Here is a 53,801-nt window from a genome sequence, read left to right as displayed (position 1 = left end):
CGGTCTGGAGCGCCGGCGCAGCAGACGGCGGCGGGCGCGGCGCGTCCGGCGCGCGATGCGAGGCGCGGCTGGGCGAGCTGCCGCTGCAGATTCGCATCGCCGCCGCAGCCTTCGGCGCGCACGAGCCGCGCTGCGAGGTGACGCGGGTCGGGGATACGGTGTGCGCCGACCTGGTGCTCTATAGCGGGACGGAGCGGCGTATCGAGCTGGCCGCGCTCGGCCGGGCGTTCGTAGCGGGCCAACTGGCGCTCGGCGAGCCGCTGCTCCCGACTCGCGCGGAGCAGCAGGGGGAGCGCTATGTCGTGGCGGAGCCGGCGGGAGCTCCGGGATTGCGGATTGCCATACCGATGTCCCCTGGCCCGGCTGCCGCGCTGCGGGCGGCTGCCGATTCGCAGCAAGCGCAGCGCGCGTGATACGACACGTGTCCTTGCATCGCAATCAGCCAGACACACCCTGTCCCGGCTGTGGCGCCTCGATCCACGACCAAGGCGTCATAGCAATGGAAGCAAAGGGAGCGAAGGTCGCGGGAGGCAAAGGGGGCGGAGGCTGCAACGGCCAAGGGCAGCCCGGCAGCAAGAGTAGCAAAGAACCAACAGCAAAGAACCAACCTAGAGCAGGGAAGAACCAACAACAGCAATGGCAGCAAAAAGCAAAGATCAAGCCCGTGCAGACTGCGTGCACGGGCTTGATCTTTGTAGAAAACGGGCTTGAGCGCCATCGGATGCATCAGATGCCACCCGGTGCATCCGATGAGGCGTAGCTGCAGACTGCGGGCTGTAACGGTTGTCAGCGAGCTTAATTCGAGGAAATATCGTGAATCTGGGTTCTAGAGGAAACCGTTAGCCGAAAACCGAGGGGCTCGCGGCACTAAAGGCACCGCCTGTACCCCAATCGGGCGTGTTCGCGGCGGTGCCCGACCTTGGTACCGGCTAATGCGCGGCTACAGCTTGAAGCGTGTCGCCAGCTCGCGCATGTTGTCGGACATGCCGGTGAGGCTGTTCGCCGAATCGGTGATGTTCTCCATCGCGGCACGCTGCTCGCCTGCTGCCGACGCGACGGCCTGCGCAGCGCCGGCGGTACCGCTGGAGAGGCGCTCCATCTCCTGCAGCGAAGCCGAGATCTGCTCGGCGCTGGCCGACATCTGCTCGGCCGCGGCAGAGGCTTCCTCGACCTGTCCGACGACGCTGCGCGTCGCCTCCAGAATGCGTGCGAACGCTTCGCCCGTCTCGCGAATGCTCGACACGCCCTCAGCGACCTCGCGCTCGCCTTGATGCATCGACTGCACCGTGTCCTCGATGTCGCCGCGAATCGACTCGATCAGCTCGGCGACCTGTCCCGAGGACGTGCCGGCCCGCACCGCGAGCTTGCGGATCTCCTCGGCGACGACCGCGAAGCCCTTGCCGTGCTCGCCCGCCCGCGCCGCTTCGATTGAAGCGTTGAGCGCGAGCAGATTCGTCTGCTTGGAGATATCGCTGATTGCGCCGGCGATGTCGCCAATCTGCTGCGAGCGTTCGCCGAGCTGGCGGACGACGCCGCTCAGCGTGCCGACCGTCTCGCTTACCGCGGTCATCTGACCGCTCGAACGCTGGATCAGCGTGTTGCCGTTCTCTGCTTCCTGCAGCGTCACAGTAGAGGACTCGAAGGCCGCAGAGGAAGTGGTGGCAATGCGCTGTATACCGCCTGCCATTTCCTCCATCGCTCGCGACGTCTCCTCCAGGCTGGTCGCCTGGGTCTGATTGTTGCCCGCGACCTCGGAGATCGAGGCGGAGGTCTGATTGACCGCTTCCTTCGTCTCGACGATCGTATGGTTCAGGTTGCCTGCCGCGGCGGCCAGCGCATTGGCGCTGAGCGTCTGGTTGCCTGCCAGCTCGCGCAGGTTGTCGATGAGATGGTTAAAGGATTGGGCCAGCTTCCCGGTCTCGTCGCGATTTTTGACCTTGATCGGCTCGCCGGTCAGATCGCCCTCGGCGATGCGCTCGGCCCGCTGCGCCATGCGCATGACCGGCCGCGAGATATGGAAGGCGAACAGCAGCAGCCCCACGATTCCGACAGCCAGGCAGATGCCGAGCGTGAGCAGCATCGCTTCGAGTATATTGCGCTGACCGCCCTTGAAGTCCTGCAGGTAAGAGCCGGCCGCGATGATCCAGCCCCATTCCGGATAGAGCTCGGCATAGGTAACCTTGGTCGCGAGCTCGTCCGTGCCCGGCAGCGCAAAGTCATAATTGACGAATCCGCCGCCTTGCTGCGCGGCCTCGACCATATTGCGTATGTAATAGTCGCCCTTGCTTTGCTCGTCCCACAGACTGTCGCCCTCGCGCGTCGGATGGCCGAGCAGTACGCCTTGTGCGTCCAGTACGAAGAAGTAGCCGTGCTCGCCCATGTCGAAGCGGTCGGTAATCGGACGCGTGCCGTCTTCCCCGCGTTCGCCGAGCAGCTTGACGCGCAAGGTCTCCTGCGCCTCCTCCAGCGGCATCGAGCCGTTTTGCACCATTTCGTCCAGCGCATAAAGCGTTGTGCCGGCAAGACGGACGTTATTGCGCAGGCTGTCCTTGACCAGCTCGGTCGATTCATGGTCGGCGACCTCGTAGGTGACGATGCCAAGCGAGACAAGCGGAATAATGAGCAGTAAAAAACAGACAAGCAGCAGCTTGACGCGAATTGGTAATTTTAACATGGCATTCACACCTCTCGACGTAAATTCGGGGATAAAAACGGATGAATTTACCTATAATCAGACTAATACTTTCGGACTATAAAATCAAAATTATGCGCTTGGTTTTGCGTGCTTTTGCCCTTATTTGTGTCCAAGCTGTGAACAAACGCAATGCGTGATTTCTGGAACTTTCGCCGTGTATGTCTCGTTATGTATAATAAGAATTTGTAAATCATGAAGAGAAGAGGTGTCCGTCCACAATGACACGCCGTTTTCCCCGTCTCGCAGTCTTGCTGGGGACGGTGCTTCCGCTGCTGGTATTGCCGCTGGTGACGCTGGGCATGACCGAGGTGGTGCATCGCGCCAGCTTCAGCGGATTTTTTATATGGCTGTATCAGCATCCGGGCGAATGGCTGGCCGGATACCTGCTGCTGCTCGGCCTGCTGCTTGCTTTGACCTTGCTGCTCCGACGCGTGTACTGGGCGTTCGCGGTGCTGAATCTGCTGGCGGTGACGGTCGCTTCGATCAGCCGCATCAAGCTGAAATACCGCGGTGAGCCGCTGCTGCCCTGGGATCTGAAGCTGGGAGGCGAGGCCGCCGACGTCGCATCGTTTTTTTCCTGGCAGGGACTATTGCTGACGCTGCTCCCCGTGGCGATCGCTGCCGCGCTCGGCTACGTGCTGGCGCGCCGCATGCCGGCGCTGACGCTGGACCGATGGACGCGTCTCGCCTTGTCCGCGGCAGGGGTCGTGCTGCTGATGACGCTGTTCGGAGGCTCGATGAAGGCGAAGGCCGTCTTCGACCTGGAGATGATCACCTGGGATCAGGGGATGAATTACAATCAGAACGGGATGATGATCGGCCTGCTGCTCAATGCGCAGCGAATGGAGGTCGTCGAGCCCGACGGTTACGACGAGCAGGCGGTGGCGGCGGTGACGGATCTCCTGACCGGCGCTTTGGCGCCCGTCAAGGCCGGAGCAGGCTCACCAGTCGGCGGGGGGGAGCCGGGGGAGGGGGCTTCCGGCGACAAGCCTAACCTGATCATGATTATGAGCGAGGCTTTCTGGGATCCGACACGGATGGACGCCGTCTCCTTCAGCCGCGATCCGCTGCCTCATTTTCGCGAGCTCGCGGCGCAGGGGATATCGGGCACGATGCTCGCGCCGGTGTACGGCGGCGGGACGGTCAATACGGAATTCGAGGTGCTGACTGGCTATTCCACGCAGTTTCTGCCGTCCGGCTCGATCGCATATGCCAATTATGTGCGTACGCCGCAGCAGTCGCTGGCTTCGGCCCTGCGCGTGCAGGGCTACGAAGCGACGGCGGTACACAGCTACCACAATTGGTTTTATCGGCGCAACGAGGTGTACAAGCTGTTAGGCTTCGACCGTTTCGTGAGCGGCGAGTTTTTCAATGAGCCGGTGAAGCGGAGCGGCTATATTTCCGATGACGAGCTGACCGCGCGTATTATCCGCGAGGTGAGGCGCTCGGAAGGGCCGGACTTCGTATATGCTGTATCGATGCAGAATCACGGACCCTACTACCCCGGCAAGAACGAGGAAGACACGATTCGCGTGCAAGGGCTGGGCGAATCGTCGACCGGCATTCTGGAGACGTATGCGCAGTCGCTCTCCGAAGCGGATGCGGCGCTCGGCCGACTGGTACGGCACTTTGAGGAGAGCGGCGAGCCGACCGTGATCGTTTTTTTCGGCGACCATCTGCCGATGCTCGGCGCCGATTACCAGGTGTATCGCGAGGCGGGCTATTATCAGGACGGGACGTCAGCGGACGCGTACATGCGGATGTACGGTGTGCCGTTCCTGATCTGGGATAATATGGACTCGGCGGAGGCAGCGGAGGCAAGGGACGACGGGCAGATAGTCGGCGCCCCGCAGCTCGGTCAGCTGGCTCTGCGCCAGGCGGGTCGGCAGGGCGGCACGATGCAAGAGCTGCTGGACGCCATGTACGCGGATGGCCAGACCTATGTGCCACGGGCCGATCTGCGCGAGGCATTGGGCATCGACGAGAGCTGGATGGAGCGCTACCGGTTGCTGCAGTATGATCGTTTGTTCGGCTCAGGCTACAGCTACGGGGGCGTCGCTCCGACAGCCAATGCGGACTATCAGATGGGCGCCGGACCGATCCGGATCACACGCGTCGAAGTCGGCGCAGCGGCTGCGATGCAGTCCGACGAAAGCGAGGATGCCGCAGCAAACGAAGCCGGGGAGGCGCTGCGCATCATCGGCACGAATCTGCCGGCGAGCGGGCGCGTCTACGTCGATGGCGAGCCGGTCCGGTCCGCCTTCGTCAGCGAGCACGAGCTGCAGATCGCCTGGCCGCGTGCGGAGGGCGAGGGCGCCAAGATCCAGGTGCGGCTGCTGGATTCGCTCGATCGCGTCGTGGCCGAGTCGAATGTCGGGCAGCTGCCGTAAGGCATAACGCCTGGCGCCGTCCTTCGGCGCTACCGCAAGCTATGTTCCAAGAAAGGCAGACAAGCATAGGCCCGGGCATGCTCTTCCCTTATCTACACTTTGAAAAAAGTTTCCCGCAGCTGTCGGATTTTGTCCGTCAGCTGCGTTAATATATTAGGACGCCCGTCCTCCATCCTGTAAGCGCTTCCTGATACGTGGTGTTCCGAATCCTATCACTTGGGAAAGGTGCTGATGTACGTGACCAAAAGACAATCGCACAAGCTCGCCGCGCTCTGCCTCTGTATTATGCTGCTGGCGGCCTACCCGGCCGGGCGCTCCGCGCAAGCGGCGGCGGAGAGTGGAGCGTTGACCACGCCCCCGCCGGCTGAAGCCGTGCTGTTCTCGACCTTCGACCCGTCCTTCGATTATCTGGACGACGGCGGCGCCATGATCGCCCAGAGCAGCGCGGGGAAGGCGCTCATCTCCGGCGATTCGAGCGCCAAGGACACGGTAGACACGATTGCGGTGCGGCTCTATGTTGAGCGCTGGACCGGCTCGGCGTGGGTGAACTACACCAACAAGCCGGCCAAGACGCAGAGCAATGATACTTATGTCTATGACTCGCATATTGTGTCGGTCACTGGCGGCTATTACTATCGGGTACGCTCGGTGCATTGGACGATCGAGGGCGGCGTGCAGGAGCAAGGCGTGCGCTATACGTCCAGCGTACTGATCAACTGAACGAACAAATCAGGAAGTTCGAAGATTAGAAGCGCGCAGGCCGCGAACATCTCTTTTCTGTGACCACAAAGCCCCCTCGTCACTCGCGTGTCTGCGGGCGACGAGGGGGCTTTGTGGAATAATTGCCGTCCGAGTGCTTTATTCGCCGACGGCAGCCAGCGACGCGGCCGTCTCGAGCAGCTCGGACTCGGTAAGATCGCCGCGCAGGGCGTACAGCACGCCTTCCTCTACGGCCAGCCATTGCAGCTCGCTGCCGCCGGAGGTGTAGGCGATGTAGACCCCCTCGGCCATTCCGATCTCGATATGTTTCAGCTTGCCCGATTCGTTGTTCAGCGTCTTTTGCCACCCGCTGCCGGATTCGAGCATGCGGCGCTGCGTGAAGGTGAGCAGTTCACCGTCGCCCGCGTCTCGCCGATACTCCACCCGCAACGTGCGGTACACGCCGTCCGCATCGGGGTAAGCCCGCACGCGCTGCACCGCGTAGCTCTCAGGCAGACGCCGAGGTGCGCGCACCTCGAACGGCACGATCGCGCCTGCGTCCTTCAGCGTGGTGAGCTGCGGCATCGCCGGCACGCCCCCTTCTTCGGCTGTCGGCTGCTGCCACGAGTGCCCCGCATCTGGCGGCGGCACGGTCGGTGCGCCGCCTGCATCCGGAGGAGGCGCAGTCTTGGCGCCATCTGTCTCCGGTGCGGCCTCCGTGCCGAACAGCGCCTGGACGAGGCCCTGCTGGGCGTCGCGGACGATGCTGACAAGTCCGCGCCAGGCGTAGGTCGGGTCCGGCGTGAAGGTCGCCACGCTGACGAGCAGCGACATGACGGCGATGGCGAGACTGAGCCTCGCGAGCCGCATCGCGCGCGCGCGCCTTGAGCGCCCTCTCAGGCGGCCCTGCATGCGCTGCCAGGCTTCGTCGCCGTCCGGCGGGCGGATGCCGCCAACCATGTGCCGCACCGCTTCTTCGGCGAAGGCATCGTTCCTCTCGCCCGCATTCGGCGTGTTTTCATTCGTGTGGGTGAGTCTATGATCAGACGTCGGCTTCAACGTGAATCCCCCCATTTCCGCACAAACAGCTCGGCAAGCCGTGCTTTGGCGCGCTCCAGACGCTTGCCCGAAGCGGATTCCCGAATATGCAGCAGGCTCGCAATTTCGCGAATCGAAAGCCCCTCCATATAACGCAGGTACAGGGCGACGCGGTGCTCGTGCTTGAGCTCCTGCAACGCCTCCACTAAGCGTTCGTTACGGATCATTTGCTCGACGACCTCCTCGACGGAGGTCGCCGGCAATGCCAGTGATGGTTTCTCTTCATTATCTATAACGGAGTCGGGATCCAAAATCGGACGGTATTTTTTATTTTTTCGCATCAAATCGATCGCCGCGTTGCGCGCCACCTGCTTCAGCCAGGCTTTGATGTGCGTGTCGTGCTTCATCGCCGGGCCGCGCTGCATGGCCTTGATAAAGGCTTCCTGGACCGCATCCTCAGCCAGCGCGTGGTCGCCGAGCAGAAAGACCAGGCCCGGATATACGAGCTTCCGAAAAGCAAAAAATAGACGCCGCTGGGTCGCTTCGTCCAAGTGGCGGATATTGCTGCGGAATAATCCGAATAACGGATCGGACAAGATGTGACCCTCCCCCCGGTTGACGGACTGCGCGCGAGCAAAGGCTCCGGCGCGCGCCCCATACTTGTCTAGCTTTCTTGTCTCTCTGTCGTAACGTTCATTATATAGCAATTGCAGGACTTGTTCCATAATCAGGGGCAGTGTGAGTTCGATCAAGCACGTGAGGATCTATGTGCACTGAGGCCCTTTGAGGTCCGCCAAACGATTTGCAAAAAAAAATGTCAAAAAAACACGCCTAGCTGCGTTTATTATGTATAGAGTGTTCGAGTCGAGACGATATTCGGGGTAATGGAGGGTGCAACGGGATGACTTTGACGCGAAAAATCGAAGTGCTGCGAGAGTACGAGAAGGATTGCTACCGCATCTGTTATTTTTTGCTGGAATGCGAGCGTCGAGCAGAGGATGCGGCAAAGGATGCGCTCTATCAGCTGTGCTGCGATGCTTCCTTTTTCGTGCAGCCCCCAGCCGCTCAGAAGAAGCGGGTACGGCGCACGGCCGTCGAGCATGCCTTGGCGCTCGGCGACTTCGTTGCGACAGCGCAAGCATAGAATTTGAAAAGGTGAAGCGTTGCGAAATTTCAAGAAGAAATCTTTCATCGAATTCTCACAATTGCGGTCAATTCCGCGCGAATCGCTGGCGCTGACTGTCAGAGGTACATAATGGGAAGAAAGCGCGTGCTATAGTGATAGCAGGTGCACCTCACTACGCAAACACAGGAGGACCATTATGAACAAACAAGCAGTACCGACAATCGCCCGTCGTGCCCGCAGGACCGCGTTAGCGGTGGGGCTCGGTCTGACACTGACGCTGGGAGGCGGCGCTGCGGCGCTGGCGGCCCCGGCTCAGGCGTCAGCAGCAACCGGTCAAAGCGCCTCGGCTGATGCCATCATCGCCACTGGCAAGCAATACCTCGGCACACGCTATCAGTTCGGCGCAGAGGCGGGCATCACGAGCGCCTTTGACTGCTCTTCCTTCACACAGTACATCTACGGCCGTCATGGCGTGGAGCTGCCACGCTCCTCGCGTCAGCAGGCCAGCGCAGGCACGGCGATTGCGCGCAGTCAACTGCGTGCAGGGGACCTCGTCTTCTCCGATACGAATCGCGACGGCGTCATCAATCACGTGTCCGTCTACATCGGCAACGATCAATTGCTGCACACCTACCGCGTCGGCATCGGCGTGACAGTCTCCGACTTCTCGGGCAGCACTTGGGACGAGACGTACGTGACGGCCAGACGGGTGTTGTCCGATTCTGCGCTGGAGGCGCAGCAGGTTGAGGATGAATCTGAGGCAGATCAGACGACAGCGTCGGATCAGAGCGAGCAGACCGGAAGCGAGGAGCTGAGCAATGTGCCGTCAGGGACAGATTGGTCTGGTCGGGAGCAGTGGACGTCGGACAATCGTGTGACGAACGTGAAGCCCGAGCGAAATCGGAACAGCTGGCGGACTGGCGGGCCTTCTGCGTGGCGGTGAGCGTGATTCGGGACGCCTTATGCGGTTATCGGACACAAAAAGGCATGTAACGGGAATTTAGAAAGAGATGGACCACAGCTAGAAAGACATGAAAACCGGCGGTTGCGTAAACCGCCGGTTTTTTGGGTTGTTTATCTGTCCGGCACTTGTCGGCTCGAAGCGAGTTACGCCGCAGGAGTCGGCTCGACCGTTTCGCTTTGCCAATTAAGCAATCGGAATATCATCGTCAGCGCCTCGGCGCGTGTGGCAATGTCCTCGGGAGCGAAACGATTGCCTCCCTTGCCCTGAATCAATCCGGCCTTGACGGCGGCCGAGATCTCCTTGTGCGCCCATGCGGGAATCTGCCCGGCATCAACGAAGTCCGGCGCAGCATCTTCAAGCGTCAGTTCGGCGGCGCGGGCGATGATGACGGCGAGTTGAACCCGCGTCAACTGTCCGTCGGAGCGGAACGTATTGTCTGCGAAGCCGCCGAGCAGCCCGGCAGCGGAGACGCGTCCGACATGCGCTTGGGCCCAGGTCGGAATGTTGCCGGCGTCTTCGAAGTCGGGAACGTCCGCGTTGCCGTTCAGCCCCAGCGCACGGCTGATCATGACGGCAAATTCGCCACGTGTCACTTGCGCGTTCGGACGGAAGCTGCCGTCGCTGTAACCATTGACGATGCCTAGCTGCACGCCGCGCTGAATTGCAGATTTGGCCCAATGCTGTTCGATATCTGAGAATTGAACGTCGAATCCTTGCGGTTGTTCAGTCGAGGAATCGTCCTGGCCGCTATCCTCGGTTTGTCCATTGCCCTCTTCAGTTACGCCGTCCTCCTTCGGATCATTCGAACCGTTGTTATATTCTTCGATGACACCGGAATCAGGAGTTCCGCCGCTGTTGCCGCCCGGGGCCTCTCCGCCTGTTACGCGGGTGGCAGAGGCTTCATTGAAGAGGAACTGCACGTTATACGACTCATGGTAGCTAAAGTTGTCCTCATCCCAATCAATTTTTACCCATCCCGGAATTTTCTGCGAGAGATCGGATAAGTTAAAGCTGACGACTCGCGTGTTGTTCGCTTTATCCCGGCTTGTGACGGAGCCGCTGCTTCCGCCCAGCTTTAGTCCGGTGATCTCGGCGCTGCGAAGCACAGTGAACGATACTTTTTTGGAGCTGCCATTGACCACGACCAGCGCAGTAGTTACAACGTAATCCTGCATCATCGAAGTCGATTCCGTGCCGTCCTTGAGTATCCGGAAGTCCATTTCATAGGTTCCGTTTGCCGGATACTTGGGCTCGCTAGGATTCTCTGTACCCGGATTTTCTGTACCCGGATTTTCTGTATTTTCTTCGCCCGAGTCCTCTGTAATGATCGCTGCTTCAAAGGCGTTAAGCGCTTCTTGCAGATTGGTCTTGGCCTGTTGGCTAGCTGAGGCCGTGCTCGGGTTTTGCGTGGCTTCTGTTCCGGCCGTCGCGATGGCCGATTGCAGCGCGGTTACAGCTTCAGCGGGATATTGTCCCGGTTCCGTGCCAATCGTGGCACCGCGCAGCAGGGCGGACGCGCTCTGAAGGAGTCCGTACAATTCGCCGTTATCGACATTGTTAAAGTTCAGACGGATATTATGCGTCCGGTCGTAATTTTGCGCAGGAACGACGGTCCGGACCTGGGCCTCGATCAGCGTGTCCAGCGTATCCGCATTCTCCACTTCGAACATGACGAGGCGGGTATCCGATTCGCTGTTCTCGGCTATTACGATCGTATCCGTGTAGACGCCATATTTCGCAACTTTGAATTCCGGCACGCTACTGCTGCCCGTTAGTGTGACGAAGACATATACTCTGTCTGCTGTTTCGACGAGATAGGCCGGCTTGTCGAAGTAGTTCTCCATGGAGGAGAAGCTGTCATTCTTTGCATGCACTGCCGAGAAATAGAGCGGCTTCGATCCGATTTCCGGACGGTCATGCAACAGCTTAAGCAATGCTTCCATCGCCGCGTAGATTTCTGTGCGCGGTGCGGCAAGCTGACCGGCCGTTTCCTCACCGTTCTCGATTGCGTTCAGCAGTGCGGACCGTTTGTCGGCGCTCATCGAATCGGAAGAGGCGCTGTAGATCTGCTTGGCGATATCGAGCAAGTTGCTTAACTCGTTCAATTGTGTTTTGTTGAAGCTGATGTAGACCGTTTTTTGCTCCTCGAGCGGCAAGCTTGCCGGATAACGTACGACGGTCAAGCCTTGCCAGACCTGAGCGTCCTGAAGCGTGTTCAGGTTGCCTGTCCGCACTGGAATCTGATACACCTTGTCATCATATGTGCTGCTCGATACGAGCGGGCGGACGGTACTTATAAAGCTCGGCTCGCCACTCTGCTTGACGGTAAAGGTGCCGGTCGTGGCCGGGTTGGAGCTGCGCAAATCCGTAGCAGTCAGCTCGTGATCGGTAATTGTAATATTGGCGTAGCCTTCATAGTAGGGATGACCGGCCTGCTCCAGGAGCGTGGCCGTGTCGCCAATCTCGTCGGCATATACGGATAGTGAGGCGGTCGGACCTACGGAATCGAGTGCTAGAATCTCGACCTCCGAAGCCAAGAATTGTTGCCTGGCAAGTTGCTCCCAATTGTAGGAATAGTACTCTTCCCTGAAAACTTCGGAAATCTGCTCGTCTGATGCGTCCGGGTCGTTCAGAACACCCTTGACTACGTCAATGCTGGCGGAAACGAGTGTGATCGGCCCGGTGAGGTTGGAGGTGTTGATCGGATACTCTTTATTGGAGATAGGGACCAACTGGGGACGGCCCGGCGCGCCGCTCTCCGCCGTACCGCTGTCCTCGCCGGTAAGGACGAAGGCTTCGGCTTTTTCGAGCCACGCCTCGAGGCTTGCGCGCTCATCCTGGACCGGAACCATCAATTGCAGTTGGGCGTTATACCAGTTGTCATAAACAAATGGTAACTGATAGACGTTTTCCTCGTCAAAAATATGCATCAGGATATCTTGTGTGTCCCAGACATCCTCAATTTCAAAGCTGATTGTCACGTTTTCCGGATTTTCCGATTCCCGTTCCTCGGCGGGGGTGTAGCCCTCTATTCCGAGCGGTGTAACCTCGCCATCTACAGTCTTGATGACCGCTTTGGCAGAACCGGGGTTACGCAGGCCGAAGTAAGCAAAGGTATTATAATTAAATTTCTTTACTTCATGCTCGAAGATCGCTTTGCCGTCCTGGATGATGAGCTTGCCGGAATCGGCAATGACGAAGCTCTGTGCAACTGAGTCGTCGGAAGTTAAATCTTTCAAATAACGAAACGGTACGTCATATACGCCGTCCGGCAACTGCTCCAGCGAGTTGTTGGCGGCAGAGGCCACTCCGATATGTAGGCTGGACAATAGAAGTGCGCAGGCGACCAGCGTGGAAAAAATGCGTTTAAGAGATGTCTTCAATGCGATAAGCTCCTTGTTCTAGTTTTTGGATGAAGTGAAGCGGCGGTGAGCAGTCTGCCAAGCAGACTGCTCACCGGAGAAGAAACCTACAGCCACACGAGGTCGAGATTGTACCACGTATCGTGGAACGGTGCGACCACGACGTGCAGGGAGACAGGAATGTCCGAGGCCGTCGAGCCCGGGAATGTGAATGTTGTCAGTCCGGAACCGGAGTCGTACGATCCCGTATACGTCACACCGCCGACTGTCAATTCAGGAAAGTAGTTGCCGGAGAGCGTGATCGTGACGTTGCCGCCCGTCACATCTGCAGGGCCATCAATGAAGGCGCTGGAATGCGAATGGTAGGTGCCACCGTAATGGAATTCGTAATCGGCAGGAGCCGCGAAGGCGGAAGCGGCCATCGCGAGCAGCAGCACAGACAGCATCATCAGCATCGTGAAAGATTTTTTCATCATTTTCGTCATGTTTCGAACACTCCTTTTTAACGAATGGATAAGGTATCACAGAACCGATAAAACGCCCTATTAAGATAATGATAATCATTATCAATTAGGAGATAAAAATTTTTTTGAGCGCACGCATGCACCGGCCTACATCCGCGCCTCGTTATCTGTGGACAGTGGAACGTGTACATCGTCCTCTGCACCTAACATCGTACACTGTGATTGTGAACAGCGTATGAACGTAACATTACAAAATGCGAGACGGTCAACTGTAATCTAATGTTCATACGCAGTTCATGAAAGCCGTGTACATTATAAAGGGTCGTTTATTGAGAATTATAATCATTTGTAACAATTTTGAGGAGGGACTAGATTGATAGCAATGAATATGCGCGGACTGCGGGCGATGCCGATCGGCATACTCTTGTGCGCAGCGCTGATCTGTGTCGGTCTGTTGGTAGGGGGGAGCAGAGCGTCGGCTACAGGAGCCGACCTCGAGAATGGTGAATATACGATCGACTATCTGATTATGAAAAAAGAACGCGACGAACAATCGGTCATGCAGGACTACGTCCTGACGCCGGCGACGCTGACGGTGACGGATGAAGGCATGCGCGTCGCGTTTACACTGAAGCAAAGTGCGGAAATCACCGGTTTGCAATTTGAAGGGGAGGATGTGGCACTGGAGAGCGAGGACAAAGCGGCTAATACGCGCGTCATTTCTTTCCCGGTGGACGATCTGTCCGAAGTCCTGGACGGCTGGGTCAAAATCGAATGGGCGGCCTTTAATTATTTTAACGAATATGACATTCGCATTCGCCTCGACTCGGCTAGTCTGTCGCCAATTAACGAGTCGTCTGAACCGTCGGAAGAACAGGAACCTGCTGATCCGGCACCGCAGGAAGAGACGGATGCGAGCGAGATTCGCTTCTCCGATACAGACGGCCACTGGGCCGATGAGGCGATTCGCAGCGGCGTAGAGCGTGGTATCGCGGCAGGCTATGCCGACGGCACGTTTCGCCCCGATGGCGAGATCACGCGCGGCGAATTCGCAGTCATGCTGAGCCGCGCGCTGGAGCTGCCGGAGTTGGCTGCGTCCCCGGCCTTCGACGATGCGGATGATATCGCCGCCTGGGCGCTGCCTCATATCGCCAGCGCCCAGGCGGCTGGTCTGATGGGCGGCTACACGGATCACACGTTCCGTGCCAGTCGGTCGATCAGCCGGGCGGAGCTGGCAGTCATCGTAGCGCGAGCGGCCGAGCTTGATACAGCCGCAGACGCGGAGCTCGGCTATGTCGATGCAGCGTCTATCCCGGTCTGGGCGCTGCCGTCTATCGCGGCTGTTGCGGACGCTGGATTGCTCAAGGGCAAATCAGGCAATCGCTTTGACGCAGCTGCGCTGGCGACGCGCGCAGAGGTGCTGGCGCTGATGCTGCGGTTGCAATTGTAATCGGACGTTCACACGGTGTTCACAAGCGTGGACTACAATTTAGGCAGGCAGGGCGCGATATCGCACCCGTCTGCTGCAATCAGGAGGCAGCGATTCATGAACAGGTGCATCACAAGGAGCGCCGGCTTGCTGGCGGCCGTCGCTCTGGTCGGGATCCTTGTCGGATGCAGCGCCGGCGCCGCTGGTCCGGAGGCGCCGGCGGGAGGCATCGTCATTGAGGATTTTGCGGGCCGCAAGCTTACATTTGCGCAGCCGCCGCAGCGGATCGCGGCGCTCGGCAACGGCGAGGTCGACATCATCTACGCGCTGGGCGGCACGCTCGTCGGACGTCCGGAGGTGGAAGGCGTGCCTCGGATTGAAGCGGCGCGCGAGGTGGCGACTGTCGGGTCCGTGCATACGGTCAATATGGAGAAGCTCGCAGCGGTACGTCCCGAGGTCGTGCTGGCGAATCATCCGATCAATGCCGCCGATGTCCCGCTGATTGACAATCTTGGAGCCGAAGTCATCCTGACGAGCGCCAATTCCCTCGACGATATCCGGCGTCAGATCGAGCTGTTCGGCCAATTGCTGGGACGCGAGTCACGCGCCGAGGAAGTTGTCGCCGAACTGGACGAGGCGCTGGCGGCGGTGGGGGCGGCTCCTGGCGAGGCGCAGCGGGCCCTGCTGGTCTATGGCGCGCCCGGCACCTATTTGGCCGCGTTGCCGAATTCACTGGCCGGCAATCTGCTCGAGCAGGCGGGCGGGCGCAATGTTGCAGCAGACTTTCCTCGGCTGCAAAGCTTCCCTCAGTACGCGCAGTTAGGCGCGGAGCGGGTGGTGGAGGCCGATCCGGATCTGATCTTGATCATGACGCATGGCGATTCGGAGGAGGTCGAGCGCGGCTTCGTGCGGGAAATGGAGAGCAATGCGGCTTGGAACGGGCTACGCGCTGTCAAGGAGGGCCGAATTCATGTGCTACCCAGGGCATTATTCGGCACGAATCCAGGCACCAAGGCAGCTGACGCGGTGCAATTGTTGGCGGAGCTACTGGGCGCATGAGCATGACCGTGAGCGTGCGCTCGCGCCGCAGATGGATACTGGGCATACTCGCGCTGCCGGCATTGGCCGCCGTGAGCGCCTATGGCATGGGCAGCGGCGCGGTCGCGGTCGCCCTGCCGGATATCTGGCAAGTGCTGCTCGGCCGGGGTGACGAGATCGACACCTCGATCGTGATGAACTTGCGACTGCCGCGGGTATTGCTTGGCCTGCTCGTGGGGGCCTGTCTGGCCGCATCCGGAGCGCTGTTGCAAGGCGTAATGCGCAATCCGCTCGCCGATCCGGGCATCATCGGGGTATCCGCCGGCGGCGGGCTGGCTGCAGTAATCGCGCTCGTATTGCTGCCGCAATTCGTGTACCTGCTACCGGCTTTTGCCTTTGCCGGGGCGCTGCTGGCTGCGCTCATCATTTACACGCTCGCTTGGGACCGCGGTAGCTCTCCGGTGAAGATCGTGCTTGCCGGTATTGCGGTCAATGCGCTGCTCGGCGCAGTGATGAACGGAATCATGGTGCTGCACAGCGATCGAGTGCAGAGTGTCATTCCGTGGTTGTCTGGCGCGCTCAGCGGCCGCAGCTGGCAGCATCTGTTGTTCCTGCTGCCGTACGCTGTCGTCGGTCTGATGCTGACGCCGCTGGCGGCGAGATCCGCCAATCTGCTGCAGCTTGGCGACCAGACCGCGCAAGCGCTCGGTCAGCGTGTCGAGCGTCATCGCTTCCTGATTCTCGGGCTGGCTTCGCTGCTGGCCGGGGCGGCGGTTAGCGTCGCGGGGCTCGTCGGCTTCGTCGGTCTGCTCGTTCCACATGCGATGCGGTTGCTGATCGGCGAGGATTACCGCTACCTGCTGCCTTTCTCAATCGCCGGCGGGGCAATGCTGATGGTGCTCGGGGACACGGTGGCGCGCAGTTGGTTCGATCCGATCGAGCTGCCGGCAGGTATATTGATGGCTTGCATCGGGGCGCCGGTTTTTCTCTTGCTGCTCAAGAAGCGCAAGTTGATTCGTTAATTACATACTCTAGGAGGCGTCTATTATGGTGATTGTCACGAATGTATCTCAGATTACGAAGGGCAGTGGGGAAAAGCTGATCGAGCGTTTCAACAAGGTCGGCAAGGTAGAAGGCATGCAAGGCTTCCTCGGACTCGAGGTCATGCTGACGGACAATGTGAAAGAATATGATGAAGTGACAGTCAGTACGCGCTGGGACAGCAAAGAAGACTTTCAAGCCTGGACGCGAAGCGAGGCATTCCGCGAATCGCATGCGCACCGCAACAAGCCGGATTATATCCTGGATAACAAAATTGTTTTTTACGACGTGAAGGTTGTACGCCAGCCGTCGTCGCAGGCTGAACGCCCCGAGTCCTTGCAGCAGCAAAGCGTGTAGACATCAGGCCAGATTGGAGGGGCTCCGGGAGATCCGCTTCCGGAGCCCTTCCGCTGTCCCAAGCTCGGTAAGCGGTATAATCCGGGTCCAAAAATAGGTTGACAAATAGGGATGACATGATAGATTATATATGAGAATAATTATCATTATCATTTTAGAATACATTAAAAAGAGGATGATGACACATATGCGCGGCTTTGCATTCTATCTTGCTGCAGCCATTCTGGTCATGGCACTGGCGCTGCCGGTGGCGAATATTCAGGCAGAGGGCGGCATTGCGGATGGTACATATGCGGTAGACTACCTGGTGCTGAAGGCAGAGAACGATTCCGTCTCAATGGCTAACGACTACTGGGAGAAGCCGGCAATGGTCGTAGTGGAAGGCGGTGCGGCGACCGTCCGGCTGACGATCAATCATAGCGCCTGGGTGACAGCGTTCAAGGTGCCTGGCGGCAGTGGTTTCTTGGATACACAGGTCATCGAGGCGAACGAAGCGGACGACACGCGGCTGGTGGAATTCAAGGTCGAGGATCTTACGCGTCCGCTTGAAGCCAAAATACACGTCACAGTGAGCGATATCGACTATGATCACGATTATACGATCCGAATGGCATTCGATACGGAAGAGCTGTCTGCGTCCGGACAGGTGCAGGCGGACGAGGAGATAGTCGGGGCGACCGACCAGCCGCACGAAGCGGCGAACCAAGCAGATCCTGAACCATCTGGCGAAGAGGCTGCTAGCGCGACAAACGGGCAAGCGGAGCCGCCGGCGGCCGATCGCGAGACGTCACAGGGACCGACTGCGGGCAGCGAGGAAGAACCGGCCAAGCAGACTGCAAGTGGCGACGGTGCAAGGGAGGACGCGCCTGCCGGGGACGGCGCCGACAACGCCGGCCGAGCAGACGCGCCGGCGCAAGACACGTCCAGTCAGCAACAACAGGAGCAGGAGGGGCAAGGAACCAGCGAAAACGACGGCACACCTCTGACGACCACGCCTTCGGATACAGCGGATACAGCGGATACAGCGGCTTCAATAGCGAAAGAAGCAGAAGTGGACTCAGCCGACGTAAATGCTTCGATCAAGTATGACCAGCCGTCGAATCATCTCGAAGAGGACGCATCGTCAGCAAGCAAGGATGCGACAGCACTGGCCGCCGAACAGACGGGAACGAATGGGGCTCAATCCGAAAGCGTGATGGCAGCAGCCGAACATCCGCTGTCAGGCGGAACAGACAGTAGCAATTCAGTCTGGTGGCCGTCGATCGGCGCGCTGTTCATCCTCCTGTGCGGCGTCTGGTACATCCTTCGTCGCAAGCGCCGGGTGCGTAAGGCATGAGGGTGGACGGAGGGGGCAGGATGGACCACCTGCGAAGGAGCGGTGCGCGGTTCGCACTATGGCTCGGGCTCGTGGTCATGCTGGGCGCATGCGGGGAGGGCCAAGGATCGCCTGCCCAGGCTCCCCATTCCGGAGATGTGCAGCAGACTGCCGCAACAGGAGCGGACCGAGGGAATCACGGGGCGGAGTCTGGCGAGGAGGATGAGGATGCAGCCCGGTTACCGCAACGGATTATCGCGACAACGGTAGCGATTACGCAGATTATGGACGCGCTGGAGATCGAGCTGGTCGGCATTCCGACCAGCGTGAAGACGTTGCCCGAGCGCTATGCTGGCATCACCGAAGTCGGCAATCCGATGAGTCCGGATATGGAGCTGGTCAAGTCGCTGAATTCGGATGAGGTGCTGTCGGTGACGACCTTGCAGTACGATCTGGAGCCGGTGTTCGAACGCGTCGGCATCGAAGCGCGCTTCCTCGACCTGACGAGCCTGGCGAAGATGCAGCAGGAGATTCGCACGCTTGGCGAACAGTATGGCAAGGCCGAAGCGGCTGAAGCAATCGCGGCGCAGTACGATGAGACCCTGGAGGATCTGCGCGGCGAGGTATCAGCCAAGCCGCAGCCGACGGTGCTGATTCTGCTCGGCGTCCCGGGCAGCTATCTTGTCGCGACGGAGCATTCCTACATCGGCGATCTGGTGAAGCTGCTGGGGGGCGTCAATGTCGTACAGGGCGAGACGGTGGAGTTTCTGGCATCCAATACGGAATATTTGCAGCAAGCCGACCCGGACGTCATTCTGCGCGCCGCGCATGGCATGCCCGCGGAGGTCGTCGAGATGTTCGACGAAGAATTCAAGACCAATGACATCTGGCAGCATTTCAAGGCGGTGCGCACAGGCCGCGTCTACGATCTGGAGGAGGCGCTGTTCGGGACGACAGGCAATCTGGCCGCCGACGAGGCGCTGAAGGCGCTCGTGCCGATGTTGTACGCCGACGCGCCATGAGCAGGACGAGCGGCGTATTTGCCGCATCCGCCCTGCTTCTCCTCGCGGTAGCGGTATATTCCGCCATGACCGGCAGCATCGAGCTCGGCTTCGGAGAGCTGGTGCAAGGCCTCATCCATGGCGGCAACGAGCAGGTCGAGGTCGTCAAGGACTTGCGGTTTCCCCGCATCTTCGTCGCGATGCTGGCCGGGGCGGCACTCGCCGTATCGGGCGCGCTTTTGCAGGCGGTGATGAAGAATCCGCTTGCCGAGCCTGGCATCATCGGTATTTCTTCGGGCGCCGGACTGGTGTCACTGCTTGTCGTCACCCTTTTCCCGATGTTGTATTTCTGGTCGCCGCTGTTCGCCGTGCTAGGCGGCGGGCTCGCCTGCTACATCGTCTATTCGCTGTCCTGGCGCTCGGGTCTGCAGCCGCTGCGGCTCATCCTCGTCGGCGTCGCCGTCAACGCGACGTTCACCGGCCTCGGGCAATCGTTCAACTATAGAGGCAGTTACGCGGTGACGAGCGTGAATCAGGCGATCTCCTCGATCTTCACGATGAAGACATGGGACGATGTGACGATTCTCGCCGTATTCGGCGGTCTTGGACTACTTCTCGCGCTGCCGCTCGGGGCGTGGTGCAACATGCTCGCATTTGGCGACGAGACCGCCCGCAGTCTCGGCCTGCGCATCCTGCATGTGCGACTCCTGCTGTCCGCGGTGGCGGTGCTCTTGGCGTCGGTGGCGACGGCGATCGGCGGCTTGATCTTGTTCGCCGGGCTGCTAGTGCCGCATATCGGGCGGCTGCTGCTCGGTCCGAGCTTCAGACTGCTCATTCCGTTCTCGGCGATCGGCGGCGCGCTGCTGATCCTGGCAGCGGATACGATCGGACGCACCGTGCTCGCTCCGGCGGAGGTGCCGGCTTCGATCATCATGACGGTCATCGGCGGTCCATTCCTCATCATGATGCTGAGGCGCGACGACCGGCGGCCGGATAAGCGGCGAGCCTAGGAGGTGAAGAACCGCGATGAAACAGCTGCTTATAGCCGATGACGATACGCATCACCGCGCGCTGCTCGGGCACTACATGGCCAAGGAGGGATTCCGCGTCGTGGAAGCCCCGGGCGGTCGCGAAGCGATGACGGCCTTGCGGGATCATGTCGTCGATCTGGCGATCCTCGACGTGATGATGCCGGGCATGGACGGGCTGAGCGTGTGCGAGCATATCCGCAAAAACTACGACATCCCGGTCATCCTGCTGACTGCGCGCGATCAACTTAGCGACAAGGAGCAGGGCTATCTGAGCGGGACGGACGACTATGTAACCAAGCCGTTTGAGCTGCCGGAACTGATGTTTCGCATCCGGGCGTTGTTTCGCCGCTATTCGCTTGCCTCCAGCGGCAAGATTCGGCTGGGCGAGCTCGTGATCGATCGCACCAATTACGAGGTCGCCGACGGCGACGAGCTCGTCTTTCCGCCGCTCAAGGAGTTCGAGCTGCTGGCCCAGCTCGCCGAGTACCCGGGCCGCGTATTTAGCCGCGAGGAGCTGATTCGATTGATTTGGGGCGCGGATTATCCCGGCGACGAGCGCACGGTCGATGTCCACATCAAGCGACTGCGGCAGCGTTTTGCCGACAGGCGCAGCTTTGTAATCCATACCGTGCGAGGCGTCGGGTACAAGCTGGAGACGAGTGCAGGATGAGATCGCTCTACTCGCGCGTTTTTGTCACTTCGCTCTACACCATCGCGATCAGCGGCTTTCTCGCCTTCTATTTGGCCAATCTGTATTATCATTGGGAGCTCAAGCCTTACAATGACGCCAAGCTGTCCCGCATGGCGCAGCAGATCGGCGGATTTATCGAGCGCTACCCCGAAGCGATGGGCGATTATTTGCAGCAGACCGCGATGCTGGGGTATCAACTATATGTGCGCGACTCGGCGGGCAACGACATGTATTTCGGCGAGGCGTTTCGGCGCTCGGACCTGTCTGAGGCGATCAAGCAAGCCGTGCTGGAGGGGGACGCCTACCACGGGGTGGCGGATTTTCCGAGCATGCCTTTTGTGATGGGTTATTTCGAGAATCGGCTTCGCAATACGGTCGGCCTGCCCGTTACGGCGGGCGCTGAGCGTTACGCTTTGTTTATCCGGCATGATGCGCACGTGCAGTTCGACGAATTGCGGCGTTTCTTTTTGCTGATGACCGCCTGTGCGGTGCTGCTTGGCCTTCCTTATTTGCTCATCAGCACGCGTTATCTCGTCCAGCCGATACAGCGGCTGCGCGAAGCTACGCAGCGCATTGCGGCGGGGCGTTACGACCTGCAGCTCCCTACGGGCAGGCGCGACGAGATCGGTCAGCTCGCCGTACATTTCGAGCAGATGAGTCGTCAGCTGGAGCGCTCGGATCGGGGGAAGCGCGAGTTCGTGGCGAACGTGTCGCATGAGATTCAGACGCCGCTGTCTGCGATCCAGGGCTACGCCGAGGCGTTGCTCGAACCGGAGCTGGACGAGCCGACCCGTGTCCAATACGCCGCCGTCATCGGACACGAGTCGCGTCACCTCGCGGCGCTCAGCCGCCAATTGCTGCTGCTGTCCCAGCTCGAACAGGAGGGACAGACCGTGACGCGTCGGTCTGCGGCGCTGCGCCCGCAGCTCCGGCAGGCGCTGCGACAGCTGGAGTGGCAGCTGCGGGCCAAGGAGCTCGGCGTGCGGCTGCGCGTCCCGCAGGAATTCATGCTGGATGGCGATCCGGTGCTGCTCCTGCAGGTGTGGACGAACCTGCTCTCGAATGCGGTCAAGCATGTGCCGTCCGGACGTTCGATCACAATCGAGGCGTTGCGCGGCGCCGAGGGGGTGACAGTCACCATCGCAGATACGGGCGATGGTATCCCGGATGAAGAATTGCCTTACCTGTTTGATCGTTTTTATCGCGGTGACAAGGCGCGGCAGCGCGATACCGGGAGCACCGGGCTCGGGCTGGCCATCGTGCACAAGATTGTTCATCTGCACGGCGGGGCGATCAGGGTGGAGAGCCGGGTGGGGGAAGGGACGACGTTCATCGTCGATCTGCCTGGAGCAGGGGAGGATGCAGGCGGTGCTTGAGCAAACGATAGAAGGGCCGGTCGCCCGCCGCAGGCGGGCGCCTTGCTGCCCCGAAGGCTCAGGCCTGCGCTTTGAAGTGGACGACGGCGCTGTAGAGCATGCGTCCGGAGTCGGCGACGGGGGTGACCTGGTGGCTGACGGATGCGACGCGCAGCATTAGCGCCTGATTGTTTTCGATCTGCGCATCGATCTGGCGCTCGAGCGTCTTCATGTCGTAGGCCTCGAACAATTCAATCTTGTCGTGGATGCGACTGAGCGATAATTCCATGGCACAAGGACTCTCCTTACTTTAATAGGCTTGTCGCTCTATATTATACACGAGCCCGGCCCTTGGCGCAGTCTGCGCCAAGGGCCGGGCCGGATGCGTCCTATTGCTTGTCGGGCGAGCCGAAGGTGAACGCCTTGTCCCAGTGCGACCCGCCATCCGCGGACGTCATCATCACGGAGGGCTCGCTATGGTCGGTCGTGATCCACCAGACATGCTGCGCGTCGGCCGCTGCGAGATGCTGCTCGCCGTAGCCCGGGTATTCGGCATCCAGATTGGTCCAGGTGTTACCGCCGTCGGTCGTCTTGCCGAGCGTGTTGGCCTGATCGCAGGCGAGGCATTGCCCGCCCATGAAGGCGACCTCTTCGCTCGCGACGTAGAGCGCGCCCGGACCGTTGCCGGCATTGGCGGGCACGTCAGGCTCTTCGCCGATCGCATACCCCGGCGCGGGACCGGAGCCCGCTCCCGAATTGGCGAGCACCGGGATCCAGGTAGCGCCGCCGTCTGTCGTATGGAAGAGGGAATAGGACGTCTGCGACATGCCGCTGCCGCCGATCAGCTCGACCCAGGCATCCTGTTCGCCGGCGGAGCGGATGATCGCGCCGCCGAGCTGCGGGCTCTCGAATTGGCCCTGCTTGACCGAGCGCCAGCTCTGTCCGCCATCCGTCGTCCGCATGATGTCGAACTGCCCGTTCGCGGCGGTCACCGCCCAGCCATTGTCGCGATCGTGGAAGTACGGCTCCCCGGCCGTACCGTCCGGCACGCGCAGACGCTTCCACGTCCGGCCGCCGTCGCGCGTCTGCACGCTGCCGCTGTAAGCCTCCTGCTCGCTCACGAAGTGCAGGAATTTGCCCTCGGGGACCTCGCCGATCTCCATCCACGTGTGGCCGCCGTCGGTCGAGCCGAGCAAGGTTCGAGCCGCTTCATCCTGCGCGGCTTCGAGGGTCGCCCAGACACGCTGATCGTCAAGGGCAAAAATCTGGCGGACGATATCATCGCCCTCGTAGACGGTCGTCCACTTGCGACCGCCATCCTCGGTGCGCGCGATCCAGCCCTCGCCGCCGACCCAGCCGGTCTCATCGTCGGCGAGCCGGAGTGCGGTGACGGCGCCGCCGAGCGGTCCCGCTGCGCCGCCGGAGTCGGCCGAGTCGGTCGGACTGCCGCCATTCGATGGAGATTGCGCGCCGTCTCCGGCATCGCCGGCCTCGTTGTCGCTCGGCGTGGACGGACTGCCGCTCGCGGCGTTATCCGCTTCCTGGTCGGCGTCGGTCTCGCCGATTCCGTCGCCGCTGTCGTCGGTGCCGCCGTTTGCGCCGTTGTTCGCTTCGCTGGGCGCGCCGCCGCTGCCGTTGCCGCCTGAGGCGGCCTGGTCGCCTTGGGCGCCGCAGCCCGCGGCGACTGCCAGCAGCAGGGCGAAGAGGAGGACGAGCGTCCAGTTCCGATTGCGATGACGTCGTAAGGCTTGCTTTCCACTGTAATCCATGCTGCCCACTTCCTTTCCTTGCCTAAATAGACGAGACGACCCGGCTCAGAGTTGCCGGGGCGGCGCTGCAAGGCGCCGCCGTCTTGTGCACGCAGGCGCCGTGCCACATGGCGAAGCACAGCACCGTCCACAGCTTGCGCGCATGATCGGCGTCGCCGTCGCGGTGCTCGCGCAGCAGCCGCTCGACCTGCGGCAGCCGGATATAGCCGCCGATGCGGCCCGCTTCGATGCGCCCGAGCAGCTCGCCGGGCGGAAGCTCCGCGAGCCAGCGCCGCAGCGGTACGGGGAAGCCCAGCTTGGGCCGCATCCGCACCTCCTCCGGCACGAGGCCGGCGAGCGCCCGGCGCAGGGCCGTCTTGGTCGTGCCGCCGCCGACCCGCTCCTGCGGCGGCAGCCGCCGAGCCACCTCGTACAGCACGCTCGACAGGTAGGGGACGCGCAGCTCCAGGGCATGCGCCATCGACATCTTGTCGGCCTTCATGAGGATGTCGCCCGGCAGCCACAGGTTGAGGTCGATGTCTTGCATGCGCGCGGCCGGATCCAGATGCGCATTCCGGTCGTACAGCCGGGCGGCGAGCGCCTGCGGCGATACATATCCGTCCGGGGCCCGCCAGGCTTCCTCGAGCAGTTGCGCCTTCATCTCCTCGCTGAAGATCTTGGCGTTGCCGACGAAGCGCGCTTCCAGCGGCGTCGTGCCGCGCAGCACGTAGCCGCGGCCGTACAGACCGGCGGGCAGCCGCTGCGCCGCCGCGTGCAAGAGGCGGCGCAGCGGACCGGGCAGGGCGGCGAGCGGCGCCAGCGCCTGCGGCTCGCGGTAGATGCGGTAGCCGCCGAACAGCTCGTCGGCGCCCTCGCCGGAGAGCACGACCTTGACGTCCCGGGCGGCGAGTCGGGTCACCTCGTACAGCGCCACTGCCGACGGATCGGCGAGCGGCTCGTCGAGCTGGGCCACGACATGAGGCAATGCGGCGAAGTATGCCTCGCGCGAGATCACTTCCGACGTATGCGTCGTGCCGAGCAGAGCGGCGGTACGCGCCGCCGGCCCGGTCTCGTCCGCGGGTCCGGCGAAGCCCACGGAGTAGGTGCGCACCGGTCCGTGCCGGCGCATCGCCGCCGCGATCGCGGTCGAATCGATGCCGCTCGAGAGCAGGCAGCCGATCTCCGCGTCTCCGGTCAGATGCGAGGCGACCGCGTGCTCGAGGGCCTGGCAGATATCCCGGGCGCAAGCCTCGCCCCGATAGGCGGGCTCGGGAGCGAGCAGGGGCTGCCAGTAGCGCTCGACGCACGGCGGCTCGCCGGGACGAGCGGTGAAGATGTGACCGGACGGCAGCTTGCGCACCCCCTCGAACATGGTGTCCGGATCGGGCACATACTGGAAGGTGAGGTACGCGAGCAGGCTGGCGGGTCGCACTGCAGGCGCGACCACGCCGCTGCCGGTCAGGCTTTTGATCTCCGAGGCAAAGCTTAATTGCTCTCGTCCTGCAGCATAGTACAGCGGCTTGATGCCGAACCGGTCGCGCGCCCCGAAGAGCCGCTGCTCGGCGCGATCCCAGATCACAAAGGCGAACATGCCCTCCAGCTCCTGCACGCAGTCGGCGCCGCGCTCCTCATACAGATGGACGATGACCTCGCCGTCGCTGTCGGTGCAGAAGCGATGCCCGCGTCCTTCCAGCTCAGCGCGCAGCGGTCTATAATTATAAATTTCACCGTTGAACACGCAGATGAATCGCCCGTCCTCGCTCGCCAGCGGCTGACGGCCGCCCTCCGGATCGACGATGGCGAGGCGCCGGAAGCCAAGGCCGATATGCGCATCGCGCCAGATCGCCGCATCGTCGGGGCCGCGGTGCCGCAGCAGCATCGTCATCGCGCTTAGCGTCTCCAGCTCGGGGGAGACGGGTTCTTTGATCATGATGCCTGCAATTCCACACATGAGGGTCAGGCTCCTTTACAGGTAATCTGTACCTAACTTACATTTCATTATGTTCGGCTATAGGATACCTTTTCCAATTGCGGCCTTGACTATGTATGGCACGGTTCAATTTTCCCGACGATCGCGCAGGACGTCGAATATTGCCGTGAATCCGGCGGCGTAGTATGATACTATAAAAGCCAGTGCAAGGGAGCGGAGCAAAGATGGGATTGGAAATCGAGCGTAAGTTCCTGTTATCCGGGGAGCTATCCGCTCTGCTGTCCGATCCGAGACTCGTCGTTCGGAGGAGAGAGCGCATCGACCAGACGTATCTGGCGATCGACGAGACGCAGGAGCTGCGGGTACGGCGACTGACCGATCCGGCCAGCGGAGAGAACGCCTACACCCACACCTTCAAAAACGGCAACGGCCTCGTGCGCGAGGAGATCGAATACGCTATATCGGGCGAGCTGTACATCCAGCTCACCGAAGCGTGCGGGGCCGTGCCGCTGACCAAGGAGCGCATCACCGCGACGTGGGACGCGCTGCTGCCGGTGGAGATTGATCGCTACGAGACGCTCGGCCTGACCGTCGCGGAGGTCGAATTCGCTTCGGTGGCGGAGGCGGAAGCATTCGAGCCGCCGGCGTGGATGGGCGAGGACATCACGCACGATCGGCGCTATAGCAACAAGAAGATATGGCGGGAGCTGCAGCGGACCATATAGTTGCCGGCGGTTATTGCGGCCATTGGCGCCATTGCTGGTTACCAGCGCTAGCCGATTCTAACGGACAAGGGAGCCGCTTAGCGCCGTATTTTGGCCTCTATTGCTCTGTAACGGTCATGAGGGACGCTTAGCGAAGGTTACGGTCCTTGTATCGGTCTCAAATGAGCGCCAAGCGTCGCTGACGTCCGTTACGTCCGTTACGTCCGTTACAGGTATCGCTCGGCGGACATTTGGAGCTCGGTCCATTACGTCCGCTGCCGCTGCCGCTTGGCAGACATCACTAGCTGCCGCCAAGTGGACATGTACAGCTCGGTCCGTTACATGAGATACGCTGCCGATCGTGACGGGCATCCGGGGCAACTCCCGTTTCTGCGGCAGGTCGCGTTTTTTACGGTAAATTTATCCTGGAGGGATTACGATGCAATTCAAGAGCACGAGAGGCAAGGTCGCGGGCAAAGGCTTTGTCGACACGCTGCTGATGGGACTGGCCGATGACGGCGGCCTGATGGTGCCGGAGCGCATTCCTGCGGTGACGGACCAGACGCTGGCGTCTTGGCGCGGTCTGGACTATATTTCGCTGTTTCTCGAGATCTTCGCCCTGTACGTCGGCGACGACATTCCGCGCGAGGATCTGCGGGCGATGGCCGAGCGCAGCTACGGGCGCTTCCGCGACCCGCAGGTGACGCCGCTCGTCCGGGTGAAGGACGGTCTGCACGTGCTGGAGCTGTTCCACGGACCGACCTTCGCCTTCAAGGACGTGGCGCTGCAATTTATGGGCGAGCTGTATTCGTACGTCGCGCAGCGGCAGGGCGAGATCATTCATATCCTCGGCGCGACGTCCGGCGACACCGGCGCGGCGGCGATCGAGGGCGTGCGCGGCAAGGAGGGCATCCGCATCTGCATCCTCCACCCGCACCAGAAGGTCAGCCGCGTGCAAGAGCTGCAAATGACGACGGTCGACGACGCCAATGTGCTGAATCTGTCGGTCAAGGGCAATTTTGACGACTGCCAGCGCGTCATCAAGGAGCTGTTCGCCGATCTGGATTTCAAGAGCGGGCATCATTTGCGGGCGATCAATTCGATCAACTTTCTGCGGATTTTGGCGCAGACGGTCTACTATTTTTACGCCTATCTGCGTCTGGACGAGCAGGCGCGCGCCGGCAAGGTCGACTTTAGCGTGCCGTCGGGCAACTTTGGCAACATCTTCTCCGGCTACCTGGCCAAGCGGATGGGGCTGCCGGTGCACAAGCTGATCATCGCCACCAACGAGAACAATATACTCGAGCAGTTCGTCAAGACCGGCGTCTATCGCTCCGGCGACTTCCGCTCGACCCACAGCCCGTCGATGGACATCCAGGTCGCGAGCAACTTCGAGCGTTATCTGTACTATCTCACCGGCGAGGATGCGGTCAAGACAGCGGCGTATATGCAGACGTTCCACAAGGACGGCGAGATCGTCATCGAGGGCGAGGAGCTGGCCCAGGTGCAGCGCGACTTTGCGGCGCTCGGCGTCGGCAATGCGCGATGCCTAGAGACGATTGCCGACTTCAAGACGCAGCACGATTATCTGCTCGATCCGCACTCGGCGTGCGGAGTTGCGGCGGCCGAGGCTTGCGGCGGGACTGGCGAGACGGTGATTACCTTTGCGACGGCGCATCCGGCCAAGTTCGACGAAGCGATCAAGCTGTGCGAGATCGAGCAGGAGATCCCGGAGCCCATCCAGGAGCTGTTCGCCAAGTCGCAGCATCAGGTGGTCGTCGACTACGACAAGGCGTTCATTGTGCGGCAGCTGGAGGCGTTCTACAACGGCGTCAATCTCGTCGGCGGCACGGAAGCGCACGAATAATCGTTTGCGCCGCCCTTTGCCTTGCCAGATCGGCTGGCGTTCGGCTCGTCCCGGACGCCGGCTCTTTGTTTGCCTGACCGGAAGAACGGGTATTCTGGGAGAAGAGAGAAGCGGCTTTCGTGTGATAGACGCAATTGCGACACAGAAAGGGGTGCAAGGCTTTGATTCATCCGAGCGGACCGGGTATTACGCTGCATGGCTTCAATAACTTGACCAAATCGCTCAGCTTCAACATGTTCGATGTGTGCTACACGCAGACGAAGCAAGAGCGCGAGGATTACACGGCCTATATCGACGAGGAATACAATGCTGAACGATTGACGAAAATCTTGCGCACCGTGACGGAAATTATCGGCGCGCATGTGCTGAATATTGCGCAACAGGACTACGAACCGCAGGGAGCCAGCGTGACGATGCTGATCTCCGAGGGGCCGGTGGGCGTCCCCGGCGAGCAGCGCAAGGATTATAACGACGAATCGCCGGGCCCGCTGCCGGAGGCGGTGGTGGCGCATCTGGACAAGAGTCATATAACGGTGCATACGTATCCCGAGTACCATCCGAGCGAAGGGATCAGCACGTTCCGCGCCGATATCGACGTCTCGACGTGCGGGGAGATCTCGCCGCTCAAGGCGCTGCATTACCTCATTCACTCGTTCGATACCGACATCATGACGATCGATTACCGGGTACGCGGCTTCACGCGCGACATCGACGGCAACAAGCTGTTCATCGACCACGAGATCAGCTCCATTCAGAACTACATCCCCGACGAAGTCAAGGAACAATTCGACATGATCGATGTGAATGTGTACCAGGAGAACATCTTTCACACCAAGTGCAAGCTGAAGAAATTCGATCTGGACAATTATCTGTTCGGTTATTCCAAGGATAAGCTGACGCAGGGGCAGCAAGACGACATCACGGCGCAGCTCAAGCGCGAGATGGACGAAATTTATTACGGGCGCAATTTCGGAGACTGATTTTCGACGGCTGACGGATGAGGCTGAATCCCGCGACAAGGCAGCGCGCAACGGGCGATCCCGTGGCGTGCTGCCTTGTTTGCGTAGAAATTATATCCCTCGAGCGCCGTCGGCTCAAGCGTACAAGCGCCAGAAGCGGCCGCCGGCCGGATGGGCTTCGTCGTCCCAGGCTTCCTTGCAAGCAAGCAAATGCCGGGACAATGCCTTCACCACCTCTTCGGTGCCTGCCGTTCCATACAGGTCATGACACTCTGCCGAATCTGCGATCAAGTCGAATAATTGCGTGCGCCGTAGCTCGTCGGTGCGATACTCGATCAGCTTGTACCGCTTATCCTTGACCGCTCTGACGCAATCCGCGTAGGCGAAATACAGATGCTCTCTCGCTCGCCAGGCCGGGTCGCCCAAGGCGGGCGCCAGGCTCGTTCCCTCGACGGAGTCCGGCGTCTGCAAGCCCAGCAACTCGCAGAGGGTCGGATAGATATCGTACAGATAGGCATACGTGTCTCTCGTCTCCCCGGCCGGTATGCCTGGACCTGCCAGGATCAGCGGCACACGCACGCTGTGCTCGTAGGCGCTCTGCTTGCCCATCAGGCCGTGCTGGCCGACGGCAAGCCCGTTGTCTCCGGCCAGCACAATCAAGGTTTGATCCGCTTGGCCGGAGCGCTCCAGCGCATCCAGTACGTTGCCGAGCTCGTGGTCCAGATGCGTGATCATGGCGTAATATTCGGCGAGATGACGCCTGATTTCCTGTTCGGAGCGGGGATAGGGGGCGAGCGTCTCATCCCGAATGTCCCGCACCCCGTAGTCGAACGGGTGCTCCGCGCAGCAATTGTCCGGCAGAGAGAGCTTGGCCGGGTCGTACATCTGCAAGTACTCTTCAGGCATGCTGCGCGGGTCGTGCGGCGCCAAATACGAGATGTACATGAAAAACGGGCTGCCGTCGGCGGCCGCAGCCTCCTCCTCCAGCCAACGTGCGGCGCGCTCGCTGAACAGCTCGCTGCTATGCTTGCCAAGCTGGACATGGTCGGCGCGCTGCAGGCTGATCGTATTCTGATGGAACGGATTGTCGATGCGCCGATTCACCTGGGCATACGCGCCGCCGGGATCATAGCGGCAAGCCGGGACGTTCCAGTGATCGCTCATGCCGCCGAAGAAAATCTCGTCGCCATCGGAGAAGCTGCGGTTGTACGACGCTGGACCATTATGCCATTTCCCGATGCCGAACGTCCGGTATCCGGCCTGCTGCAACAGCTCTCCCAGCAGCGTATGATGGTCAGGGATGCTTGCCCCGTCGGCCTCCAGGCGAAACAAGGATCGCCCGGTATGCAGCATGGCGCGGCTCGGCATGCAGACGGCACCGACCGTCCCGCCGGGGATATGCGCCTGGGTGAAGGACGTGCCACGGCGTGCCAGCTTGTCCATATTGGGCGTCTGAATTTCGGGATGACCCAGCGCGGCGATCGTGTCGAAGCGCTGATCGTCCGTGAAGAAAAACAAGACATTCTGTTTTGTCAAAAAAGGTCGCCTCGATTCCTGAATATTGGAGGTGTCGATATGCTTACTATCTGATAATATTGGAAATACGGGATAGATAAAATATCAAAAGGAGAATTGAGATGTCAAAAGCGGACATTGGCAGTGCGGCGATACTGGCCAATATCCGGCGGATGGTCGAGGTCGTGCCGTACCGCTGCCACTTCAAAATTCATCGGATGCATCGTCTGAAGGTTCCGCTCTCCTGGTCTATCGAAGACAACCGCAGAAACGAGGACCTGCACCTGCTGTATGTCATCGGCGGGCGCGGCACGTATTGGCTGGATGGCCACGAGGAGCCGTTGCGGGCGGGGAAACTGATTTTTGTCAGCAATGGCTTTGCACACAGTGCGGAGCTTGATCCTGCAGACCCGCCTGTGATCATCCCGATCCGGTTCGGCCTTTACGAGCATGGGGCTGCGCGTCTGCACAAGCTGTACGAAGCGCCGTTTGCCTTCGCCTGCGTGCCGGAGCCCCGCTCAGCGTACCGGCAACGGTTTGAACGGTTGTATGAAGACTATGCGAGGGCGGATATGGAAGGGCTGGAGCAGCTGTGCTCGGCAGGGATTCATGCCATTCTGATTCATCTGCTGAACTGGCGCTTGAATCAGAAGGCGGATCGCATGGATCCGCGCGTCATCGGAATGAAGCAGGCGCTGGACCGTTCGCCCGAGCGTCGGACGTCCCTCCGGGAGTGGGCGGAGCGGACCGGTCTCTCTTCCAAGCAGGTGTCCCGCTTGTTTGTACAGTATTTCGGCATGACGCCCAAGCAGTATCACATTCGGACCCTGATCAAGCATGCGCAGTTCCTGTTGGAAGAAACGGCGTTGACAGTGAGCGAGATCGCCGAGCAGCTGGGGTATCCCGACCCCTACAGCTTCTCCAAACAATACAAGCAAGTCACGGGCGTCTCGCCTGCTGCCCATCGGCGTGCAACCGACCCGGCTCCGAAATCAGCTGATGCCGCGCCCCGTCCGCCGTTATGAAGGCGCCCCGGGATGTCGACCTGCTGCGCGGCGGAAGCGCTCTGTAAGGATTGGCACGAGTGATTTGACAAATTCATTTAATGTGTCATAATGAAAATATCAAAACGAATTGTGGTCAATGAGGTGATGCTGATGGATCGAGAACGGACAGCGGCGGAGGTGGGCTATACCGCCGGCCATTACCGGACGCCGGACGGCGCCCCGACCGACATCGTGATTTTTACTATCACGTCGGAGGCGCGGTCAAGCGCCAAAAAGGCGCTGCCCGAACGCAAGCTGCAGGTGATGCTGATCCGCCGCAAGGTCTGGCCGTTCGAGGGCAAGTGGGCGCTGCCGGGCGGATTCTGCCAGGAGAAGGAGAGCATGGAGGCCTGCGCTCGCCGCGAGCTGGAGGAGGAGACGGGTGTGACCGGCGTGCCGATGACGTATCTCGGCGTCTACAGCGAGCCGGGCCGCGACCCGCGCGGCTGGATCATCTCGCATGTGTATGTGGCGCTCGTGCAGCAGGAGATGCTGGCCGGTCGGAGGGCGGCCGACGACGCGGCCGATGTGCGGCTGGTCCCGGTCCGGGAGGCGCTGGAGATGGAGCTCGCCTTCGATCATCGCGACATCCTGCGGGACGCGCTCGAGCAGATTCGCGCCCAGATGCTGACGACGACGGTGGCCCGGGCTTTTCTGCCGGAGCGATTCACGATCGGCGAGCTGTACCAGGTGATCCGCACGGTCGTGCCGGAGTTCGAGGAGAGCAACTTTATTCGCAAGATCACGGCCACCCAGCGTCGCGAGGGCATCATCGAGGAGGTGCGCGACGCCGACGGCCACCTGCAGACGACGCAGCGGTACTCGCAGCGCGCGGCGCAGCTATACCGCTTCACGGGCTGGACGCCGGAGCTGTCGTTGTACCGTTGACCCGATCTGCCGGGAGCCGAGCAGCGGGCCGCGCCGTACGAGCTGAATAGCAGGCATCTACCACGTAGCACGAGGAGGCGATTGCGCATGAAGAGCGCATTGATAGTCATTGATTATACGGTTGATTTCGTGACGGGCAAGCTGCCGTGCGGTGATCCCGCAATCGCGATTGAGCCGCGGATTGCCGCGCTCACCGAGGCGGGCGCGGAGCGCGGAGACTGGGTCGTGATGGCGGTCGATCTCCACGAAGCCGGGGAGACGGAGCATCCGGAGCATCGGCTGTTCCCGCCGCACAATATTCGCGGCACCGAAGGGCGGCGGCTGTATGGAGAACTGGAGGCGGCTTATCATCGGCAGCAGGAGCGGATCTACTGGATGGACAAAACGCGCTACAGCGCGTTCGCCGGCACCGATCTGGAGCTGCGGCTGCGGGCCAAGGGGATCGGCCGGCTGGAGCTGGCGGGCGTCTGCACGGACATCTGCGTCTTGCATACGGCCGTCGATGCGTACAACCGCGGCTTCGAGCTGGCGATTCACGCCGACGCGGTGGCGAGCTTCAACGAAGCGGGGCACGCGTGGGCGCTTGGCCATTTTCGCGACACGCTCGGCGCCCGGCTGCTGATCGGCGGACAGCCGCAGTAATTGCGGCTTGTCCGGCCGCAACCGTGCGCATCGGACACTGGGGCGAGGCGATTGTGAGGCTATACGATCGTGAGGCGAGACGATAAGGAAGCGGGAAGAGGCTGGAGTTGGCGATAGCCGTCCGGCCGGTGCTTGCCGCACAGCAGAGGAGCGGATGAGGATGGAGCAGATGGCTCTTCATACGGACAAATACCAGATCAACATGATGTACGCGCACTGGAAGCACGGCACGCACCGCAGCCGCGCCGTGTTCGAGGCCTACTTCCGCAAGCTGCCGTTCGGCAACGGCTTCGCCGTATTTGCCGGGCTGCAGCGGATCGTCGATTATATACGCGCGCTGCGCTTCGACCAGCAGACGCTCGATTATTTGGCGGAGCAGGAGGAGGCGTATGATCCGGCCTTTCTCGAGGAGCTGCGCGCCTTTCGCTTCACCGGCGAGCTGGCGGCGGTGCCGGAGGGGACGCTCGTCTTTGCGAACGAGCCGCTGCTCCGAGTGACGGCGCCGATCCTCGAAGCGCAGCTGATCGAGACGGCGGTGCTGAACTTCATGAACTACCAGACGCTCGTCGCCACCAAGGCCGCGCGCATCCGCCAGGTGGCGGGCGCCGATACGCTGCTCGAATTCGGCACGCGGCGCGCGCAGGAGGCCGACGCCGCGATCTGGGGGGCGCGGGCCGCCTATATTGCGGGCTTCGATGCGACCTCGAACATGCGGGCGGGCATGCTGTTCGGCATCCCGGCCAAGGGCACGCACGCCCACGCCTGGGTGCAGAGCCACGCCTCGGAGGAGGAGGCCTTCCGCCGCTACATCGAGGCGCTGCCGGCGCAGTCGACGCTGCTCGTCGACACGTACGATACGCTGCGCAGCGGCGTGCCGCATGCGATCCGGATCGGACAGGAGATGGCCGCCCGCGGCGAGCGGCTGGCGGCGATCCGTCTCGACAGCGGCGATCTCGCCTACCTGTCGCTGGAGGCGCGGCGCATGCTCGACGAGGCCGGTCTCCCGGATGTCCGGATCGTAGCCTCCAACGATCTCGACGAGCACATCATCTTCAATCTGAAGGCGCAGGGCGCGGCGATCGATTCGTGGGGCGTCGGCACCCAGCTCATCACGGCGGCGGACCATCCGGCGCTGGGCGGCGTCTACAAGCTCGTCGAGCATGAGCAGGGCGGCGCGTCGGTGCCGGTCATCAAGATTTCGGCCAATCCGGAGAAGGTGACGACGCCGGGGGCGAAGACGCTGCAGCGCATCGTCAACCGCCGCACCGGCAAGGCCGAGGCGGATTATCTCACGCTGGCGGACGAGCCGGACGGCTGGCAGTCGCAGCGGCTCAAGCTTTTTGACCCGCTGCGTCCGTATCACTACAAGTACGTGGAGGATTACGAAGCGATCCCGCTGCTGCAGCCGGTCATCCAGGACGGCGAGCTCGCCCGGCCGCTGCCGGACCTGGCGGCGATCCGCGCCTATCATCGGCAGCAGCTCGGCCTATTCTGGCCGCAGGTGCTGCGCAAGCTCAATCCGGCCGATTACCCGGTCGACCTGAGCCAGGCGGCATGGGACCTCAAGCAGCGCATGCTGCACGAGGAAAGAGATGAAGATGAGAGATAGATCGGTAGTTAAAGAGCTTGGGCGAGTTGTTTTTTTCTTGAACAAGCTCTTTTTTCTTGTATCGTTTGAAAATACGCTTTAATGTAATTGTTGCTATACCTAGTAGTAAATTATTTCTCCAGTTGATAGGTCGGGCTTTCGTAATTTAGGTCGAAATTAGACTATTTAAAAGTGCCATTTTCGATACTTACCGCACCTGTACCAACGTCTTGATCGTTAAGTACCAATTGAACTTTTCGATGCTTAAAATTTCCTTGAAATAGCCTGATCTCATCTTGTTCCCACTCAAGCACTTCTTCGTCCTTAATACCCAAGAATGTTTTTTTTCCAATCAAGCTTGTCTGAGCAACCTTCCGTTTGGATTTAACAGCGTCTATATGTTGATCCATACTGGAATATACGTACCCGGTGATGTATTCGATTTTCGATACTTGAGTAATTCCTAATGTAGATAGAAACGATAAGACCCTTAGTGTGGCGCCTCTATACTGTTTTCTGACTTTTCCAGTCCACTTTTGGTCATTGACAGTCCGCTTTAACTCTACAATATAAATATTGCATCGAGAGCGGTCGCTCAGATCGCTCTCGACGATGATTCCATCTGCGCAACCGGTATTATTCAAGTATTTAAGTAAGCTATGGTCAGTTTCCCCTAACAGCCTGATAAATTCGCAATTCTCACTTGTTTGAAAACGCATCTTAAGTTCAGCCCTGCCCTCATCGTCATCCTCAGTAAGGATAAAGGTCAAATCATCTAATTCTAATTTACAGTAATATTCTTCTTTAATTCGTGCAAGATCAAAGCCAATTCTAATCATCTTTGTCACCAAAATCTTGAATTTTTACAGTCTCATTAAGCAACTTTTCAAGCACACTGTTAAATGTCGGGATCGCATAACCATATTCACCAAGCTCAACCTCTTCGACAATAGTATTTCCTTCTGGAGATTTATAGAACTGGTAACAAGAAGAGGATGCAATATCACTTAGTGTGTCCGCAGCTTCGTAACCAAGTTCAGAAAATAATTTTTCTTTCTGAGGATGGCGGGACAAGGTCAAAAGGTTGTTGACCTGTTGTGCAAAGCTGTCACTATGAGTAGTCAGCCAGATAGCTTTTCCTTTGTTTATCAGTCTGAAGAATAAGCGAACTAATTCTAATTGTTTTCCAACATGGAGATGCGACTCCGATTCTTCAATGATTAATAATTGTGGGTCATATTGTGATTCCAAAAACAAAGATAATGGTGCCAGCTCAGCTACTAATGATGAGGTAACATGCAAAGGAATACCCTTACCTTGCTCTGGAACAAACTGAATATCCTGTGCTTGATCCTTCGTTATTGTTCCATTAAAAATTTTCTGTTTCAAGAAGGAGAGTTCCTCAGCGTATCGCGTTTGTTGGTCCTCATCAATATAAATATCAGATAGTTTTTCGAGAAAATCATTTACTGGAGCAGTTAATCTTAGTGCAGGATTTGTCGCTGAATTTTGCCCAAATAGTTTAATAAGCTCGCTATTTTTCAGCATTTCTTTAAAAATTTGGTTTTGATTGCTGATAATAGATTGATAAGTATGCATAAAACCTGTTCTTGAGGCAGGAAAGTAAACCGGGGTTTCCAGTTGTACACTTCTTTTCCTTGAAGATTTTCTTGATAACATTAAGCTGCGACTATCTGAAAAACCGCGACAAACTAACATCGTAGCTATTCTTAACATAACAGCCCGTGCCGCTCCCTCAACAATCGCGTTGTTAGTATCGGCTACATAAAGAAATAAATCTTCTTCTTCTTTTTCGTTTGGATCATATAGTAATAGTTGAAAAAAAAAGGCCTTCTTAGACACAGATACCTCTTGTCCCTCATCAGCTCCATCCTTTTTAACAATTTCTGTAGATAAAATATTTTGCATTGAGATTTCAACTTTTAGGTTATAAAACATATCTCTAAGAATTTCTAAAGATCCAATCTCCATTGAATGATTAAATATTTCTTTAACCAGCCAGTCTTTTTCCTTTTTTAAAGATCGGTTCAAGATTTCCATAAGTTTTTTTTGCTGCTCTTCATTTATATCAATTGTAGTAATTGAATCCTGTTCCCAAATATCGTAAGTTACAGAGTTTTTAATTTTTTCATTTAACTTACTGCACAAATCAATAAAATCTCTATCCTCATCAAATTGATTTTTAAACAAACTGTTTAAATTTTTGAAAACACCCCAAAGAAGCTCAAGTATGTAACTTTTCCCACTATTGTTTTCGCCAACTAACATCATAAATGGCGTTACTCGTATATCCGCCTTACTGATTTTTCCGAAGTCACGAACTTTTAACGTCCATGAATTAAACATCTGATCAACTCCTTTAAACCTAGATTAACTTTTATATACAGTCTTACCCTGATCCTTGAGTGCAAACCTCTGCAAGGCATCTTACTTGCATTATACTGTATGCATAGCTTAAAAAGGAAATCGTTATACATACTCCTACTTCGACACTCTCAACTTAACCCCCTGCTTGAGGTACGTTGAAGTTAAAACGTAAGATAAAGCTAGAAACTTTAATCGTCATGGAATCGTTGCTTGTAGCCGACGAAACGAAAGCGTACCCGGTGGGGGTTAAAATAGAAAAAAGTAAAACGTAAATCTGTAAATGGTGAGGATGGAAACAAAAATATTATTAAAAAAACGTGCCGCTACGCTGCGGCACGTTTTTTTGCAATTTCAAAGTAACATCAACATCTTAATGCTTTACGTCTTTTTCAGTGTGATCGAGCCGTCCGCGCCGTTGTAGTGCACCGACCAGCCGAGCAGCTCCGTGATGAAGCGCAGCGGAATCTGCACCCGTCCGTCGCGCAGCTTGACTTCGTGGCCGACGTCCATGCGCTCGCCGTTGAGCTCCATCTCATCCATGCCCGCCCAGAATTCGGCGGTGTTGCCGCCGGTCATGATCCAGGCGGTCTTGGTCGTGTTGTCCCAGCGGATGTCCGCGCCGACGGCTTCGCTCATGAAGCGCAGCGGGACATAGGTCGTGCCGCGCTCGATGAACGGCTCGACGTCCATCGGGATCGTCATGTCGTCCACGATCAGCTTGTCGTCATCGACGCCGAGCCAGATTTTTTGTGGACCGTCCATGTCCATGTCGCTGCCCGTATCGCCGTCGCCGCTGAATTGCGAGACGATCGCCTTGGAGAGCAGAGCGCCGACCCTATGCATGTGCTGGTACGCCTCGCGCTCCGCCGAATAGGCGTCGTCGTAGTCTGCGGCGACATAGTCGTCGAAGGACCCGATCAATTGCTCAATATGCGTCTGCAGGCCTTCGGCGAGCGCGGCCGCTTCGAGATTCGGATTGGCGCCGGCCAGGAATTCGGAGAAGTCCTGCTTGTACTGCGCCAGATCATCGAGCGCCTCTTGCTTGGCTTCGCGGTCGTTAGCGGCCGTCGCCGTCACGTAGTCCACGAAGTAGCCGATATGATTGGTCCAGATCGTGTGGAAGGCGTCGGCGGCTTCCTCGCCGTATACGGCGCCGATCGAGGCCGTGAGCGCCTCGGTGTTGGCGTTCAAGGCGTCCGCTGCGGCACCGAAGTCCGGCGCGCCGTCGATGCCTTTTTGCATCGCCAGTACGGCCAGTATCGCATGCTCGCCCAGTTGCTCGCTGAGCTTGGCGCGCAGATCGACCGCAGGCGTATCGGCGTCGGTCACGCCGTACGTATCGACGTAGCGGTCGGCGATGCCGGCCGAGAGCAGCTTCGCGGTCATGTACATGTGACCGTACGCGTCGCGCATGCTATCATACGCCTCGTCGTAGTCCTCGTCCACATAGTCGTCGAAGGCGCCGATCAACTGCTCGACATGCGTCTGCAAGCCCTGGGCGATCGTGTCAGCCTCTTGTCCCGTGGCGCCGGCCAGGAATTCGGAGAAGTCTTCCTTGTAGCCGGACAAGTCCTCCAGCGCCTCGTCCTTCATCGCTTCGTCGCCGGCGGCTTCGCCCTCGACGTAGTCGACGAAAAAGCCGATATGCGCGCTCCACATCTCTTCAAAGTCCTGAGCGGCCAAATCGCCGTATACCTTGCCGATGGAGGCGGCGAGGTCATCCGTATTGTTTGCCAGCGCACCCGCGGCCTCGTCAAAATCGTCGGCGCCGTCGATGCCTTTTTGCATCACGATGACCGCCAGCGCGGCGTGTTCGCCGAGATTCTGGCCCAGCTCCGCCCTCAGGTTGCCGATCGAGGTATCGGTGGCGTCATCTTGCTCGTATGCAGGCTGCGCCATCGCCAGCGACGGTAGCGCCAAAGCCAGCCCCAACGCCGGCACGACGGTTTTCTTGAGATATTTTTTCATGCGCACACTCCTCTGCTGTGAATAGGGTACACGCTCTGACACGCAAAGGAGCGGAACCTGGATCACATCAAGGCTCCCCGAACGCGTCCGGATGGGCCTGCAGATCGGGCAGGAACTGCTTGCGGTACTGCCGCGGCGAGAGTCCGTTGAACTTCTGGAACATCTTGTAGAAGTGCGACAGATTGGGCAGGCCGACCTGATCCGCGATCTCGCGGACGGACGTATGCTGGGTCAGCAGCAGCCGTTCGGCGCGCTTGATGCGCTTCCAGTTGATGTAATGCGTCACGTTCATGCCCATCGCTTGCTTGAAGCTCTTGGAGAAGTGGTGGTAGCTCATATAGGCGAGCTGGCTCAGGGCGCGAATGTCCAGCCGCTCGTATAGATGGTGCTCGATGTGATCGAGCACCGGCTTCCAGCGCAGCATGGCGTCGGCCTCCTGCGGACTGAGCAACTGGCGGCCGCGGTCGCAGCGCACCAGCTCGAGCATGATGCGCTTGACGCTATGGCTCACGCCCAGCTCGTAACCGAGCCGCATGTCCGACATCTCGGCGTAGATGTCCCGGATGCACCGCCCGATCGCGTCGCGCGCGTCGGCATCCTCGCCGATCGCTTCGTTGAGCTCGCCGAGCCGGTGCAGCGGATGGGAGAGGGCGCTATAGTACATCATGCTGGCGGAGTCGTAGTAGGCGTCCAGATCGACCTGCAGCACGAGATAGGAGAGCAGGCCCTCCCCGGCATTGGCCGTCCGGTGCAGCTGATTGGAGTCGATGACGACGACGTCGCCGGCCCTGGCGCGCAGCATCTGCTGCTCCAGCTGCACGAGCATCGCCCCTTCGTAGAGGTAGAGCAACTCCATCTGTTCGTGATAATGCCACGGCCTGCGCAGATTGGTGGAGTCGCGGGTTTGAATCGGCCACACCTTCAGGCGCAGCGCATTGTTTTGATATATGACCTGTTCGTGAAGCGCTTCGGCTTGCATTGTCATCCCTCATCACAAAATCGAATAATAATTTCCCCGTTGCGGGTATAGGCCTGGGCCTCGAAAACGTTTACCATGTTAGTTGTAGTCTACACGCGAAACGTGAATTGATCAATCGGTACGGGAGGAATTGGAAGTGAAAGCATCCATCAACGTCACCATCTGGAACGAATACCGGCATGAGCAAAAAAATGAAGAGGTGCAGCGCGTCTATCCGGACGGCATTCACCGCGCGATCGGCGCGGGCATGCCGGACGATTTTGAATTGACCTACGCGACGCTGGACGAGGCGGAGCACGGGCTGAGCGAGGAGGTCCTGGCCAAGACCGACGTGCTGATCTGGTGGGGCCATATGGCGCACGGCGAGGTGCAGGACGAGATCGTAGAGCGCGTCCATGCGCGCGTGATGGCGGGCATGGGACTGGTCGTGCTGCATTCCGGCCATTTCTCGAAAATTTTCAAAAAGCTGATGGGCACCGGCTGCGATCTGAAATGGCGCGTCGCCGGTCCGAAGGGAGAGCGCGAGCGGTTGTGGGTCGTGCGGCCCGGCCATCCGATCGTCGCAGGCATCGGCGAATACATCGAGCTGGAGAGCGAGGAGATGTACGGCGAGCATTTCGACATCCCGCAGCCGGACGAGCTCGTGTTCACGAGCTGGTTCCAGGGCGGCGAGGTGTTCCGCAGCGGCTGTTGCTGGCATCGCGGACAGGGCAAAATCTTCTATTTCCGTCCCGGCCACGAGACGTTCCCGACGTATTTCAACGCGGACGTGCGCCGCGTCATCGCCAACGGCGTGCGCTGGGCCGCCCCGGTCGACTCGGCCGCGCCCGTGCGCGGCAAGGCCAAGCCGCTGGAGCAAATCTAGCGGAACGGGCGGGCCGAGCGGATGTTGCGACGTTTCTCGATCTTGCTTGGCGATCTGTTGAACAGGCTATCCGCATGAAGCGGATGGCCTGTTTTCTTTTGAATTGAAACGCAAAAAACGAGGTTGCACGACGAGATCGGCTCGGGCGGGCTCCGGCGGTGGAATAAGCGGCGCGCGAAGGTCTCATTCCAGGTGTACGTGGTTTGGGCGGATGTTTCGCTGCGGAAGGGTATGGTATAATGTAGCTCAATATACTCGGCCCGGCACAGCTTCCGGCCTGACACAGCGCAAATGGAGTTGGATGCATGAGATTGTTGGTGCGGTTGTTCAAAAAAACGCTGCTCGATTTTCGCAAAAGCTACAAACAACACCTGGTGTTCGAGTTCTTTTACATGCTCGCGATCAGCTTTATTTTCGTGCCGCTGATGGCGTATGTATTTACGCGGGTCGTGCGCGCGTTCGGCTCGGGCTCGCTGCTCAACGGCGACGTATACAAGGTCGCGTTAACCTACCAAGGCGCGGCAGGCTCGATGATGATCGGGTTTATTGCCGTTTTTGCGTTGTTTGTCGAATTTGGCGTCCTGATCGTCATTGCACACAAAAAATATTTCGGCCAGCGCGTGCTGACGACCGAGGCGCTGCTGACCGTGCTCGCCAAGACGCCCAAGCTGTTCGGCTTTGGTCTGATTCAGCTCATGTTTTTTTTGCTGATTCTGATGCCGTTCGTCGACTCGCCGCTCATCTCGATCTTTACGTCGATCATCAATGTGCCGATTTTTCTCAATAGTCAAGTCTACGACAGCTCGACGCTGTTGATCATCGTGTATGCGCTCGCTGTGGCGGGGGCGGTCTACGTCGTGCTGCGGTGGATTTTTGTGCTGCACTTCATCATGATCGAAGGCCAGTCCATCACGAAGGCGATTCGCAGCAGCTTTGCCTTGACGCATCGCAATCAGCTCAAGCTGCTCGTCTGCCTCCTGCTGCTCAACGCGCTGCTGCTGTCGCTCAGCTTCGGGACGCTGTCGGCGCTGGCGTACTTGCCGGATTGGCTCAATCTGGACATCCTGCGTTACTTCACGAGCCGCTACTCGCTGACGCTCTCGAGCTTCCTGACGTATCTGTTCACCCTGCTGCTCGTCCCGCTCAATATCATCTTCCTGACGCGGATGTATTACCTGCTGAAGCGGCTGCAGGGCACGCGGCCGTGGGATGAGATGACGATCGTCTCGGGCGGCGCGCTGGCGCGCCTGGAGCGTCGTGTGACTACGCTGCCGCTGAGGCGCCGCCACAAGAACACGGTGTTCGCCTCGGCATTGGCGGTGTACTTGACGCTGGCCTTCTTCCTCAGCTACGCGATCAATGACAGCCTGATCTATGTCAAGTGGGACGTGCTCGTGGCGGCGCATCGCGGCGACAAGCTGCATGCGCCGGAGAACTCGATGAGCGCCATCCAGTCGGCGATCGACAAGGGCGCGGATGCGATCGAGATCGACGTGCAGCTGTCCAAGGACGGCGTCGTCGTGCTTAATCACGACAACACGCTGAGCCGGGTAGCCGGCGTGCCGCAGCGCGTGGACGAGCTGACCTTCGAGGAGCTGCAGCGGCTCGACATCGGGCAACTGTTCGAGGAATACGCGGGCGAGCGCATCCCGGCGCTGGCCGAGGTGCTGCCGGCGGTCAAGGACCAGGCCCGGTTGATCATCGAGATCAAGCCGTACGGGCCCGGCGACGAGCTGGCGGGCAAGGTCGTCGAGCTGATCAACGCCTTCGAGATGGCGGATCAGTGCTACATCCAGTCCTTCGACAGCCAGATCCTGCGCGAGGTTCGGCTGCGCGATCCGGACATCAAGGTCGGGCAGATTCTCTTCCTCGCAGCGGGCGATCTATCGTCGCTCGATGTCGACTTCTACACGGTGGAGCAGGTGATGCTCTCGGAGCGGCTGATCGACCGCGCCCACAAGAACGGCCGCGAGGTCTGGGTGTGGACGGTCAACACGGAGCGCAACCTGCGCGAGGTGCTCAAGTACAAGATCGACGGCATTATCACCGACTACCCCGAGCGGGTCAAGACGATGGTCGATATTGATGTATAGAATGATATGCCGCTCTGGAAGGCGTCCTCATGGCTTGATCCATACCCATACCTTGCCGTCCGCGATTTTAGTCTCGAAGGTCTGGATGCGTTGACGAATGTTGCAGACTGCCCGGCCGCCGTCCAGCTCGAATTCCCAGTGATGCCACGGGCAGCGGAGCACGCGCCGCTCAGCTTGATAATCGTACGCGCCATCGGCATCGGCTACGAGCACGCCTTCGACCTTGCCCGCACAGATCGGCGCCAACGCGTGGGGGCACAGATTGCGGACGGCATATACCCGCTCGCTCTCCCGAAATAAGCCAAGCTCGATCCCGCCGATCACCACCAGCTTGGCCACGCCTTGCCGCAGGTCTTCGAGCTCGGCCGCAGCGATCCAGGTCCGCCCCGCCGTCATACCCGCCCCTCCCGATCCGGTGCGCGCAAGCGGGCCGGCAGACCGAAGAAGTCCGCCGCGTTGTCGTACAGAATACGTTCGCGCGCATGCGCCGACAATCCGCTCGGCAGCGCGGTCGGCGCGTCGAAGTCCCAATGCGGATAATCGCTGGCGTACATGAGCAGCCGCTCGGCGTCGAGCATCTCGAAGATCTGCAGCAGGTGCCGGGCCTGCCGGGGCTCTTCCATCGGCTGCGTCGTCAGCCGGATATGGTCGGCGACATATTCGCTTGGCAGCCGCTTGAGCCACGGCGCCTGCTGGCGCAGCCCCTTGAAATGGGCATCCATGCGCCACATGAGGTGCGGCAGCCAGGCGATGCCGCCCTCGACGAGGAAGAAGCGCAGCTGCGGGAAACGCTCGAAGACGCCTTCAAGAATGAGGTTGGCGGTCTGGGCCATGTACAATTGCGAGACGCCGACATGCCATTCCAGGTAGCTGCGCGCCATACCGGCGGCTGTCGGCGCCGGCTGGGCCAGCATGGCCCCGCCCTGGCCGGGATGGATGCCGATCGGCAGGTTATGACGCTGGGCCGCCTCATAGATCGGATCGAACCAGCGGTGGCCGAACGGAATGCGCGTCGTCGAGGAGAACCAGACGGCGAGCACGTCCGGATGCCCGCCGAGGCGGTCGATCTCGCGCGCCGCGGCCGCCGGGTCCTGATGCGCGACCCAGAGCGACATTTTGAAGCGGCGGTCCTGCGGCAGCCAATGCGCGATGGTGTGATCGTTCCAGGCCGAGACGAGCGCGGTAGCATAATCGGGGTCCGGAATGGCGGTAATATGATGCCCGCTGCCGCTCAGCAGCGCATACGCGATGTTGTAGCGGTCGAGCAACTGCTCGCGCATATGGGCGGGGTCCGATCCGGGAGGCGAGCCGTCCGGCGGCTGGGTGTCCCAGCGCATGCCGCCCTCCTGCTGGAGGATGCCCGCATTCATTTTGCGTTCGCCGTATTTGGCGATTTCCGTCTTCCAGGGCTCCGGCAGATACGGCAGCAGCTCGCGGACGTGCTTGCGGGTGTGATGTACGTCGCAGTCGATAATCATGGCGTCAGCTTCCCTTCGGATGAGAGTCGCTCCCATTATATCGCGGCCGAAAGCGGCGCGTCTTTCACGAAGCTGATCGCCCGCTTGACAAAAAAACGGCTACATGCCGCGAGCGTCGCGCCGGTACGCGCTCGGCGGCGTCCCGCAGCGCTGGTGGAAGGCGCGGCTGAAATGCGAGGAGGAGGAAAACCCGCACGACAGCGCCACATCCACGAGCGACAGCTCGGGACAATCGCATAGCAGACGTTTGCTTTTTTCGATTTTGACATGAAGGACGTACTGATGGAAGCTGGTGCCCAGCTCCTTCTGAAACAATCGAATCAGCTGCTCTTCGCCGACGGCGAACAGGCTGGACATGCGCCTCAGCGACAGATCGTCCTCCAGATGGTCTCGCACGTATGCGGCGCATTGCCGTACCAGCGAAGAGTGGTTCGGCGGCGGCGCCTCACTCGGCAAGCGGTGGATCGTGACGAGCGCATGCAGCAGATGCGAATACGTCATTTGGCGCCAGCCGGCTCGGCGTTGCGTCATTTCGTTCGCTATGGCGGCCATCGCATCGGCCAGATGGGCATACGCGCGACCGTCCAGCGCATATTGGCTATTGCCCGTCGGCAGCAGCTCGCGCAGGTCGGCGGACTCGCGGCTCGCAACGCCCCGATCCGACTCCGGCAGTATGCACAGCACCGAGCGGCGGTAGGTCGGCGCCGTCTCCGCCACGAAGCGATGCGGCATCGACGCGTCATGGATGATGAGTTGGCGGGCCTGCTGCAGCGTCTCGCCGTTTGCGGCGTAGAAGGTCGCCGCTCCCTCGTGGACAAGATGAATTTCGATGCCGGGCTGACGGTGCCAGGTCGTGGCCGCGATCCGATCGCGGCATTGGACGTGGACGGGGAAGCCGTCCAGCTTGGCGGCGATCTCGGCGTTCCAGCGACAGGTTACGTCAGGCGTCCTCATCGCATTACTCCCCTTTCGCGCTTTTCGCTTCGCTTTCATGGCGTGGCGTTTGTTTTTAGTATAGACAGTCTTCTAAGAGAAGGCTATCATGTGGAGACTGAAATATAAAGCGCTTTATGCAAGCGGAGCGAACTTAGGGGGCCTATTTGTGAAGTCGGTGCTCAAGCTGAAAAAAAGCATTCTTTATAGCTGGTTGGTGTCATATATGTTCATCCTGTTTATCCCCATTCTGTTGAGCGCAATCGTGTATGCGCAGTCAGTCCGGGTCGTGCAGCACCAGATTCTCGATCTGAATCGCGCCATGATCACGCAGTTCCAACAGGTCGTAGACGGTCAAATGCAAAATATTCGCCAGATCAGCCTGCAGATGGCGGTCAATCCCGATTTGCAAGCCTTTTTGGCAATCCATGCCGACGGCCAGCCGGCGCTCAGCTTTGATTACGCCAATACGTTAAAAATGCTTTTGCAGGAGCTGAACCTGTATACGCTCTCCAATAGCTTTATCCCCGATTTTTACGTCTATCTTCCCGAGAGCGGGGTCGTCCTGACCTCGAACGGCTACTACGACAGCCGTACCTTTTACGATACATATATGATGACGCGCAGCGACGAGCGGTTCGAGGCTTGGGAAGAGGGCATGCAGCGTCAGTATTACGGCAGCTTCCTGCTGATGCCGGCCGAGCCGCGGGACGGCGGCGAATCGTTGATTACCCTCGTACGCTCATTGCCCACCAGGGGCGAGCGGCCCCGAGCGACGCTGGGGCTGTTCATCGATCACGGCGCCTTGCGCGATTTGCTGCGGGGCGTGGAGTGGTCGGCGGACAGCGACGTGTTTATCATGAATGAAGAGGACGATATTATGTTCGCCACCATGGATCGGAGCGTACGTCCGAATTTTATTCGGTATGACGCTCTGCCGGATTCGGCGGGTACGCTCTACGGCGAGTGGGACGGCGTCAAGACAGCAGCGTCCTACACGGCATCGGTCAGCGGCGAGTGGAAGTACGTGTCGCTCAGCGCAATGTCGCTGTTCAACGAAAAAGTGGCGTACATCCGAAAATTGACCTTGTACTGCCTATTGTTCTGTACCGTGCTGGGCGGGGTGTTGGCCTATCTGTTCGCCAGACGCAACTACAATCCGTTGCAGGAACTGGTCAGCCGCATCGTCCCGCGGGTCGGCCTTGGTCTGGACGGAGCGCCCAACGAGTACAGCCTGCTGGGCCTGGCGCTTGACAAGGCGATTACCGGCAAGGAGGCCGCAGACCGTGAGCTGGAGCAACAACAGACCGCGATGCGGGCGCATTTTTTGGCACGGCTGTTGAAGGGGCGCGCCGGGCGGCTGGCGACGGTCGCGGAATCGGCCGATCGCTACGAGATGGCGTTGCACGGACCGCGGTATGCGGTGGTGTTGTTATACATCGAGGACTGCAGCCGCTTGACCGAGGGCATGCGAGCGACGGAGGAAAGCGCCCCGGACCAGCTCCGGCTGGCCCACTTCATCGTTCAGAATGTCGGCGAGGAATGGTTGTCGCGGCGGTATCCGGCCTATGCGGCCGAGGTCGACGATCTGCTGGCCTGCATCGTGAATCTCGACGAACAGCCGGAGGAGACGCTGCATGCCGAGCTGGAGCATTCGCTGACCGAGCTGCTGGAGCTGCTCCGCGTCAAGTTCAAGCTGGATTGTACAGTCTCGGTCAGCCGGGTATTCGGCGCGCTGCCCGTGGCGCACGAGGCATACGGACAAGCGCTGGAGGCATTGGAGTACAAGCTTGTCTACGGCAAGGGCAGCGTGCTGCGCTACGATACGTTGAGCGGAGCCTTCTCCGAAGAGGGGGACTACCACTACAGTCTGGAGACCGAGCAGATGCTGACCAATAGCTTGAAAAGCGGCGACTACGATCAGGCGAGGGCAATTTTGGATCGCATCTTTGCCGCCAATTTTGCGCACGGCGTCACTTCAGTGCAGTTGGCGAGATGTCTCATGTTCGATCTGGTCAGTACGATGATCAAGACGATGAACGAGATTCGCGCTTTTTGCGAGCCTCGCTTCTTGGAGTCGCTGCGCCCCACTGAGCGGCTCCTGGCCTGTCGCACGGTCGAGGAGATGCGGGAAGAGCTGACGGATATTGTCTCCAGGGTGTGCGCGTACATTGCGGAGCGCAACAAAGGTCTGGGACAGAGTCGGCTGCGTGAAAGCCTGCTTCGTTTCATTACGGATCGGCATGCCGATCCGAATCTCGACCTGACGATGATCGCCAAGCATGTCGGGCTCAGCCCCAAATATGTGTCCGCCTTCTTCAAGCAAACGATCGGAGAAGGCGTCACCGGCTACATCACCAAGCTGCGCTTGAGTGAAGCCAAGTCGCAACTCACCTCGACCGGCCTGACGATTGCCGAGGTCGCCGAGCGGGTAGGGTTCAGCAACAGCAGCGGCTTGATTCGCGCCTTCAACAAATATGAGGGCATCACGCCCGGACAATACCGGGAAATCGCCGCCTCAACCGAAAAAAACAACCCTCAACCGGAAAAATAAACATTGCATGCGGACCACTCTCGCCCTTTTGCCTATCCGTCGGGAAAATTTGAAATTGCGACGGCCCTTGATGTTGCGTATGCTACGGGGTGCACAGCGATTCGTTGCGCTCGAACGGAACGCTGTAAAAAGGGAGGCGAGAAGTGATGAGATTGTGGAGGCTTCGGAAGCAGCTCGTCGGAATCATGGTCATCTCACTGCTGACTGGCATGTGGGGCGGCGGGTGGTCCTGGCCGGCAGCGGCAGCGGACATCTGGACGGTAGACGAGGACTGGGAGAGCTATGCGACGGACGACGTTCCGGCGGGGGCCTGGAGCGTCGGTGCGGTGAAGGGCGGGGTCAAGGTTGCGGCTGCACCAGGCGGCACCGGTCTGGCCGTGCGTCTGCACAACGATGCCGATGTCGGCAACACCAATAAGAGCAATGTGTATCTGAAGCGCAGCTTCGAACCTGTAGAATCGGGACGGATCGCGGTTCGATTCTCGTATCTGTCGGTCAACAAAAAGTGGAACCGGATGCTGCATCTGAACAATCTGGGGAATATGGACCGTTATGTTGCGCTGAACGAAACTGGAAGCGCATTCACGTACACGGTCGGCGGCGCCAGCGGCGTCCTGCTCGAGCAGTATGAGGCGAATCGCTGGTACGAGATCGAGGTGGTCGTCAATCTCGACACGCAGCAGGTCGAAGCGATCGCAGTCGACGGCGACCGCAAGGCCGAGGGCGTGCCGCTCGGCGCGCCGGTGACGCGTATCGCCAGTCTGTTCACCATGACCGGCGACACGATGGGCGGCGCCGACTATTACATTGACAATCTGCGCGTCTATCGCCCCGAGCCCGCCTTCGTGCTCCAGAATTGGCCGACGACGCTGATGCTCCCGGCTGCGGGCGAGCGCAGCGGCGCGCTGGCAGCGGCGGTAGCGGACCAGGTGTACGGGACGATACCGGTGCAGGAGCTGCTCTGGTCGGTCAGCCCGGCGGTGGAGGGATTCGCTCTGGACGGCACGAGCGGGAGCTGGACCCTGTCGTCGGACACCGTCCCGGCGACAGTATCGGTACGCGCCGCTTCGGCGGAGGCGCCGAGCGTGTATGCGGAGCGCCAGCTAGAGCTCATCCCCTACACCGAGCAGCTGGATCGTCTCGTCCTGAGCGCGACGGAGACCGTCTATCTGCCGCCGGGCGGTAGCGCGGCCAGCGAGCCATTCGCGGCTGTCGCCGTCGGCATGGCGGACGAGGTGCTGGAGGGCGGGCCGCTGACGTGGTCGCTGCCAGGGTCCCCGGCGGGTATGAGCATCGATGCCGTCACCGGTCGTCTGACGGTGGAGCACGATGCCGCGGCTGCCGCGACGCTCGTGCGCGCCGCGCTGACGGAGCGGCCTGACATCTACGGCGAGCTGAGCTTCGTGCCGCAGCCGCGCTATCAGGTGGCCGACGACTATGAGGACGGCATGCCGGAGTCTTATACGGTCAGCGAAGTGCGGGGCAGCGTACAGGTCGCTCCCGGCGGCAGGGCGAGCGGACATGCACTGGAGCTGCGCAACGACCACACGGTCGGCAACGGACAGAAGAGCGTCGTTTCCTTCCGGCGCGCCGTGGAACCGGTCACGGAAGGGAAGGCGGTCGTCGAATTCGACTACTACACGGAACGCAAAACCTACCATCGGATGCTGTATGCGTATGACGCCACCGAGCCGATTGTCCGCATTGACGGCAACAATACGTCGATTACGTATCGCATCGGCGATACGACGGGTACGCTGCTGGATACGTACGAGCCGCAACGGTGGTACCGATTCCGCCTGGAGCTGGATCTGACGGCACAGCTCGTGACGGCGATTGAGGTTGATGGCGATCGCAAGGCCGCAGACCTGCCGTTTGCATCGCCGGTCGACGCGCTCCGATCGCTTTATGCTGCGACCGCGGATACGTTTGCTACCGCGGCCTTCCGCATCGATCATCTGCGCGTGGGTCCGGATGCGGAGCTGCTCGAGCTCGATCGCGTCGCCCAGGACAAGCGCGCGCTGGAGCTCGTGTCTCCGGTTCGCGCCGACCTGCCGCATACGGGAGCCGACGCGGGCAGCGCCATTGCGTGGTCTGCCTCCATCCCCGGCGTCGTCGGCGAGAACGGCGAGCTGCTGCGCGACTGGGAGGATGGACCGTCGACCGTCGATATGATGGCCGAGCTCGTATACGGCGGAGCCGCGGACGTCAAGGTATTCCCGGATACGGTGGTCTATCCGAGGAGCTCGAGTGTCATCTCGCAGGTGTACGATATTGTACCCTCGGGCGCAGCTCGCGTCGCGATCCCGGAGGAGGGGGATGCGGTTCGAGTCTATACTGCGGCGGTGTATGACCAGTTCGGCCAGCCGATGCCGACGGAAGCGGTGAATTGGTCGCTCGAGGAAGCGACGCCCGGCGTGACGCTGGTTGCCGCGACCGGCGAGCTCACGATAGAGCCGGCAGCACAGGCCGGGACGGTCGGCCTGACGGCATCCTCTGTTGGCACGCCGTGGGTACAGACGACCAAGCGAGTCGTCTTGTATTGGGACGATCCGCCGGTCAACGACAAGCCGGGATGGGAACTGACGTTCCATGACAATTTCATTAACCCGCAGTTGGACGAATCGAAGTGGAATCCGCATTATCACTATGCCGGGACGCCGGCCAACTATGTGCTGGAGGACGGTCTCCTCAAGCTGCGTCTTACGCCCGGGACCGGGAGTACGCATGTGACGACGAAGCGCTTCGGCGTGGAGGGCGAGGTGTTGCCGGATACGTTCGAGGATTTCAGCCAGCAATACGGTCTGTTCGAGATGCGGGCGAAGGTGTATCGGGCCGGTCCGTACGATCCGGGCGGGCCGGTGACGGGCGGGTACCATTCGGCGTTCTGGATGATGCCGTTCAATCCGAATTATGCGGCGCAGCAAGGCTATTCGGGCCTCAATCACGGGACGCCTGTCGTCGGCGTCAAAAAAACGTATGACGAGGTCATGGAAATCGACGCCTACGAGTACAATTGGCAGGCGTATCATTTCGGGCAAGGCTATCCGCCCGCATTGCTCAAGAGCAATGAGAATTTCGCACCGGAGTTAACCTTCGATCCGAAGGACGACTTCCATGTCTATACGCTGGAGTGGAACCGCGAGCAGTTGATCTTTTACCTGGACGGCGAGGAGACATGGCGCGCCGACCGCTCGGCGCATACGCCGTTTTTTATGTATCTGAGTCTGTATGAAGGCAGTGGCTGGACCGGTACGCCGGATCTCGATCCGTCGACGTATCCGAAGGACTTCGCAATCGATTACATCAAGGTGTACCAATATGCACAAGGGGCGCAAATTGCGCTGACCGGCGCGGACGACGCGTTCGGCCAGCTCGACGTGCCGGATGTCCGCCTGTACGACGAGGTATTCCGGCAGGAGGGCGAATACAGACTGGAGCTCGATCCTTATCGTACGACGTACGAGGTCGCGCTGCCCGACGGCACGACCGCGCCGCCGGTCATTGCAGGCCGAGCGTATCATGCGGAGACGGCGGTCACGGTGACGCAGGCGGTCTATTTCCCGGGTACGGCCGACGTAACGGTCGCGCCGCATGACGGGACGCCTGCCAGAACCTACGCGATCCGCTTCGTGCGTGAATCGGATCGGACGGAGCCGTTCCCGCTGGCCGCCGAGATACAGCAGGTCAAGCGTATATTGGCTGCGGCCGAGCCGGGCACGGCGTACAATCAATACCCGCAGGCGGCGATCGACGCGCTGCTGGATGCGGAGGAGGAGGCGCGGCTGGCGTGGGACAGCGCGCTTACGCAGACGGCGCTTGATGAGGCGCTGGCGGACCTGCAAGCGGCGCTTGACGATTTTGCGGCTGCGGAGGTGCTGCCCGTCGCATCGTACGGTACGCCGCTGATCGACGGCAGCGTCGATGCGCTGTGGACGGCGGCGGAGACGCTGGAGGTCGACAAGCCAGATAAGGGAACGACGGATTCGGAGGCTCAGGTGCGGGTGATGTGGGACGAGGACAACCTGTACGTGCTGGCGGAGGTGACCGACGACACACCGCACTCCGTCAGCCCAAGCACCAATGCACCCTGGAATTCCGACTCGATCGAGGTCTTTTTGGATGAGTGGAACATCAGGCAGAATTTTGTCGACGGCGTCCGCCAGATTCGGGCGGATCGGGATGGCCAGGTCAGCGGCAAGACCAAAAACGGCTACACGCGGGACGTCTACGAGGTGGAGCTGGCGGACGTGGAAGCGGTGGCGGTTGCCTACGCCGGCGGATATCGCGTCGAGATGAAAATACCGTTTGCGGAAGCGACGGGCACAGCCGGCAGCGTAATGGGCTTCGATCTCCAGCTCAACGATACATTTGCCGGTACGGCGCAGGATGCGACGCTCGTCTTCCGCGGCGGCGGCAGCGCGCCCCCGGGGCAATGGAGCCGCTTGCGTCTTGTCGGACCTTGACTCGAACGAAAATGACGATTCATCCGGATAAAATGATAGGTCCACGTACCGACAACCTTCTTTTTTGCATACGAATCAGGAATGTTTGGCATTGCGATCGACGTTCAACTGCCGTTATGCTGTGAAGTGTCAGGTATGGCGCACAGCGGCCGAGTCGCGCAGAACTGACATACAGCAACATATGGCGGCAATTATGCCATGCAATGACGCCGCGCTGCCGTCCGGAGCGGGAGCGGCGTCTTTCCTGAAATGAATGACGCACAGCGAAAGAAGTGGGAAGTGGGATGAAGTGAACAAACAGCTGCATATGAAGGCAAGACCGACAAGCACCGAGCAAGGGGGGCGAAACGGCTCTCGGTTTTTGAAGACGTTGATTCGCGACAAATGGTTATATTTGATGTTGTTTCCGGGTGTCTTTTATTTCTTGCTCTTTAAGTATGGTCCAATGTATGGTTTGATTATCGCTTTTCAGAACTTCCAGCCTGTTTTGGGTGTGTCGGGAAGCGAGTTCGTCGGTTTCAGGCATTTTACGCGCTTGTTTACGGAGCCGATGTTCTGGACATTGTTTCGCAACACGCTAATATTGGCGGTTTACAATATTGTGTTCTTTTTCCCTGCGCCGATATTGCTTGCGCTCTTACTGAATGAAGTGCGAATGAAGTTTTTCAAAAACACGGTTCAGATGCTGATCTATATCCCCCATTTTATTTCATGGCCGGTTGTCGTCGGTCTCTGCTACGTGCTGTTCACGATCAACGGAGGAATCGTGAACGAGATCATCATCGGTCTGGGCGGCAATGAGTTGAATGTTTTGATGAACGAAAGCGCTTTTCGTCCCATGATTGTCGCACAACAGATATGGAAAGAAGTCGGCTGGGGAACGATCATCTTTCTCGCCGCTCTCGCGGGAGTGAACGTAGAATTGTATGAATCAGCCAGAATGGACGGAGCAAGCCGTTGGCGCCAGATGTATCATATTACGCTGCCGGCGATTCGGAGTACGATCATCATACTCTTTATTCTGAGACTCGGTTCTTTCATGGATTCAGGCTTCGAACAAATTTTCCTTATGGTTAACGCGCTGAACCGGAATGTCGGCGAGGTGTTTGATACTTATGTGTACTCCGTTGGTCTGATTGGAGGTCAATTCAGTTACAGCACCGCCGTCGGACTGTTCAAATCAATTATTGGCCT

Annotated in this window: 43 protein-coding genes (1 of these 43 running past the window's edge); 27 read left to right on the top strand and 16 right to left on the bottom strand. The window is 59.6% G+C overall.

The annotated features are described in order from the left end of the window. Both IDH44_RS07770 and IDH44_RS07765 read left to right on the top strand, forming a co-directional pair. On the top strand, positions 1–413 hold a 413-nt coding region (locus IDH44_RS07770), incomplete at its 5' end, for a hypothetical protein (protein WP_190916325.1). Positions 414–499: 86 nt separating this feature from the next. Continuing rightward, positions 500–760 (top strand): hypothetical protein, encoded by a 261-nt coding sequence (locus tag IDH44_RS07765; protein WP_190916323.1) that lies wholly within the window; start codon positions 500–502, stop codon positions 758–760. Between the two features lie 180 nt (positions 761–940). Here IDH44_RS07765 and IDH44_RS07760 read toward each other — a convergent pair whose 3' ends face one another. Then, a complete protein-coding gene (locus IDH44_RS07760; RefSeq protein WP_190916321.1) occupies positions 941–2,674 on the bottom strand; it encodes a methyl-accepting chemotaxis protein in 1,734 nt (577 codons plus the stop codon). Between the two features lie 239 nt (positions 2,675–2,913). On the opposite strand from IDH44_RS07760, the gene IDH44_RS07755 reads away from it, so the two are divergent. Together IDH44_RS07755 and IDH44_RS07750 are read left to right on the top strand one after the other, a co-directional pair. Continuing rightward, a complete protein-coding gene (locus tag IDH44_RS07755; RefSeq protein WP_190916319.1) occupies positions 2,914–5,085 on the top strand; it encodes an LTA synthase family protein in 2,172 nt (723 codons plus the stop codon). A gap of 237 nt (positions 5,086–5,322) precedes the next feature. After that, positions 5,323–5,805 carry a DUF6147 family protein gene (locus tag IDH44_RS07750; protein ID WP_190916317.1) on the top strand — a complete coding sequence of 161 codons (483 nt, stop codon included), beginning with the start codon at positions 5,323–5,325 and terminating at the stop codon, positions 5,803–5,805. A 138-nt stretch (positions 5,806–5,943) separates the two neighbouring features. Here the strand turns inward: IDH44_RS07750 and IDH44_RS07745 are convergent, their stop codons facing one another. Next, complete coding sequence (locus IDH44_RS07745; RefSeq protein ID WP_190916315.1) at positions 5,944–6,843, bottom strand: DUF4367 domain-containing protein; 900 nt, start codon at positions 6,841–6,843, stop codon at positions 5,944–5,946. Beyond that, positions 6,840–7,418 (bottom strand): RNA polymerase sigma factor, encoded by a 579-nt coding sequence (locus IDH44_RS07740; protein ID WP_190916313.1) that lies wholly within the window; start codon positions 7,416–7,418, stop codon positions 6,840–6,842. Before IDH44_RS07740 ends, IDH44_RS07745 begins: the two co-directional genes overlap by 4 nt. Before the next feature lie 305 nt (positions 7,419–7,723). Here IDH44_RS07740 and IDH44_RS07735 point away from each other — a divergent pair, with 305 nt between their 5' ends. Both IDH44_RS07735 and IDH44_RS07730 read left to right on the top strand, forming a co-directional pair. After that, positions 7,724–7,966: a hypothetical protein gene (locus IDH44_RS07735; RefSeq protein ID WP_190916311.1), complete on the top strand. Its 243-nt coding sequence runs from the start codon at positions 7,724–7,726 to the stop codon at positions 7,964–7,966. A 178-nt stretch (positions 7,967–8,144) separates the two neighbouring features. Then, positions 8,145–8,891, top strand: a complete 747-nt coding sequence (locus IDH44_RS07730) for a C40 family peptidase (RefSeq protein WP_190916309.1) — start codon at positions 8,145–8,147, stop codon at positions 8,889–8,891. Positions 8,892–9,055: 164 nt separating this feature from the next. Here the strand turns inward: IDH44_RS07730 and IDH44_RS07725 are convergent, their stop codons facing one another. Both IDH44_RS07725 and IDH44_RS07720 read right to left on the bottom strand, forming a co-directional pair. After that, complete coding sequence (locus tag IDH44_RS07725) at positions 9,056–12,295, bottom strand: NEAT domain-containing protein (protein ID WP_190916307.1); 3,240 nt, start codon at positions 12,293–12,295, stop codon at positions 9,056–9,058. Between the two features lie 86 nt (positions 12,296–12,381). Then, a complete protein-coding gene (locus IDH44_RS07720; RefSeq protein WP_190916305.1) occupies positions 12,382–12,759 on the bottom strand; it encodes a hypothetical protein in 378 nt (125 codons plus the stop codon). Between the two features lie 361 nt (positions 12,760–13,120). Here IDH44_RS07720 and IDH44_RS07715 point away from each other — a divergent pair, with 361 nt between their 5' ends. The 9 genes from IDH44_RS07715 (at position 13,121) to IDH44_RS07675 (ending at position 22,017) form a co-directional block, all read left to right on the top strand. Then, positions 13,121–14,188 carry an S-layer homology domain-containing protein gene (locus tag IDH44_RS07715; RefSeq protein ID WP_223869474.1) on the top strand — a complete coding sequence of 356 codons (1,068 nt, stop codon included), beginning with the start codon at positions 13,121–13,123 and terminating at the stop codon, positions 14,186–14,188. 96 nt (positions 14,189–14,284) lie between these two features. Further along, positions 14,285–15,226, top strand: coding sequence for an ABC transporter substrate-binding protein (locus IDH44_RS07710; RefSeq protein ID WP_190916301.1), 942 nt, complete (start codon positions 14,285–14,287; stop codon positions 15,224–15,226). Next, a complete protein-coding gene (locus IDH44_RS07705; RefSeq protein ID WP_190916299.1) occupies positions 15,223–16,227 on the top strand; it encodes a FecCD family ABC transporter permease in 1,005 nt (334 codons plus the stop codon). The genes IDH44_RS07710 and IDH44_RS07705 overlap by 4 nt, the downstream gene beginning before the upstream one ends. Positions 16,228–16,252: 25 nt before the next feature. Then, entirely contained in the window at positions 16,253–16,603 is a 351-nt protein-coding gene (isdG, locus tag IDH44_RS07700; RefSeq protein WP_190916297.1) for a heme oxygenase, read from the top strand. A gap of 130 nt (positions 16,604–16,733) precedes the next feature. Next, positions 16,734–17,939 (top strand): heme uptake protein IsdC, encoded by a 1,206-nt coding sequence (gene isdC, locus IDH44_RS07695; protein ID WP_190916295.1) that lies wholly within the window; start codon positions 16,734–16,736, stop codon positions 17,937–17,939. 20 nt (positions 17,940–17,959) lie between these two features. Then, the gene (gene isdE, locus IDH44_RS07690) at positions 17,960–18,940 is read left to right on the top strand and encodes a heme ABC transporter substrate-binding protein IsdE (RefSeq protein WP_223869460.1); all 981 of its coding nucleotides are present in this window, start codon (positions 17,960–17,962) and stop codon (positions 18,938–18,940) included. After that, on the top strand, positions 18,937–19,929 hold the full coding sequence (locus tag IDH44_RS07685; protein ID WP_190916293.1) for a FecCD family ABC transporter permease: 993 nt from the start codon (positions 18,937–18,939) through the stop codon (positions 19,927–19,929). The genes isdE and IDH44_RS07685 overlap by 4 nt, the downstream gene beginning before the upstream one ends. A 16-nt stretch (positions 19,930–19,945) precedes the next feature. Beyond that, positions 19,946–20,620 (top strand): response regulator transcription factor, encoded by a 675-nt coding sequence (locus IDH44_RS07680; protein ID WP_190916291.1) that lies wholly within the window; start codon positions 19,946–19,948, stop codon positions 20,618–20,620. Continuing rightward, positions 20,617–22,017 carry a sensor histidine kinase gene (locus tag IDH44_RS07675; RefSeq protein ID WP_190916289.1) on the top strand — a complete coding sequence of 467 codons (1,401 nt, stop codon included), beginning with the start codon at positions 20,617–20,619 and terminating at the stop codon, positions 22,015–22,017. The genes IDH44_RS07680 and IDH44_RS07675 overlap by 4 nt, the downstream gene beginning before the upstream one ends. Positions 22,018–22,075: 58 nt before the next feature. Here IDH44_RS07675 and IDH44_RS07670 read toward each other — a convergent pair whose 3' ends face one another. From IDH44_RS07670 to asnB, 3 genes are all read right to left on the bottom strand, one after another. After that, positions 22,076–22,285: a YrzA family protein gene (locus tag IDH44_RS07670; RefSeq protein ID WP_190916287.1), complete on the bottom strand. Its 210-nt coding sequence runs from the start codon at positions 22,283–22,285 to the stop codon at positions 22,076–22,078. A 100-nt stretch (positions 22,286–22,385) separates the two neighbouring features. Then, positions 22,386–23,765, bottom strand: a complete 1,380-nt coding sequence (locus tag IDH44_RS07665; RefSeq protein ID WP_190916285.1) for a WD40/YVTN/BNR-like repeat-containing protein — start codon at positions 23,763–23,765, stop codon at positions 22,386–22,388. Between the two features lie 22 nt (positions 23,766–23,787). Next, complete coding sequence (asnB, locus tag IDH44_RS07660; RefSeq protein WP_190916283.1) at positions 23,788–25,695, bottom strand: asparagine synthase (glutamine-hydrolyzing); 1,908 nt, start codon at positions 25,693–25,695, stop codon at positions 23,788–23,790. 203 nt (positions 25,696–25,898) lie between these two features. Between asnB and IDH44_RS07655 the strand changes: the two genes are divergently transcribed. From IDH44_RS07655 to speD, 3 genes are all read left to right on the top strand, one after another. Then, entirely contained in the window at positions 25,899–26,399 is a 501-nt protein-coding gene (locus IDH44_RS07655; protein WP_190916282.1) for a CYTH domain-containing protein, read from the top strand. Between the two features lie 418 nt (positions 26,400–26,817). Then, entirely contained in the window at positions 26,818–28,245 is a 1,428-nt protein-coding gene (gene thrC / locus IDH44_RS07650) for a threonine synthase (RefSeq protein ID WP_190916280.1), read from the top strand. 161 nt (positions 28,246–28,406) lie between these two features. After that, entirely contained in the window at positions 28,407–29,225 is an 819-nt protein-coding gene (gene speD / locus IDH44_RS07645) for an adenosylmethionine decarboxylase (protein ID WP_190916278.1), read from the top strand. 114 nt (positions 29,226–29,339) lie between these two features. On the opposite strand, the gene IDH44_RS07640 is transcribed toward speD, so the two are convergent. Next, complete coding sequence (locus tag IDH44_RS07640) at positions 29,340–30,740, bottom strand: sulfatase-like hydrolase/transferase (RefSeq protein ID WP_223869459.1); 1,401 nt, start codon at positions 30,738–30,740, stop codon at positions 29,340–29,342. Positions 30,741–30,841: 101 nt separating this feature from the next. Between IDH44_RS07640 and IDH44_RS07635 the strand changes: the two genes are divergently transcribed. The 4 genes from IDH44_RS07635 (at position 30,842) to IDH44_RS07620 (ending at position 34,904) form a co-directional block, all read left to right on the top strand. Beyond that, positions 30,842–31,744: a helix-turn-helix domain-containing protein gene (locus tag IDH44_RS07635; RefSeq protein ID WP_190916276.1), complete on the top strand. Its 903-nt coding sequence runs from the start codon at positions 30,842–30,844 to the stop codon at positions 31,742–31,744. A gap of 132 nt (positions 31,745–31,876) precedes the next feature. After that, a complete protein-coding gene (locus IDH44_RS07630; RefSeq protein ID WP_223869458.1) occupies positions 31,877–32,653 on the top strand; it encodes an NUDIX domain-containing protein in 777 nt (258 codons plus the stop codon). A gap of 87 nt (positions 32,654–32,740) precedes the next feature. Next, on the top strand, positions 32,741–33,295 hold the full coding sequence (locus IDH44_RS07625; RefSeq protein ID WP_190916273.1) for a cysteine hydrolase family protein: 555 nt from the start codon (positions 32,741–32,743) through the stop codon (positions 33,293–33,295). A 154-nt stretch (positions 33,296–33,449) separates the two neighbouring features. Then, positions 33,450–34,904: a nicotinate phosphoribosyltransferase gene (locus tag IDH44_RS07620; RefSeq protein WP_190916271.1), complete on the top strand. Its 1,455-nt coding sequence runs from the start codon at positions 33,450–33,452 to the stop codon at positions 34,902–34,904. A 161-nt stretch (positions 34,905–35,065) separates the two neighbouring features. Here the strand turns inward: IDH44_RS07620 and IDH44_RS07615 are convergent, their stop codons facing one another. The 4 genes from IDH44_RS07615 to IDH44_RS07600 form a co-directional block, all read right to left on the bottom strand. Beyond that, complete coding sequence (locus IDH44_RS07615; protein ID WP_190916269.1) at positions 35,066–35,722, bottom strand: hypothetical protein; 657 nt, start codon at positions 35,720–35,722, stop codon at positions 35,066–35,068. Beyond that, positions 35,715–37,250, bottom strand: coding sequence for an AAA family ATPase (locus tag IDH44_RS07610; protein ID WP_190916266.1), 1,536 nt, complete (start codon positions 37,248–37,250; stop codon positions 35,715–35,717). The genes IDH44_RS07615 and IDH44_RS07610 overlap by 8 nt, the downstream gene beginning before the upstream one ends. 399 nt (positions 37,251–37,649) lie before the next feature. Then, positions 37,650–39,239 carry a copper amine oxidase N-terminal domain-containing protein gene (locus tag IDH44_RS07605; RefSeq protein WP_190916264.1) on the bottom strand — a complete coding sequence of 530 codons (1,590 nt, stop codon included), beginning with the start codon at positions 39,237–39,239 and terminating at the stop codon, positions 37,650–37,652. Between the two features lie 67 nt (positions 39,240–39,306). Continuing rightward, the gene (locus tag IDH44_RS07600; RefSeq protein ID WP_190916262.1) at positions 39,307–40,218 is read right to left on the bottom strand and encodes a helix-turn-helix domain-containing protein; all 912 of its coding nucleotides are present in this window, start codon (positions 40,216–40,218) and stop codon (positions 39,307–39,309) included. A gap of 136 nt (positions 40,219–40,354) precedes the next feature. On the opposite strand from IDH44_RS07600, the gene IDH44_RS07595 reads away from it, so the two are divergent. Together IDH44_RS07595 and IDH44_RS07590 are read left to right on the top strand one after the other, a co-directional pair. Beyond that, positions 40,355–41,083, top strand: coding sequence for a ThuA domain-containing protein (locus IDH44_RS07595; protein WP_190916261.1), 729 nt, complete (start codon positions 40,355–40,357; stop codon positions 41,081–41,083). 305 nt (positions 41,084–41,388) lie between these two features. Next, positions 41,389–43,176 carry a glycerophosphodiester phosphodiesterase gene (locus IDH44_RS07590; protein WP_223869456.1) on the top strand — a complete coding sequence of 596 codons (1,788 nt, stop codon included), beginning with the start codon at positions 41,389–41,391 and terminating at the stop codon, positions 43,174–43,176. Positions 43,177–43,203: 27 nt separating this feature from the next. Here IDH44_RS07590 and IDH44_RS07585 read toward each other — a convergent pair whose 3' ends face one another. From IDH44_RS07585 to IDH44_RS07575, 3 genes are all read right to left on the bottom strand, one after another. Next, positions 43,204–43,572 (bottom strand): Rieske (2Fe-2S) protein, encoded by a 369-nt coding sequence (locus IDH44_RS07585; protein WP_190916259.1) that lies wholly within the window; start codon positions 43,570–43,572, stop codon positions 43,204–43,206. Continuing rightward, positions 43,569–44,654 carry an amidohydrolase family protein gene (locus IDH44_RS07580; protein ID WP_190916257.1) on the bottom strand — a complete coding sequence of 362 codons (1,086 nt, stop codon included), beginning with the start codon at positions 44,652–44,654 and terminating at the stop codon, positions 43,569–43,571. Before IDH44_RS07580 ends, IDH44_RS07585 begins: the two co-directional genes overlap by 4 nt. A 99-nt stretch (positions 44,655–44,753) precedes the next feature. Beyond that, the gene (locus IDH44_RS07575; RefSeq protein WP_190916255.1) at positions 44,754–45,608 is read right to left on the bottom strand and encodes a helix-turn-helix domain-containing protein; all 855 of its coding nucleotides are present in this window, start codon (positions 45,606–45,608) and stop codon (positions 44,754–44,756) included. Between the two features lie 148 nt (positions 45,609–45,756). Between IDH44_RS07575 and IDH44_RS27115 the strand changes: the two genes are divergently transcribed. The 3 genes from IDH44_RS27115 to IDH44_RS07560 all read left to right on the top strand — a co-directional run. Next, a complete protein-coding gene (locus IDH44_RS27115) occupies positions 45,757–48,141 on the top strand; it encodes a helix-turn-helix domain-containing protein (RefSeq protein ID WP_190916253.1) in 2,385 nt (794 codons plus the stop codon). Between the two features lie 146 nt (positions 48,142–48,287). Next, a complete protein-coding gene (locus IDH44_RS07565; RefSeq protein WP_190916251.1) occupies positions 48,288–52,607 on the top strand; it encodes a sugar-binding protein in 4,320 nt (1,439 codons plus the stop codon). Between the two features lie 307 nt (positions 52,608–52,914). Then, positions 52,915–53,801 carry the 5' portion of an ABC transporter permease gene (locus IDH44_RS07560; RefSeq protein ID WP_190916364.1) on the top strand. The gene runs 61 nt beyond the window's last position, so only the first 887 of its 948 coding nucleotides appear in the window; it begins with the start codon at positions 52,915–52,917; its stop codon lies beyond the right edge, outside the window.

It is taken from the genome of Paenibacillus sabuli (genome assembly GCF_014705605.1).
In the GTDB taxonomy this organism is placed as follows: domain Bacteria; phylum Bacillota; class Bacilli; order Paenibacillales; family Paenibacillaceae; genus Paenibacillus_D; species Paenibacillus_D sabuli.
The sequence above is the reverse complement of the archived record's forward strand: the minus strand, read 5'-3'. Positions and strand labels throughout refer to the sequence as shown.

Excerpts from the sequence above, each read along its gene's own strand:
- IDH44_RS07760 (WP_190916321.1), bottom strand. The coding sequence starts at position 2,674 with ATGTTAAAATTACCAATTCGCGTCAAGCTGCTGCTTGTCTGTTTTTTA.
- IDH44_RS07605 (WP_190916264.1), bottom strand. The coding sequence starts at position 39,239 with ATGAAAAAATATCTCAAGAAAACCGTCGTGCCGGCGTTGGGGCTGGCT.
- IDH44_RS07585 (WP_190916259.1), bottom strand. The coding sequence starts at position 43,572 with ATGACGGCGGGGCGGACCTGGATCGCTGCGGCCGAGCTCGAAGACCTG.
- IDH44_RS07615 (WP_190916269.1), bottom strand. The coding sequence starts at position 35,722 with ATGATTAGAATTGGCTTTGATCTTGCACGAATTAAAGAAGAATATTAC.
- thrC (WP_190916280.1), top strand. The coding sequence starts at position 26,818 with ATGCAATTCAAGAGCACGAGAGGCAAGGTCGCGGGCAAAGGCTTTGTC.
- IDH44_RS07755 (WP_190916319.1), top strand. The coding sequence starts at position 2,914 with ATGACACGCCGTTTTCCCCGTCTCGCAGTCTTGCTGGGGACGGTGCTT.
- IDH44_RS07600 (WP_190916262.1), bottom strand. The coding sequence starts at position 40,218 with ATGCAAGCCGAAGCGCTTCACGAACAGGTCATATATCAAAACAATGCG.
- IDH44_RS07730 (WP_190916309.1), top strand. The coding sequence starts at position 8,145 with ATGAACAAACAAGCAGTACCGACAATCGCCCGTCGTGCCCGCAGGACC.
- IDH44_RS07680 (WP_190916291.1), top strand. The coding sequence starts at position 19,946 with ATGAAACAGCTGCTTATAGCCGATGACGATACGCATCACCGCGCGCTG.
- IDH44_RS07620 (WP_190916271.1), top strand. The coding sequence starts at position 33,450 with ATGAGGATGGAGCAGATGGCTCTTCATACGGACAAATACCAGATCAAC.
- IDH44_RS07720 (WP_190916305.1), bottom strand. The coding sequence starts at position 12,759 with ATGACGAAAATGATGAAAAAATCTTTCACGATGCTGATGATGCTGTCT.
- IDH44_RS07625 (WP_190916273.1), top strand. The coding sequence starts at position 32,741 with ATGAAGAGCGCATTGATAGTCATTGATTATACGGTTGATTTCGTGACG.
- IDH44_RS07565 (WP_190916251.1), top strand. The coding sequence starts at position 48,288 with ATGAGATTGTGGAGGCTTCGGAAGCAGCTCGTCGGAATCATGGTCATC.
- IDH44_RS07665 (WP_190916285.1), bottom strand. The coding sequence starts at position 23,765 with ATGGATTACAGTGGAAAGCAAGCCTTACGACGTCATCGCAATCGGAAC.
- IDH44_RS07685 (WP_190916293.1), top strand. The coding sequence starts at position 18,937 with ATGAGCAGGACGAGCGGCGTATTTGCCGCATCCGCCCTGCTTCTCCTC.
- IDH44_RS07765 (WP_190916323.1), top strand. The coding sequence starts at position 500 with ATGGAAGCAAAGGGAGCGAAGGTCGCGGGAGGCAAAGGGGGCGGAGGC.
- isdG (WP_190916297.1), top strand. The coding sequence starts at position 16,253 with ATGGTGATTGTCACGAATGTATCTCAGATTACGAAGGGCAGTGGGGAA.
- IDH44_RS07580 (WP_190916257.1), bottom strand. The coding sequence starts at position 44,654 with ATGATTATCGACTGCGACGTACATCACACCCGCAAGCACGTCCGCGAG.
- IDH44_RS07675 (WP_190916289.1), top strand. The coding sequence starts at position 20,617 with ATGAGATCGCTCTACTCGCGCGTTTTTGTCACTTCGCTCTACACCATC.
- IDH44_RS07590 (WP_223869456.1), top strand. The coding sequence starts at position 41,389 with ATGAGATTGTTGGTGCGGTTGTTCAAAAAAACGCTGCTCGATTTTCGC.
- IDH44_RS07635 (WP_190916276.1), top strand. The coding sequence starts at position 30,842 with ATGTCAAAAGCGGACATTGGCAGTGCGGCGATACTGGCCAATATCCGG.
- IDH44_RS07630 (WP_223869458.1), top strand. The coding sequence starts at position 31,877 with ATGGATCGAGAACGGACAGCGGCGGAGGTGGGCTATACCGCCGGCCAT.
- IDH44_RS07715 (WP_223869474.1), top strand. The coding sequence starts at position 13,121 with ATGAATATGCGCGGACTGCGGGCGATGCCGATCGGCATACTCTTGTGC.
- asnB (WP_190916283.1), bottom strand. The coding sequence starts at position 25,695 with ATGTGTGGAATTGCAGGCATCATGATCAAAGAACCCGTCTCCCCCGAG.
- IDH44_RS07655 (WP_190916282.1), top strand. The coding sequence starts at position 25,899 with ATGGGATTGGAAATCGAGCGTAAGTTCCTGTTATCCGGGGAGCTATCC.
- isdC (WP_190916295.1), top strand. The coding sequence starts at position 16,734 with ATGAGAATAATTATCATTATCATTTTAGAATACATTAAAAAGAGGATG.
- IDH44_RS07705 (WP_190916299.1), top strand. The coding sequence starts at position 15,223 with ATGAGCATGACCGTGAGCGTGCGCTCGCGCCGCAGATGGATACTGGGC.
- IDH44_RS07610 (WP_190916266.1), bottom strand. The coding sequence starts at position 37,250 with ATGTTTAATTCATGGACGTTAAAAGTTCGTGACTTCGGAAAAATCAGT.
- IDH44_RS07670 (WP_190916287.1), bottom strand. The coding sequence starts at position 22,285 with ATGGAATTATCGCTCAGTCGCATCCACGACAAGATTGAATTGTTCGAG.
- isdE (WP_223869460.1), top strand. The coding sequence starts at position 17,960 with ATGGACCACCTGCGAAGGAGCGGTGCGCGGTTCGCACTATGGCTCGGG.
- IDH44_RS07710 (WP_190916301.1), top strand. The coding sequence starts at position 14,285 with ATGAACAGGTGCATCACAAGGAGCGCCGGCTTGCTGGCGGCCGTCGCT.
- IDH44_RS07575 (WP_190916255.1), bottom strand. The coding sequence starts at position 45,608 with ATGAGGACGCCTGACGTAACCTGTCGCTGGAACGCCGAGATCGCCGCC.
- IDH44_RS07735 (WP_190916311.1), top strand. The coding sequence starts at position 7,724 with ATGACTTTGACGCGAAAAATCGAAGTGCTGCGAGAGTACGAGAAGGAT.